Origin of the sequence: Stenotrophomonas sp. RIT309 (genome assembly GCF_000632045.1) — a bacterium.
In the GTDB taxonomy this organism is placed as follows: domain Bacteria; phylum Pseudomonadota; class Gammaproteobacteria; order Xanthomonadales; family Xanthomonadaceae; genus Stenotrophomonas; species Stenotrophomonas indicatrix.
The window spans coordinates 110,164-166,361 of the sequence record NZ_JFYS01000044.1; the positions used below are offsets into that span (position 1 = coordinate 110,164).

The following is a 56,198-nucleotide window of genomic DNA, read 5'->3' on the forward strand; positions in this document are numbered from 1 at the left end:
GGCCCCGACCGCGCAGGCCGGTGGCAACCTTGACTGCCAGCTGCGCTACAACCTGTCCGGCTGGTCACTGATCTACAAGACCGCCTCGGGCAACGGCACCATCCACTGCACCAACGGTTCCAGCATGCCGGTGCGGATCCAGCTGAAGGGCGGCGGCCTGACCGTTGGCAAGTCGAAGATCACCGATGGCCGTGGCAGCTTCACCGGCGCCAGCAGCGTCGGCGAGCTGCTGGGCACCTACGCCTCGGTCGGCGCGCATGCCGGTGCGGTGAAGTCCAGCAACGCGCAGGTGATGACCAAGGGCGATATCTCGCTGGCCCTGTCCGGTACCGGCAAGGGCTGGGACCTGGGTGTGGACGGCGCGGCGTTCACCATCAGCCGGCGTTGAGGCGGGAGGGCTCCCCGGCTTCCCAGCTGATGCGGATGTAGTGCTGCTCGGCGTCGCTGGGCAGCCGTTCGACACTGAAGCGGTTCTCCAGCAGTTGCTCGACGACGCCGTCGACGAGGCGCTCGCTGGCCAGCGCCTTGTTGAAGCCGAACACGATGTAACGGCGGCCGTTTTCCGAGCCGACCTGGATCGATTTGTCCAGATCCCTGTAGTACTGCTCGATCGGTCGAATGGCGGCGTCAGCGTTTGCGCGGGCCTGTTCTGCGGTGATGGTGATCATCGGCATCTGCGTGGTTGCGGAGAACACGCACCATAGCCAGCGCTGCCGCGCGGTTTCCGGCAGTGGCGCACAGTGCAGAGCGTTTGCAGCAATTCCTAGGCCAGCGCGCTCCGCGGACGCAGCAACCACAGCGCCAGCAGTGCACAGGCGATGATGGATGGCGCCAGCATCTGCAGTGCGCCGACAACGGCCATCGCCGCGCCGATCAGCAGGTAGTAGAGCAGGCCGAACAGGGCGCCGGCACTGCCCAGGCAGTGTGCATAGCCGCGTAGTGCCTGCCCGAGCACATTGGGGATGGCCAGGCCGAATCCCGCCACGACCGGCAGCATCGCCATCACCATGACCGGTTGCCCGCGCAGCAGCGCGGCCAGGACACCACCAGCCAGTACCAGCGATGCCGCAATGCGGACGCGCGTCAACGCAGGGACGCCGACACGCAACAGGCGGCCATTGGCCCACGCGCCCAACGCCGAACCCAGCGCCAGCACCGCACCGCTGGCGCCGAACCAGCTGGCCGGCCAGTGCAGGCGTGCGAACACGAACGGCCCCAGCGCGTACCAGCTGTACATGGCCACGTTGAAGGCCATGACCAGCAGCGCGTGCGACCAGATCCAACGGTCGCCCAGCAGTTGCCGCAGCAGGGGCCGCAGCGGTACGGGCGCGATCTGCGCGGGCCGGCTTTCACGCAGCCCGGTTACGCAGCCCAGCATCAGCAATGCAGCGATCAGCAGCAGGCCGGCCTGCACGCCGGCATAGCCATCGGCAGCGACCAGCAGCGAGCCCAGTGCCAGCCCGATCGCCGGGCTCAGCGCCAGCGCCATGCCAATCCAGGAGAACGCCTGCGCCAGCGCGGGCCCTTCAAGGTGGTCGCGCAGCACGGTCTGGGTCACCACCGAGGCGGCGGCGGCGCCCAGGGCGGCCAGCATCTGCGCAGCCAGCACCTGGCCGAACGTGCCGGCCGCCAATCCGCCCAGTGCCGCCAGCACGAAAACGGACAGGCCACCCAGCAGGGCGGGGCGACGGCCAACGCGGTCGGCCAGCCTTCCCCACAGCAGGACGCCCAGCGCGAACCCCAGCAGGTACAGGCTCATCGCCTGGCTGGCAGCGCTGGCCGGCAGGGTGAAGCGTTGCGCCAGATCCGCCAGCGCCGGGCTGTACAGGGTCTGCGCCAGCTGCGGAAACATCAGCAGCGCAATGGTGAGGGACAGCAGGCGAGGTGACATCGGCGCGCTCCGGAAACAGGGGCGCGCATTGTCGTGGCCGTGCTGATGGCGCACTCTAGTGATTACGACAGTAGATGGATGAAATCGGACATGGCATGGCTGCAGCCCGACGCTCGCTTCGATGCCGATGCCTGGAGCGCCCCGGTGATCGGTATCGCTGCCACGCTGGCCGAGCATGACTCCGGTTGGCACCAGCACGCACGTTCGCAACTGCTGTACACGCGCGCCGGTTGCACGCGGCTGACGTTCGGCGATCGCATCAGCCTGTTGCCGCCATCGCGCGCGGCGTGGATTCCGGGTGGTCTGCTGCACCGCGCGCAGATGCGACAGGCGGTGGACTATCGGTCGCTGTACTTCGATGCCACGCTGTCGGCGCAGTTGCCGCAGCAGCCAGCAATCATTGGTGTCGGTCCCCTGCTGCAGGCGCTGCTGGAGCCGATCGCGCAGGCGCCGTTCGCACATGACTGGCAAGCGCCGCGAGCGGGGCATCAACTGGCGCTGTGCGTGCTTGAGATTGCCGCTGCGCCGGTGGAGCCGATGGAGCTGCCATTACCGCGCGACCCGCGCATCGCCCGCTGCCTGCCGGTGGCCGAGCAGCTGCCGCCCGAACTGGGCGAGCTGGCCCAGCGCAGCGGACTGAGCGTGCGTACGATCGGGCGCCTGATGCAACGCGATACCGGCATGGGCTACCAGGCGTGGCGTCAGCAATGGCGGTTGATGCGGGCCATGGAACTGCTGCTGCTCGGCCATCGTGTCGCGCACGTGGCGCTTGAACTTGGATTCTCGGCAGAGAGTCCGTTCATCGCCTTCTTCCGCAGCATGGTCGCGACCACGCCTGCGGCGTTCCAGCGCGCCGAAAGCGCTCGAGCGGCAGGGTGAGAGTGGAGTGGTCGCGGCCGAACGCGGGGAAGCGGGCGCACGGGCCCGGCTTCCGTCGCCGTGTCTACTGCTGGGCCATCAGCCAGGCCAATGTGCCGCGATGTGGTTCGGGCACGGTGCTGGACGCGGCATCGAGCAGCATCAGCGATGCCCAGCAGACGTCGGCAGCCGGTGCGGTGTCCATCCGCGGCAGTACCGCCATGGCCCGCGCGCGCGTGCTTTCGTCAGCCATCGAGGCGAGCAGGGCCTCGGTCGCCTCGGCAATCTGCTGTTCAGTGGCAGGGGTTGCGGGTCGCTGTTCGAGCTCGGCGAGGCTGGCCTGGTAGCTCATCTCGAACCAGAAATCGATGTCCTGCGACGGACGCTTCTCCAGTTCGTTGAACAAGGTCCTGCCTACCTGCGCAATGTCCGACGCCGTAGTGGCGCGGGCGATCAGTGCGCATTTCTCTACCGGCATTCCGCGCAGCATTGCGGCCAGCAGCTGCGCACGCCGCTCCAGCATGGGGCGGGGCAGGCGGCCGATGCCATCCAGTGCAAGCTGTGCACCGGCGACAGCAGCCTTGTCCTTGCTGCCGGCCTGCTTGATGCGGGTGAGATAGCGCTCATCGACAATCAGCCGACGCAGCATGCGGTCGGCCGGATCGTGCAGGGCCGAAGATTTCGGCCAGGGATTCTGCGTGGCGGCGATTTCCTGCTTGAGCCGGTCGGCAGCGCGTTCGCAGCCGCCGACCAGCAACAGAGCCACCAGCACGGCGCCGATGCGGGCGCCGAGGGACAACATCCGTGTCATCGCTGTGTCCTTCATTGAAGGTGGAGATCAGCCGCCGCGCGGGCCGCTGCGACGCGGGCCACCCGGGCCACGGTTGCCGCCGGGGCCACCCGGGCCGCGGTTGCCACCCGGACCGCCGGGACCACGGTTGCCGCCGGGGCCACCCGGGCCGCGATTGCCGCCCGGACCACCCGGACCACGGTTGCCGCCCGGACGTGCATTCGCATTGCCGCCCGGACGACCGTTGCCGGCCGGACGCGAGCTGCCGTACGGGCTGAAGCCCGGATTGGCGTGGTCGGACGGGAAGCTGGGGGCATTGCCCGGATGGCCGTACGGGTGCTTGTTGCCCTGGCCCTGCGAGCGGTTGCCCGCACCGGCCGGACGACCCTGGCCGCCTGCGCCACCGGCGCCACCGCGACCTTCACCACCGTAGCCACCACGACCTTCACCGCCGTAGCCGCCACGACCCTGGCTGCCACCGGCGCCTGCGCCCGGACCCTTCGGCTTGCCGTACGGACGGCCCTGGCCGCCTGCACCTGCGCCCGGACCACGGGCACCCGGGCCACGAGCGCCCGGACCGGCATTGCGGTGGCCGCTCGGGCCGGTGCTCACGCCATCCGGCACGTACCAGGTACGGAATGCGGCCGGGTTGCCTTCCGGCAGCGAGCGGTCGTTCTTCGGCGCGCGCTGCTTGAACGGGCGCTGCGACTGCTTGGCAGCAGCTTCACCGCTGACGGTCAGGCCGCCCTTGAAACCACCACCACCCTTGCCGCCGCGACCGCGGCCGCGGTCTTCGCGCACGTTGTCGAAGCGACGCAGTTCGCGACCTTCATCGGCGGTGTTGTGACCATTGACGTAAGCGTTGCCGCGGCCACCTTCGCGTACGCGCACGGTGGTCTTGGCAGCACGACGCTGGCCGATCACCGGCTGCAGGGTCAGGGCCGACGGCGCGCCTTCTTCCAGCTTCAGTTCGGCGCGCAGCGCTTCGACCTGGCTGCCCGGCAGTTCGACGGACTGGCCGCGGGCCAGTTCGCGCGGCAGGCTGACCTTGCCGTAGCGGGTGCGCTTGAGGCGGCTGACCTGGCAGCCCTGCGATTCCCACAGGCGGCGCACTTCGCGGTTGCGGCCTTCCTTCACCACGACGCGGAACCAGTCGTGCGAATCGGTGCCGCCGATACGTTCGATCTCATCGAACTTGGCCGGGCCATCTTCCAGTGCGACACCACGGGTGAGGCGGTCGACGACGGCATCGGGCACCTTGTCCTCGCCTTCCGGGGCACGCACGCGCACCACGTACTCGCGCTCGACCTCGAAGGAGGGGTGCATCATGGCGTTGGCCAGCTCACCGTCGGTGGTGGCCAGCAGCAGGCCGGTGGTGTTGATGTCCAGGCGGCCGACGGCGATCCAGCGGGCACCCTTCAGCGCCGGCAGGGATTCGAACACGGTCGGGCGACCTTCAGGGTCTTCACGCGTGGTCACTTCGCCTTCCGGCTTGTTGTAGACCAGCACGCGCGACGGCTCGGCCAGCGCAGTGGCGACGAAGCCGCGGCCGTCGAGTTCGATCCTGTCGCCGCTCTTGACCGACATGCCGGTCTGGGCGACTTCACCGTTGACCTTGACCAGGCCTTCGGCAATGCGCTGTTCCAGCGCACGACGCGAGCCGAGGCCGGCCTGGGCCAGGACCTTGTGCAGGCGTTCTTCCAGCTTGAACTGTTCGGACGTGGCTTCGCGCTTGAGCGAAAGCTTGTTCAACGAGGGCTTGCGGGGGGTGTCACTCATCAGTTTTGCTCCGGCCGACGGTTTCGAGGTCGGCCTCTGGTTCGGAATCGGCTTGGTCAACAGCCACGGTCGTCTTCGCGACGGCGTTGTCTTCGCGTTCGTTCACTGTCACCGCGCGCTCGCCCGGCGCGGAATCGGGGTGCCCATCATCGGAGGGCGAAGGTGCTTGCTCATCGTCGGCCGCCGCAGGAAGTGCGTCGGCAGAATCGGGGGTGTCGCCGGCGGTCGTGCCAGGGTCGTCATTTGCAGCGGCGTCCGGGTCGGCGCTCACGTCCGGGCCGTTGGCACTGGCGGCGAGGGGTGCGTCGCGATCCAGCGCCAGCTGCGGTTCCAGGTCGCCCAGGTCCTTCAGTTCGGAAAGGGGCGGCAGTTCGTCCAGGCGTTTCAGCCCGAAGTAGTCCAGGAAGCCCTTGGTGGTGCCGAACAGGGCAGGCTTGCCAGGCACGTCGCGGTGGCCGACCACGCGGATCCACTCGCGCTCCTCCAGTGCCTGGATGATGTTACTGCTGACCGCCACGCCGCGCACCTGCTCGATCTCGCCACGGGTGATCGGCTGCCGGTAGGCGATCAGGGCCAGTGTTTCCAGGGTGGCGCGGGTATAGCGGGTCTTGCGTTCGGTCCACAGCCGGCTGATCCAGCCATGTACTTCGGCGGTCACCTGGTAGCGGAAGCCCGAAGCCACCTCCACCAGTTCCACGCCACGGTCCTGGCAGCCCTCGCGCAGCCGTTCCAGCGCACGTTCGATGCTGCCCGGTGGTGCCGGCTCATCTTCCGGGAACAGGTCCTTCAGCTGGGCCAGGGTGAGCGGCTGGCTGGAGGCCAGCAGCGCACCTTCGACAATGCGGTTGATCAGCGTTTGATCCATCGGCAGTCAGCGCTCACTCGTTTTCATTGGCGGCGTCGTTGTCGTCGAACTCGCTGCTGAACTGCAGCGGGGCATTGGTATTGCCGGCGGCCAGGGACTTCACGTAGATCGGCGCCAGCGGTTCTTCCTGCACGAGGTCCAGCAGCTGCTCCTTGGCCAGTTCCAGCACTGCCAGGAACGTGACCAGCACGCCCAGCTTGCCTTCTTCGGCGGTGAACAGGTTTTCAAAACGATAGAACCTGCCGTCTTCAAGCCGCCCCAGCACTTCACCCATGCGCTGCCGGACACTCAGCGCCTCGCGCTTGATGGCGTGGCCGGTGAACAGCTCGGCGCGCTTGAGTACGTCGTGCAGCGCCATCAGCATTTCCTTCAGGTCTACCGGCGGCGGCAGCTTCACTGCGGCGCGCTCGGGCATGAAGGCATGTGCCACGGTGGTGTCACGGTCCTGCCGGGGCAGGGCGTCGATATCCTCGGCGGCCTGCTTGAAGCGTTCGTACTCCTGCAGCCGTCGCACCAGCTCCGCACGCGGATCGGCTTCCTCGCCCTCCACGCTGGGGGGGCGGGGCAGCAGCATGCGCGACTTCACTTCCGCCAGGATCGCCGCCATCACCAGGTACTCGGCGGCAAGCTCGAAGCGCAGCTCGCGCATCACGGTGATGTATTCCACGTACTGCCGGGTGATCTCGGCCACGGGAATGTCCAGTACGTCCAGGTTCTGCCGGCGGATCAGGTACAGCAGCAGGTCCAGCGGTCCTTCAAAGGCATCCAGGATGACTTCCAGCGCATCCGGCGGGATGTACAGGTCCTGCGGAATCTGCAGGACCGGTTGCCCATGCACCACGGCCAGCGGCATTTCCTGCTGCTGGGGGGCGGGCGGCCGGGTTGGCGTGTTCGCGTCGAGCGCGAGTTCGGAAGTCATCTAATGGAGATCAGGATTGCAACGGACCAGTCGCGGTAGCTGACACACCGGGCAACTGCCACGGACCGCCAGGACACCAGGCGCGCCTGTCTCGGCGCGGTTCCACACATCAAACAACAGGGCGCTCCGCAGGACACGGCAGCGACAGGACTACGGGGAGGTCGTCTACGTGGCCCGGTCGGGTGGACCGGTTCGAAGCAGCGGGTCGGTCGTCGGGGGCTGCGTTGGCCGCAAAAACCGACGGGCTGCTGCATCCAGCCACGTGCAATGGTCCCTAGGGTAAGCCTTTGCCGCGCCAGTGTCCAGCCGAGGCCGGGCAGGCGGCGGGATTGGCTAGAATTGCTTCACCAGCAACGCAAGCGAGGAAATGCCGGTGTGGTATGTGATTGAAGGATATGACGGCCAGGATGTGCTGGCCCAGCGGCTGCAGGCGCGGCCCGAGCACCTGGCGCGGCTGACCGCGTTGCGCGATGAAGGCCGCCTGCTTCTGGCCGGGCCGTGTCCGGCGATCGACAGCGAAGACCCGGGCCCGGCAGGGTTCAGTGGCTCGGTGGTGATTGCCGGCTTCGACTCGTTGCAGCAGGCCCAGGCCTGGGCCGATGCCGACCCGTACGTCGCGGCGGGCGTCTATGTGCGGGTGCAGGTGCGTCCGTTCCGCAAGGTGCTGCCGTGAACGCGAAACGGATCGAGCAGATTCGTGACGCGCTGCAGCACGCGCTGGCCCCCAGCGTGCTTGAGATCGAAGACGACAGCCATCGCCATGCAGGCCATGCCGGAGCGCGCGATGGTCGCGGCCATTTCAACGTGCACGTGGTCAGCGAGCGCTTCGCGGGAATGGCCCCGCTGGCGCGCCATCGCGCAGTCTACGCCGCCTTGGGCACGTTGATGGAAACCGACATCCACGCGTTGTCCATCCGCGCACACACCCCGTCAGAGCAGGGCTGAAACCCTGTCCCGGGCTGTCCTGGCAGGTCCGTCGAGGGGCCTGCCACGGACAGATTTCTGTGTCCGTTTAGGGACATTCGCCTAACGGACTGTTTACAAGCGCAGATGGAAACGCTTACATTCCGCGCCAATGCTGGTAGGTCCAAGCCGTGGAGGGCGGCTTCGTGAACAAGGCAGCCATAACAATCAAAGACGTCGCCCGTGAAGCCAAGGTCTCTGTGGCCACCGTTTCGCGCGCGCTCAACGGGCATGAAAATGTCGCCGAACCGGTCCGCCAGCTTGTGCTGGAGGTGGCCGCACGGCTGCGTTACACCCCGCATGCCGCCGCTCGCAGCCTGAGCAGCCGCCGCACCAATACGGTGGGCGTGGTGCTTCCGGACCTGTACGGCGAATTCTTCTCCGAACTGATGCGTGGCATCGACAACGTCGCCCGCAGCCGGCGCCAGCACCTGCTGGTGTCGAGCTATCACGGCGACCAGGAGCAGCAAGGCGCAGCCCTGCGTGCCATGCGCGGCCGGGTCGACGGTCTGCTGGTGCTCTCGCCCTATGCCGAGAGCCCCGGGTTCCTGACCGACAACCTGCCGCAGGCATTGCCGACGGTACTCATCAACACCTACCTGCCTGGGCAGGACCATCCGGTGTTGAGCATCGATGACCATGCAGGGGCGATGGCGATGACCCGCCACCTGCTCGATGCCGGCCATCGGCGCATTGCATTCATTTCTGGCCCGGACCTCAACTTCGACGCGCGCGAGCGCCTGCGCGGCTTCCGTGACGCGCTGGCGGCGTTTGGCAGTGGCGCCGAAGGCATCGAGTTGCCCGGTGATTTCGACGAAGCTTCCGGCCATCGCGCCGGTCAGGAGTTGCTGGCAGCCGGCACGCTGCCCGATGCCGTATTCGCCGCCAACGACATGATGGCCCTGGGTTGCCTGTATGCCTTCGCGCAGGCAGGTGTCCATGTGCCATCCGACGTCGCCCTGGCCGGTTTCGATGACATTCCGCTTGCGCGTTTCGTCCACCCGTCGCTGACCACCATGCAGGTCAGCATCGCTGAACTGGGCGATCGGGCGATGTCGCGCTTGTTGCAGTTGATGGACGGCACCTCCACGGATGGGACAGGGGACAAGCAGACCCTGGTCCCGCGCCTGATTGTTCGCGATTCCACCACTCCGCCATCCGGCCATTGAAGCCAGAGGCGTTCCTTCTTTTTTGATTGATCGCAGGTGCCGCGCAAGCGGTCACCGCCACCCGGAGATTGAGTTGATGATGCATTCCACTATCCGCACGCCGGCGCGCCGGCTGCTGAGCACCGCACTGGTCAGCTGCCTGATGCTGGCCGCCGCCCCGAACGTCATGGCGCAGTCGGCCAACGCCAGCCTGCGAGGCCAGGTCTCCGGCGCGCAGGCCGGTGCCGAAGTCACCGCCACCAACGTCGCCACCGGTACCGTGCGTCGCGGCACCGTGCGCGCCGACGGCAGCTATTCGCTGATGGGCCTGGACCCGGGCACCTACAATGTCGTTGCCAACGGCCAGACCCAGAAGATCACCGTTACCGTCGCTTCGACCGCGACGCTGAACTTCAGCGAGGCGGCTGCTGGTGGCACCGGCACGACCGCCGCCACCAACCTGGACACCGTCAACGTCGTCGCGCCGACCCTGCTGCAGGAAGTGCGCACCTCCGAAGTCGGCAAGACTGTCAGCCTGCAGCAGATCCAGACCACCCCGCAGGTGTCGCGCAACTTCCTGGAGTTCGCCGACGCCGTGCCGGGCATGATCTTCACCCGCGATGCCAAGGGCAACACCTCGCTGCGCGGCGGTGCCACCAACTCCGACGGCACCAACGTCTACATCGACGGCGTGGGCCAGAAGAGCTACGTCAAGGGCGGTGGTATCTCCGGCCAGTCCGGCAGCGCCGGCAATCCGTTCCCGCAGCTGGCCATCGGCGAGTACAAAGTCATCACCGGCAACTACAAGGCCGAGTACGGCCAGGTTTCCAGTGCCGCGATCACTGCAGCGACCAAGTCCGGTACCAACGAGTTCAAGGGTGAAACCTTCTACCGTTACACCAACGACAGCATGCGTGCGATGACCCCGGCCGAGCGCCAGCCGGGCAAGAGCAAGGAAGAGTCGGCAGAGAAGGAATACGGTTTCGCCCTGGGCGGCCCGATCATCCAGGACAAGGCCCACTTCTTCGTGACCTATGAAGCCAAGCGCTTCGACCTGCCGGTGACCATCGCCCCGGACGGCGCAGTGACCCCCTCGGCCGCCAACCTGCCGGCTGACGGCGCCGCCGGCCTCGGCCCGGCCAGCCAGCCGTTCCAGCAGGACCTGATCTTCGCCAAGATCGACTTCGAGCCGACCGACAACGATCGCATCGAACTGACCTTCCAGGACCGCGACGAAACCCAGCAGCAGTTCAGTGGCCAGACCGCCAAGGTGCACGGCAAGGTCGTGGACAACACCGACCGCCGTTACGCCCTGCGCTGGAACCACAGCGGTGAGCGCTTCTACAACGAGTTGATGGTGACCCACGAGGAAGCCTTCAACAACCCGCTGCCGTTGAACTACGGCAACGGCATCATCTACACCGCGCCGGATTTCGGTGACTCCGACGCCAACCGTCCGCAGGAGAAGACCCTCGTCCAGGTCGGCGCGGCCGATGCCTTCGCCTCGCAGGTGAAGGGCCAGAAGGGCTGGGCGATCGAGGACAACCTGACCCTCGATGGTCTGCAGTGGGCCGGTGACCACACCATCAAGATGGGTGCCAAGTACAAGCAGATCGATCTGTACGCCTCCGACGCGGCGCAGATCAATCCGCAGTTCTCCTACACCATCGACAACCCCGCCTTCCCGTCCAGCACCCCGTACAAGGCGCAGTTCACCAAGGCCAGCACCGGTGTCACCGGCGTGCAGTCTGAAGTGCGCGCCAAGGTCAAGCAGATCGGTCTGTTCATCCAGGATGACTGGCAGGTCAACGACCACCTGCAGCTGAACATCGGCCTGCGCTGGGATTACGAGAAGAATCCGATCTATACCGATTTCGTGACCCCGCCGGAGGTTGTGAAAGCACTGTTCTCGCAGGATCCGAACGCGCCGGCAGGCGTCTCCCAGACCTACGCCGAAACCCTCGCGCGCAGCGGTCTGGACGTCAACGACTACATCAGCACCGGCCGCAACCGCAAGAACTTCAAGAATGCCTGGCAGCCGCGCCTGGGCTTCTCGTATGACGTCAACGCCGACGAGCAGCACGTGTTCCACGGTGGCGCCGGCCGTTCCTATGATCGCGATCTGTTCGACAACCTGGCACTGGAAACCACAAAGCTGGCGCTGCCGCAGCCGACCGTGTATTTCCGTAACCCGGCCACCGGCAACTGCATGTATGGCCAGACCCCTTGCTTCGACTGGAATCCGAACCTGCTGAACGGCATTGAGAACGTGCAGGCGCTGCTGGGTTCCACCAGCAACGAAGGCATGGAAGTCGATCTGCTGAACAACAACATGAAGGTGCCCTACGCTGACCAGTTCAGCCTGGGCATGAGCAACCAGTTCGGCGAGTGGCTGACCGATGCCACGATCTCGCGCACGCTGACCTATGACGGCTTCGCCTTCACCCTGGGCAACCGCTTCAACAACGGCAATTTCTTTGACAACCAGATGCTGTGTGGTGCCAAGGAGCCGACCTACGGCCAGCCGTGGAACTGCAACATCCCGGGCTTCGGCAGCCTGATCATCGGCCAGCAGGGCATCAAGACCCGCTCCACCCAGCTTCTGTTGTCGGCGCAGAAGCCGTACAGCAAGGAAAGCGGTTGGGGCACCTCGATCGCCTACACCTGGACCAATGCGCGCCACAACCGCAACATCAACGAGCACTACTCGTTCGATCGCGGCACCATCGGCGAGTACCCGACCATCAAGTCCAATGGCGCGCCGCGTCATCGCCTGGTGGTCACCGGTTCGTATGACGGTTTCTGGGGCATCACCTTTGGCGGCAAGCTGACCCTGGCTACGCCGACCCCGGGCAACGATTGGTCCTGCATCGCCCAGGCCGGCAATTCGAACTGCATGCCGACCCCGGCTGCCGGCACCCCGTCGGGCAATGGTCACTTCCTGCTCGGCGGCAAGATCTTCGGCTACCGCTCGCTGGATCTGCAGGCGACCAAGACCTTCAAGCTGGCCGGCGATACCGAGCTGTATGCCCGTATCGACATCATCAACGTGCTCAACTTCGACAACTTCTCGAACCTGAACTACGTGAAGCAGGACGGCACGCTGCTGGTGAGCTACAACGAGACCGGTGACGTCATCGGTACCCCGCGCCAGGTCAAGGCGGAAGTGGGCTTCCGCTTCTAAGCGGAGCGCTGATGCAGCATCACGGAGCCATCGGTTCGCCGATGGCTCCGGTTTCAACGGCAATGGCCGGCCTCCGGGCCGGTCCATTGCCCACGCCATTGCCGGGCAGGGGGCAATGGCGTGGGCAATGACCGCGGTGTCATCAACCACGTTTCCGTGGTTTTTTAAGACCGCACTTTGTAAACGATTTCAGGTCATTGGACGTTATGCTCTTTCATCGATCAGCCCACCGGAGGAACCGCGCCATGCAGGCACGCCACCTGATGACCGCCGCTGCGATGACCCTGGCCATCGCCGCCTGCAAACCGGCCCAGCAGGAGCCTGCCAAGCCGCGCCCGCCGGTGATCCTGATCGAGGCCGACGCACCGCCGCGGCCGATGAAGCCGGAGCTGCCGCCGCTTTTCGATGACATCGAGCGCCGCACCTTCCAGTTCTTCTGGGATACCACCAACGAGATCAACGGCCTGACCCCGGACCGCTATCCGTCGCGGCCGTTCGCCAGCATCGCCTCGGTCGGCTTCGCCCTGACCGCTTATCCGATCGGCATCGAGAACGGCTGGGTCAGCCGCAACCAGGCGATCGACCGCACCCTGACCACCCTGAAGTTCTTCCGCGACGTGCCGATGGGCCCGCAGCGCACCGGCAAGGCCGGCTACAAGGGCTTCTATTACCACTTCCTGGACATGCAGGAAGGGCGCCGCTACGACAGCTGGGTGGAACTGTCCTCGGTGGATACCGCGCTGTTGATGATGGGCGTGCTGTTCGCCCAGTCGTACTACGACGGCGACGATCCGCGCGAGAAGGAAATCCGGCAGATCGCCGACACCCTGTACAAGCAGGTCGACTGGCCGTGGCTGCAGCAGCGTGCGCCGCTGATCTCGATGGGCTGGTTCCCCGAGAACGGCTTCATCGACCATGACTGGATGGGCTACAACGAGGCGATGATGGTCTACATCCTCGCCCTGGGCTCGCCCAGCCACCCGGTCAGCCCGGATGCGTGGACGGTGTGGACGCGCACTTACGACAACGACTGGGGCGTCTACCAGGGCCAGGAATACCTGTCCTTCGGTCCGCTGTTCGGCCACCAGTACAGCCACGTCTGGATCGACTTCCGCGATATCCAGGATGCGTACATGCGCGAGCGTGGCAGCACCTACTTCCTCAACAGCCGTTCGGCGGCGCTGGCCCAGCGCGAGTACGCCATCGCCAATCCGATGAACTGGAAGGAATATGGCGAGAACGTCTGGGGCCTGACCGCCAGCGATGGTCCGCAGAACACCACCCAGGAATACCGGGGCGAGCAGCGCCAGTTCCGCCATTACTCATCGCGCGGCGCAGGCCTGCGCGAGAATTTCGATGACGGTACGATCGCGCCGACCGCCGCGATCTCGTCGGTCGTGTTCGCGCCCGAGGAAGTGATTCCGGCCACGCTGGAGATGCACAAGCGCTACGGCGACTACATCTACTCCAGCTATGGCTTCCTGGATTCGTTCAATCCCAGCTTCAGCTACGACATCCCGATCAAGACCGGGCGGGTGGTACCCGATCGTGGCTGGGTCGCCAGCGACTACATCGCCATCGACCAAGGCCCGATCCTGACCATGATCGCCAACTACCGCAACGACTTCGTCTGGGACGTGATGAAGAAGAACCCGTACATCCGCAAGGGCCTGGAACGGGCGGGCTTCAGTGGAGGCTGGCTGGCGCCGGAAGGCTCCTTCCAGCCGCTGGAGCTGCAGAAGGATGAGAAGGCCGCCGCAGCGCGTGCGGTCGGTATCGCCGAATCACGTGCGGCCGCCGCGCAGGAACAGAAAAACAATGCCAACCGCAACACCGGCCAGGGGAAGTAACAAGGTGCACGACTGGAAACACCGCCTGCGACGCTGGGCATTGCCTGCACTGGCCGCGCTGTTCATGGCCGGCTGTGCCCGCCAGGAGCAGGGCACCACCACCGTGCGCTTCTGGGCGATGGGGCGCGAGGCTGAAGTGGTCAGCGAGCTGATCCACGAATTCGAAGCGGAGAACCCCGGCATCAAGGTCGATGTGCAGAACATCCCGTGGACGGCCGCGCACGAAAAGCTGCTGACCGCATTTGCCGCCGACGGCCTGCCCGATGTGTGCCAGCTGGGCAACACCTGGGTACCCGAGTTCGCCGAACTCAACGCGCTCACGCCGCTGCAGCCGTTCGTGCAGCATTCCACCGTTGTCGATCCGAAGGACTACTTCCAGGGCATCTGGGATACCAACGTGATCCACAACGAGCTGGTCGGGGTGCCGTGGTACGTCGATACCCGCCTGATCTATTACCGCAAGGACCTGCTGGCCAAGGCCGGCTTCGACCATCCGCCGCGCACCTGGGCCGAATGGGACGAGCAGATGGCCGCGATCAAGCGCATGCAGGGCCCGAACCGCTATGCGGTGCTGATGCCGATCAACGAGTTCGAGCAGCAGCTGTCGCTGGCCCTGCAGCAGCCCGATCCGCTGCTGCGCGACGACGACACCCGTGGCAATTTCTCCAGCCCCGGCTTCCGCCGCACGCTGGGGTTCTACGCCAACATGTTCGAGCAGGGCTGGGCGCCGAAGATGTCCGAGACGCAGATCTCCAACGTCTGGGATGAATTCTTCCGCGGCTTCAACGTGTTCTACATTTCCGGCCCCTGGAACATCCGCGAGTTCAAGAAGCTGCAGCCGAAGGAACTGGAAGGGCAGTGGGGCACGGCCGCGCTGCCGGGTCCGGACGGTCCGGGCGCGGGCATCGCCGGTGGAACCAGCCTGGTGATCTTCCGCAAGTCGCAGCAGAAGGAAGCGTCCTGGAAGCTGATCGAATTCCTGTCGCGGCCGGCAATCCAGGCGCGCTTCCACGCGATCATCGGCGACCTGCCGCCGCGTCGAAGCACCTGGAATGCGCCTTCGCTGGCCAACGATCCACTTGCCGCCGCCTTCCGAGACCAGCTGGAGCGGGTCAAGCCGACCCCGAAGGTGCTCGAATGGGAGCGCATCGTGCAGGAAATGCGCATCGTCACCGAACAGGTGGTGCGTGGCGGCCTGCCGCAGGACAAGGCCGTGGCCGAACTGGACCAGCGCGTGGACAAGGTGCTGGCCAAGCGTCGCTGGATGCATGAACAACAACGCCTGCAGCGCAGCGCACCCCCCTCGGGTTCGACCAGTGCAGTCGCGGCCGGGAGCCCGCAATGAAACGTACTTCGCTTGCCGGCTGGATCTTCGCCGGCCCCTCGCTGATCGTGCTTGGTGTGTTCTTCGGCCTGCCGGTGGCTTCGGCGCTGGCGCTGAGCGTGACCGACTTCGACCTGTATGCGCTGGCCGACAGCAGCAACCTGCGCTTCGTGGGTCTTGGCAACTACATCGACCTGCTGCAGACCCCGATGTTCTGGAAGTCGCTGTGGAACACCACCTATTTCGTGGTGATCGGCGTGCCGTTGTCGATCGGCGTATCGCTGGGCGCGGCGATGCTGCTCAATGCCCCGGCCGCGCGCTTCAAGGCGCTGTTCCGCACCGCGCTGTTCGCCCCGGTGGTGACCACGCTGGTGGCGGTGGCGGTGATCTGGCGCTACCTGTTCCACACCAGCTATGGCCTGGTGAACTACGGTCTGGGCCATCTTGGCATCAGCCCGATCGACTGGCTGGGCGATCCCAACTGGGCGATGCCGACCATCATGCTGTTCGCGGTGTGGAAGAACTTCGGCTACAACATGGTGATCTTCCTGGCCGGCCTGCAGGCGATCCCGCATGACCTGTACGAGGCCGCGCGCATCGACGGCGCCTCGCGCTGGAAGCAGTTCCTGCACATCACCCTGCCGATGCTCGGCCCGGTGCTGCTGGTGGTCGGGGTGATCACCGTATCCGGTTACTTCCAGCTGTTCGCCGAACCCTATGTGATGACCCGCGGCGACCCACTGCAGAGCACCGTCAGCGTGCTGTATTTCATGTTCGAGGAAGGCTTCAAGTGGTGGAACCTGGGACGCGCCTCGGCTGTGGCGTTCCTGCTGTTCCTGATCATCCTGGCGGTGACCACCGTGATGCTGCGCTTTGGCCGCAAGAGGCAGTTGGTATGAGTCGTGAAATCGGCCAGTCACGCTGGCACCCGTGGATGATCAATGGCGCGCTGCTGGTGCTGGCCCTGGTCAGCCTGGCACCGTTGCTGTGGATGCTGTCGGTGTCGTTCATGCCGCAGGGCGAGGCCACCCATTTCCCACCGCCGCTGCTGCCGTCCAGCATCACCACGCACAATTACACCGAGCTGTTCGCGCGCACCGGCATGGGCGGCAACTTCGCCAACAGCCTGCTGGTGTCGCTGGCGATCACCCTCGGTTCGCTGCTGCTCAACACGATGGCCGGCTACGCTTTCGCCAAGCTGCAGTTCGCCGGCCGTGAGCGGCTGTTCCAGGTACTGATGGCGGCGTTGGTGATCCCGGCACAGGTGGCGATGCTGCCGCTGTTCCTGTTGATGAAGCAGCTGGGCCTGGTCAACAGTTTCGGCGGCGTGATCGTGCCGGCGCTGGCCAGCGTGTTCGGCATCTTCCTGGTGCGCCAGTACGCCCGCTCCATTCCCGATGAGCTGCTGGAAGCGGCACGCATCGACGGGGCAGGGGAGCTGCGGATCTTCTTCCAGATCGTGCTGCCGATGCTGAAGCCGGTGCTGGTGACGCTGGCGATCTTCACCTTCATGGGCGCCTGGAACGATTTCATGTGGCCCTTGATCGTGTTGACCGACCAGGAGCACTACACTTTGCCGGTGGCCCTGGCCACCCTCTCGCGCGAACACATCATGGACGTGGAAATGATGATGGCCGGCGCAGTGGTCACCGTGGTTCCGGTGCTGGCGCTGTTCCTGGTGCTGCAGCGGTACTACATCCAAGGATTGTTGCTGGGGAGTGTGAAGGGATGATGCGTGCGATCGCCGTTGGACTGGGCCTGTTGTGGTCTTCCCTGGCGATCGCCGCACCACCGGCGCTGCCCGCGCCGAAGGTGCTGGATGATTTCGACGACATCAGCGCCTGGAAGCTGGTGTTGTCCGACCAGGTCAGCGGCTCGCTGCGGCCGGTCAGTGGCGCTGGCGGTGGCCGCGCGCTGTGCCTGGATTACGACTTCCATGAGGTCTCCGGTTACGTCGGCATCCGTCGTCCACTGAACATCGAGTACCCGGCCAACTATCGTTTCGGCTTCCAGCTGCGCGGTGATTCGCCGTCCAATGACCTGCAGTTCAAGTTGATCGACGCCAGCGGCGACAACGTGTGGTGGGTCAACCGCCCCGGTTATGCCTTCCCCAAGGCGTGGACGCCGGTGGAGTACCGCCGCCGGCAGATCGACAAGGCCTGGGGGCCATCGCCAGAGAAGGACATGGCGCGCAGCGCGTCGATGGAATTCACGGTCTACAGCAAGGTCGGCGGTCGCGGTACCGTGTGCTTCGACAAGCTGACCCTGCAGGGGCTGCCCGCGCAGGATGATTCGGCGCTGCGGCCCTCGGTGATCGCCGATACCGCAACCGCGCTGCAGGACCGGATGATCGACGGCAAGTCCGATACCTTCTGGATCAGCGGTGGGGTCAAGCAGCAGACCATCAGCCTGGACCTGCACAAGAGCCGCGAGATCGGCGGTGCGGTGATCGACTGGCTGCCCAGCCTGGAAGCGAACCGCTACACCGTGCGTATCTCCGAGGATGGCCGTGACTGGCGTACCGTGCGCGAAGTGACCGCAGGTGCCGGAGGCCGGGACTGGCTGGCACTGCCCGACACCGATGCGCGCTACGTGCGTTTCGACCTGCAGGGCGGGCCGAACTGGCGCTACGGCATCCGTGACATCACCCTGAAGCCGCTGGCGTTCGCCGCGACTCCCAATGCCTTCCTGTCCTCGGTGGCGGCCGACCTGCCGCGTGGCGCATTGCCGCGCGCTTACGTTGGCGAGCAACCGTACTGGACGCTGCTTGGCCTGGACGGTGGCCAGGAACAGGCGTTGATCAGCGAGGACGGTGCGCTGGAGCCGGCCAAGGGCAGCTTCAGCATCGAGCCGTTCATCCGCCTCGACGGCAAGCTGCTTGACTGGTCGAACGTTGCCATCAGCCAGTCGCTGCAGGATCGTTACCTGCCGATCGCCACGGTCGACTGGGTGCACGAGAAGGCCGGCCTGTCGGTGACCAGCTTCGTGCAGGGCACGCCCGAACGCGCCCAGCTGATCGGGCGCTACCGCTTGAGCAATCCGGACAAGGTCGCGCACGAATACACCCTGGCCCTGGCGATCCGCCCGTGGCAGGTCAATCCACCCACCCAGTTCCTCAACACCGTGGGCGGCTTCAGCCGCATCGACAGCCTGGACGTGGGCGAGCAGCTGGTGCGCATCAATGGCGAACCGCGGCTGTATCCCCTGCAGGTACCGGATGCGCGCTTTGCCAGCAGCTTCGACGGCAAACTGGATGCGATGCACCTGGCCAGCGGCAAGCTGCCCGGCACTACTGCGGTGAAGGACCCGACCGGCATGGCGTCCGGCGCACTGTTGTACACGATCAAGCTCGAACCCGGGCAGAGCCGCGAGGTGGCGATCGTGCTGCCGCAGACCGGCAGCTGGGCGCCGCAGGCGCTGGACGTGGCCAAGGCACAGCAGCAGGTGGCGACGATGTGGCGCGACAAGCTGGGCGTGGTGACCCTGCAGGTGCCCGCCGCCGGCCAACCGCTGGTGGAAACCCTGCGCACCGCGGTGGCGCACATGCTGATCTCGCGGGTCGGCCCGCGCCTGCAGCCCGGTACGCGCTCCTATGCACGCAGCTGGATCCGCGATGGCGCGATGATCTCCGAAGGCCTGCTGCGGATGGGGCGCAGCGATGCCGTGCGTGACTACGTGACCTGGTATGCGCCCTATCAGTTTGAAAACGGCAAGGTGCCGTGCTGCGTCGATGCGCGTGGCAGCGACCCGGTGCCGGAGAACGACAGCCACGGCGAACTGATCTACAACATCGCCGAGTACGGCCGCTATACCGGCGACACGGCCTTCCTCGAGCAGATGTGGCCGCATGTGCTGGGCGCCTACAGCTACATGGAGCAACTGCGCGGCAGCGAGCGCACCGAGGAGAACCGCGCGCGCAATCCTGCCTTCTACGGGATGATGCCGGCCTCGATCAGCCACGAGGGCTATTCGGCCAAGCCGATGCATTCGTACTGGGACAACTTCTGGGCGCTGCGTGGTTACAAGGACGCCGCGCAACTGGCGGCGCAGCTGGGCAAGGTCGAGGCGATGCAGATCAGCGAGTCGCGCGATCAGTTCCGTGATGACCTGCAGGCCTCGCTGCTGGCGGCCATGCAGCAGCACCGCATTGATTACCTGCCGGGCTCGGCCGAGCTGGGTGACTTCGACGCCACCTCCACCACGATCGCGTTGGCGCCGGGCGGCGAGCAGGGGCGGTTGCCGCAGGAGGCGCTGGACGCGACCTTCCAGCGTTACTGGAACGAATTCGTCGCGCGCCGCGATGGCAAGCGCGAATGGAAGGACTACACGCCGTACGAATGGCGCAACGTCGCCGCGTTCGTGCGCCTGGGATGGCGTGATCGTGCCTGGCAGGCCACCGAGTTCTTCTTCAAGGATCGTGCGCCGCAGGCCTGGAACCAGTGGGCCGAGGTCGTCTCGCGCACGCCGCGCAAGCCGTTCTTCGTGGGTGACCTGCCGCATGCCTGGGTGGCCTCGGACTTCGTCCGTTCGGCGCTGGACATGTTCGGCTACAACCGCGATGCGGATGAGGCGCTGGTGCTGGCCGCCGGTATCCCGGTGGCGTGGCTGCAGGGCGAGGGCATTGCCGTGCAGGGCCTGCGCACGCCGCAGGGGCAGCTCAACTATCGCCTGCAGCGCAGCGACAAGCAGCTGGTGCTGGAAGTGCAGCCCGGGTTGGTGTCGCCGGCCGGTGGCGTGGTGCTGCCATGGCCGTATGCAGGCGAGCCGGGCCAGGCGACGGTCAACGGCGAGGCGGCGGAATGGGTCAACAACGAGCTGCATGTGCACCAGTTGCCGGCACGCGTCGAGATCGATGTGCCCAGCGCGGTGCGCCGCGCCGAACGCAAGGAAAAGTAAGCATGCGAGGTCCGCTCGGAATCGGTCGCGGTTTCTGCGCGCTGGGGCTGGCGATCGCGCTGGCCCTGCCCGGGCTGGCGCCAGCCGCTGAGCCGGCCAGCGCGGCTGGCGCGGCCACAGCGGTCGGCGAACCCGGCATGAGCATGGTCACATTCAACCTGCACCACGACCGCGAGGACTGGCCCAGCCGTCGTCGCACGATCGTGGCCGAGCTCAAGCGCCTGCAGCCCGATGCCATCGCGCTGCAGGAGGTGATCCAGAAGCGCAACGTGCGCAACCAGGCGCAGTGGCTGGCCAGCCAGCTCGGCTACCGGTACGTATTCGTGTCCACCGATCCGGTGGGTGCACCCAAGCGTTATGGCAATGCGCTGCTGACCCGGCGCCCGATCCTGGCGCATGGCGAGCACCTGCTGCTGCCGCTGGATGACTACCGCACCGTGGCCCATCTGCGCATCGACGTGGAGGGCAGGCCGGTCAATGTCTATGCCACCCATCTCAACGAGCGCAGTGACGACGCCGGCCAGCGCATCCGCCGCAGCCAGGTCGAGGATCTGCTGCGTTTCATCGCCGGCAGTTCTGCGGGGGCACCGGTGGTGATTGCCGGCGACTTCAACGCCCTGGTCGATGCCGGCGATCTGAGCGAACTGCGCAGCCACTACGGTGACAGCTACGGCAGCGTGCACGTCAACACCGACCTGGCGGGTGTGAGTACGCTCAACCGCCATTACTACCAGGCGCCGTCGCGGATCGACCACATCTTCTTCCAGCAGGACAAGATGGTCGCGCGCGAAGCGAAGATCCTGTTCGACCAGCCTGATGACGGCGGCCGCTGGGCCTCCGATCACTACGGGGTGTGGACCCGGCTGCAGTTCGCGCCGAAGCCCTGATAACGGCCTCGCGTGGCGACGCGGCAGGCGTTCGCTACGGCATCTGATACGTCACAAACAGAAACGGCGGGGATCATCGATCCCCGCCGTTTCGTTGTTGCCGATCAAGGATCGATCAGGCGACCGGTGGCGTGCGCTTGCCGGCGTCTTCGTCTTCTTCCGACGCCTGCGCGTCAGCGGCCTGTGCGGCAGCGTCGGCATGGCCATCGGCGATCGGGTCGACCTGCGCCGGCACGACCGCATCGGCGACCGGCGCAGCGGCCTCCACCGGTGCGGCTTCGACAGCCACCGGGGCTGCGGGATGCTCGGCGACCGGGGCGACTTCAACCTCGGCCTTCGGTTCGACTGCCGGAGCAGCTTCAACCACCGGCGCAACATCGGCCACCAGCGGCTTCGGCTCGGCCACCGGTGCGGCTTCGACCACTGCGGTCGGTTCAGCGACCGGAGCGGCTTCGATCGCAGCAGCGGTCTCGACCACCGGCGGCTTCGCCTCGATCACCGGAGCCGCTTCAGGCGCCGGCTGCACCGGCGTCGCTGCATCGATGGCATCCAGCATGCTGGTCTGCACCGGCGACGGGGCCGGTTCGACCTTGGCGACTGCTTCCACCGGAGCCGGAGTCTGCACTGCGGCGGCCACTGGAGCGGCTGCCTCGACCACGGCACTGCTTACGGCAGCAACCGGCGCAACCGCGGCAGCCACTGCAACCGGCGCACGTGCCGGCTTGCCGGCATCAGCAGCGACCGGCTCGACTTCGTCATCGAAATCGAATTCCGGCTGCGAACGCGACGGCTGCACGGCAGCTGCCGGTGCGCCGACCGAAGCCGGGGCGGTCTGCTCGACCGAATCGCCGTCGTTGTCCTCGCCCTCGGCATCATCGCCGTCGTCCAGGTCATCACCCAGTACGTCACTACCTGCAGCGTTCTCGGCGCCACCACGACGACGACGACGACCACCGCGACGGCCACGGCGGCGGCGGGTTGCGCCTTCGCCGGTCTGATCGCCTGCGGCATCGGCCGCAGCATCCTCGGCAGCCCCGGTCGCAACCACGACCTCGGCATCGGTCGCTGCGGCGGTGTCCGCGGCCGCGACGGTGTCGACCACATTTTCAGTGGCGACGGCCGGTGCCAGTGCCTTTTCTTCCTGCACCGCAACCGTGGCCGCAACCGCAGTCGTGGTAGCCACGGCAGCAGCAGCGGTCACGACATCGGCCGGGGCTTCGGCAGCGGCACGCTGCGGCTTCTCGGCCGGCTTGTCACCGTCCTGCGGGCGCGGCTGCCTCGGCTGCTTCAGCTTCGGCTGCTGCTGCCCCTGGCCCTGTTCGTTGCGCGGCTTGTTCTGCTGCTGCGGCTGCTGGGCATCCTTCGGCTTGCCCTGCTGCTGCGGCTGCTGCTGACCATTATTGCCATTGGCCTGACTGCCGCCATTGCCGCCGTTGCGGCCATCCTTGCGCTGCTCACCGCGGTCCTTGCGGTTGCCGCCGTCCTTCTGCTGCTGCGTATTGCCATTGCCGCCGTTGCCACGGCTGTCCTCGCGACGGTCTTTGCGGTCCTTGTTGCGATCCTTGTTGCGGTCACGGCGGCCGCCATCCTGCTGCTGGCGCGCAGCCGGTGCCGGCGCAGGAGCGGGAGCGGGCTCGCCGCCAAAGATGCGCTTGAGCCAGCCGACGACGCCGCCACTGGCGGCGGCTGCCGGGGCCGCTGCGGCCACCGGTGCCGGTGCCGGGGCGGCGACCGGTTCCACTTCCTCGCGCACCGGGGCGGGCGAGTTGTGCTTGACCTGGGTCACCATCGGCGGCGGGATGTTCAGCTGGCCCTTGGTCAGCGCGTGCACCGGCAGCTTGCGCGGGGTACCGCGCTGGTAGCTCGGCTTGCCGCTTTCCTCGCCCAGCTCGTTGTCGCGCAGGCGGGTGACGGTGTAATGCGGGGTGTGCAGCTGTTCGTCGGCAACGATCACGATCGGCGCCTCGTGGCGCTTCTCGATTTCGCCCAGCGCGCCGCGCTTTTCATTCAGCAGGTAATTGGCGATCTCCACCGGGGCCTGTACCAGCACCTGCCCGGTGTTCTCCTTCATCGCATGCTCTTCGGCGACGCGGATGATCGACAGCGACAGCGACTCGACGCTGCGCATGCGGCCATGGCCGTCGCAACGCGGGCAGACGATCTGGCTGGATTCGCCCAGGCTCGGGCGCAGACGCTGGCGGCTCATTTCCAGCAGGCCGAAGCGCGAGATGCGGCCGACCTGCACGCGTGCACGGTCGTACTTGAGCGCGTTGGCCAGGCGGTTCTCGACCTCACGTTGGTGCTTGTTGGAGGCCATGTCGATGAAGTCGATCACCACCAGGCCGCCGAGGTCGCGCAGGCGCAGCTGGCGGGCCACTTCTTCGGCCGCTTCCAGGTTGGTCTGGAACGCGGTGTCCTCGATGTCGCTGCCCTTGGTGGCGCGCGAGGAGTTGACGTCGACGGCAGTCAGCGCTTCGGTCTGGTCGACCACGATCGAGCCGCCCGACGGCAGGCGCACGTTGCGCTCGTAGGCGCCTTCGATCTGCGATTCGATCTGGAAGCGGTTGAACAGCGGGATGTCGTCCTTGTAATGCTTGAGCTTGCGCAGGGTCTGCGGCATCACCTGCTGCATGAACTCCTTGGCGTGCTCGTACATCTCCTCGGTGTCCACCAGGATCTCGCCGATGTCGGCGCGCAGGTAGTCACGCAGGGCGCGCACGATCAGGCGCGATTCCTGGTAGATCAGGAACGGGGCCGGCTTGCTCAGGGCGGCTTCGGCGATGGCGCGCCAGACGTTCAGCAGGTAATCCAGATCCCACTGCAGCTCTTCCGCATCGCGGCCGACGCCGGCGGTACGGATGATGACGCCCATTTCGTCGGGGATGTTCAGCTTGTCCAGAGCGTCCTTCAGGGCCGCCCGGTCTTCACCCTCGATGCGACGGGAAACACCGCCGGCACTGGGGGAGTTGGGCATCAGCACCATGTAACGGCCGGCCAGGGAGATGAACGTGGTCAGGGCGGCGCCCTTGTTGCCACGTTCTTCCTTGTCGACCTGGACGACGATTTCCTGGCCTTCCCTCAGCAGCTCGCGGATGCCGGCCTTGTTGTGGTCGACACCGGCCTGGAAGTAATCGCGGGAGATTTCCTTCAGCGGCAGGAAGCCATGGCGGCCACCACCGTATTCAACGAAGGCCGCTTCCAGCGAGGGCTCGATGCGGAAGATCCGGCCCTTGTAGATGTTGGACTTCTTTTGTTCCTTGGACGGCTGCTCGATGTCGATGTCATACAACGACTGGCCATCCACGATGGCAACACGCAGCTCTTCAGCCTGCGTGGCGTTGATCAGCATTCGCTTCATTGTTGCGTTCCTCGCAAGCGGCTACCGCGCGGAACGCCATGGAGTTTCGCCTCTGGACACGGCTCGCCGCCCATTCGCGCAAGCGCGGGGAGGGCGGCTTGGGTTTCCAGCGCTACGACACCACGGCAGGCCGCGGGAGCGCTTCAATTTTCTGGTTTTGGGTGTTGCAGGGCCGGAGGCAGCTGTCAGCCAGGCTGGAGCGCCGCACGGGACATGTTCAGCGCGACTGCGTGTCAGGCAATCGGCGATGGCCGGGAACGCCGGTGAGCCGCTAACATGGCCGCCCCGCGGGCGGTGGTCGCGCACTGTGCCGGATTCGTCGGAAGCGGGGCTTCTGGCCCTGAGTAACTTCCAACGAAATCAATCCCTTATCTCGCCCCCCGAGTGTAACAGAATAAACAGGCTGATGACTGCACAAGACCCCACCAAGCCGGCCGGCGACAAGCCTTCCGTGCGCATGATCACCGTTCCGGCCGACCGCGCCGGCCAGCGCCTGGACAATTTCCTGCTCGGCCAGCTCAAGGGTGCCCCGCGCAGCCTGGTCTACAAGCTGGTCCGCAGCGGGCAGGTGCGCGTCAATGGCGGCCGCGCCAAGGCCGAGCGCAAGCTGGAGGCCGGCGACGAAGTGCGGATACCGCCGGTTCGTCTCAGCGAAGAGGGAGACAAGGCGGGGCCGCCCGAGGCGTTCATGCGTCGGCTGGAGCAGGCCATCGTCTTCGAAGATGCCCGGCTGCTGGCGCTGAACAAGCCGACGGGCGTCGCCAGCCATGGTGGCAGCGGCATCAGCTTCGGCGCCATCGAGACCCTGCGCGCTCTGCGCCCCGGGCAGACCCTCGAACTGGTCCACCGGCTGGACCGTGACACCTCGGGCCTGTTGATCGTGGCCAAGAAGCGTTCGGCACTGAGCGAGCTGCAGGCACTGCTGCGTGAAGACCACGGCGCCGGTATCCGCAAGCGCTACCTGACCCTGTTGGCCGGGCGCATGCCGGACGGGGTGATGACGGTCGACGCGCCGTTGCACGTGGGTCTGCGCCAGGGCGGCGAGCGTCATGTGCAGGTCAACGCGATCGGCAAGGAATCCATCAGCCATTTCCGGGTGCTGGAGCGCAAGGGCGGCCATTCCTATTGCGAGGTGCGCATCGAAACCGGCCGCACCCACCAGATCCGCGTGCACGCCCAGCATCTGGGGCATCCGGTCACCGGTGACGACAAATACGGCGATCCTGCGGTCAACAAGCGGCTTCGTGAGCAGATCGGGCTGAAGCGCCTGTTCCTGCATGCCGCGTCGCTGGAGTTCGCGCTGGACGACGGCAAGAGCCCGTATGTGCTGAACGCGCCGCTGGCCGATGAGCTGGTCGAGGCGCTGGATCGACTTCGCTAAGGGCGGTTCGGCGGCGCCGGGCGTTTGGCTGGAGCCGTCGTTTCCCTGCGATAAGTGGGCTTGTCACTTTCTTTGCTCGTGCAAAGAAAGTAACCAAAGAAACACGCCGCCATCCGCGAGCCAGCGCTGCGCGCCGGTGCCCTGTGCTCCTCGGTCCGCCGAGGGGCGGCGCGGAACTCGCTGCGCTCAAACACCCGCGCCTCTTCGCCCTCGCCGGACCTGCGGTGCTCGGCTCGCTACAAGGCGGACCCGACAGCCGCAGCGTAGACCCCAGGCTGCACGCAGCCATTGTAGAGTCGAGCAACGCTCGACTCACGCGCGCAGCGCGGGCTTCGCTTTTAATCCTTTCATCGCGCGGCTGGCACGCACGTAGCCTGTCAGGGGCCGGGCGAGGTGGGTTTGCGGGGGTGTAAGCGCCATGGATGGCGCGCCCAAGCCCCCATGGATGGGTTTACGGCGTCCCCCGCATACCCACCTCGCCCGGCCCAACCGCAGCATCTCGCTCCGCCAGCCGCGAGGGGGGCTCAGCCCGTTGGCCGGAAATCCCTCACCACTTGAACAGCACCAGGCTGATCGCCAGCGTACCCATGCCGGCCACCAGGCCATAGACGGTCTCGTGGCCCTTGGCGTAGCGCTTGGCCGCCGGCAGCAGCTCGTCCAGCGCCAGGAACACCATCACACCGGCAATCAGGCCGAACACCCAGCCGAACGTGGCGTGGGACAGCGAGCCGGAAAGCAGTACATAGCCGATTGCCGCGCCCACAGGCTCGGCCAGGCCTGACAGCAGGCTGGCGGCGAACGCATAGAACTTGTTCTGCGTGGCGAAGTACACCGGCACCGCAATGGCGATGCCCTCGGGAATGTTGTGGATGGCGATGGCGAAGGCCAGCGGCATGCCCACCGACGGGCTCTCCAGCGTCGCGAAGAACGTCGCCAGCCCCTCCGGGAAGTTGTGCGCGGTGATCGCCACCGACGTCAGCAGGGCGACCCGCTTCAGGTATTCGCGGCTGTTCTCGCGGAAGGCCGGGTCCTGCTTGTCCAGGCTGTCATGCGGGTTGGGAATGAAGTGGTCGATCAGCACGATCACCACCACGCCCAGCAGGAAGGCGAGGGTGCCGTAGGTGAAGCCGGTGCGTTCACCATAGGCCAGCGCGAACGAGGCGATGGATTTGTTGAGGATCTCCGACAGCGAGACGTACACCATCGCGCCGCCGGCAAAGGCCAGGCCGAAGGCCAGCAGGCGCGGATTGGGGCGACGCGAGAACAGCACCAGCAGGCTGCCGATGGCGGTGGCAAGGCCCGCAGCGAGGGTGACCGCCAGGGCGATCCAGATGTTTTCGGGGGGAATCTGCAGCATGTACCGACGCGTTCCTTGTCATCAAGCAATCGCCCCGGCACGGGCCGGGGCGGCAAAGGCGAGGCGGGCGTCGGCTGGCCTCGTCACCGGCAGGCGATCAGCCGCCGCGGCGCAGGCTTTCTTCGATGGCGAAGCACTGGTCCGGCTTGGGTTGCGGCGGGTTGAAGCTGACCGGCACCTGGATCGTAGCCGGTACGGCCTCGCCATTGCGGGTGGCTGCCTTGAACTGCCAGCCCTGCACGGCGGTCTTGGCCAGATCGTCCAGCTGCGGGTTGCCCGCGCCGGTCAGCAGGGTGACCTCGCTGGGTTTGCCGTCGGTGCCGATCACCACCTTGAAGGTGCTGGTACCGCCCACGCCGGTGCAGGCCAGTTCCAGCGGGTATTGCGGCGGCGGGGTTTTCACCGCAGCCACTTCGGTGGGTGCCGTAGCCGGTGCTGCCGGCGGCTCGGAGGTGCCGCAGCCGGCCAGGCCGGTCACGGCAAGCAGGGACAGGCTCAGCAATCGCACGTTCATTTCAGTTGCTCCGTCAGGGCCGAAGTCTTCGCTGCGCAGATGAAGTCGTTCTCGCTCAGGCCGCCCACGTCGTGGGTGGAGTAGCGGACGACGGCACGGTCGTAGTGGACGCCGAGGTCCGGGTGATGGTCCTCGCCGTGGGCGATCCAGGCCAGCGCGTTCACGAAGGCCATGGTGGCGTAGTAATCCTTGAAGCGGAACGTGCGCACCAGCGCCTGGCCGGCCTCGGCCAGCTCCCAGCCGGGAACCTGCGGCAGCAGTTCGGCCAGCCGGGCCTCGCCCAGCTTGTGGTCGCTGCCTTTGCGCGGCACGCAACGGGCCTGTGCCAGCGGAATCAGGTCGGCCATGGGTTCCTCCACCTCGTGTTGACTGAACAATGCGCCGGCCGGTGTATAAATCGAATGAGCGGCTGACGCTTACTTGGCTAGAATAGCCTGATGATCCAGATCTCCGACACTGCCCAGACCCATTTCCGCAAGCTGATCGAACGCGAGGGCGTGCCCGGCATGGGCGTGCGCTTGAGTGCGGTCGATCCTGGCACCCCGCGTGCCGATGCCCGGCTTGAGTTCGCCGAGCCGACCGACCTGCTCGGCGACGAGTGGGCGGTGGACTGTGATGGCTTCACCCTCTATGTCGACGCAAGCAGCGTTGGCTGGCTCGATGGCGCGGAGATCGACATCGTGCCCGGTACCGCTGGTACCCAGCAGCTGACGATCAAGGCGCCGCGGATCAAGGGCGAAGCGCCCGGCGATGCCGCCTCGCTGGTCGAGCGCGTGCATTGGGTGGTGGAAAACGAAGTCAATCCGCAGCTCGCTTCGCACGGTGGCAAGGTCGCCGTGCAGGAAGTCTCGGCCGACGGCGTGGTGCTTCTGCGCTTCGGCGGTGGCTGCCAGGGCTGCGGCATGGCCGACGTCACCCTCAAGCAGGGCATCGAGAAGACCTTGATGGGCCGTGTGCCGGGGGTGACTGCGGTGCGTGACGCTACCGATCACGACAGCGGCCACGCTCCGTATATTCCGCGCGGCAACGCCGCCTGATCGCCAACGCGTGCCTCTGCCCAGAGCCGAGCAACTCATCGACCTGCTGCTGGCGCGCCAGCAGCGACCGCCCATCCTCGAGAAGAGCACTGGCCTGCCGTACGGCTGGGCGATCTGGCTGCGGACGCTGACGCCGCTGCCGCGTCCGTTCCACGCGCGCGAGGTGATTGCAGTGCTGATGCCGCGGCCGCTGCCCGGGCCTCCGGGGCGCTTGCCGGGGCTGGGGCCATGGGCGTCCCTGCGCCGCCTGTTCTGGCAGGACTGGGATCCGGCGCCGCGTGACCAGCGCTGGATGCGTTGGACCTCGGCGCTGCTCAGCGCGTTGCTGCATCTGTTGTTCTTCCTGCTGCTGCTGTGGGTGGCGGTGATCCGCACGTCTTCGCCGGACGAGCAGGGCAGCGAGGGTGAGCGCGTGCAGATTGAATTCGTCGGACGTGCTGCACAGGAAGGCGGCGGCGACCAGCCCGGTGCCGAGGCGGCTGCCGCTGCAGAGGCCGGTGCTGTAGCCGCAGGCCAGGATGCCGGAGCGGCGACAGCGCCCCGGCCGCAACCGTCTGCACCTGCGCCGTCTTCTACTGCCGCTGCCACGGCACCGACCGCAAGCGTGCCGCCGCCGCCCGAGGTGGAGCCGGCGCCGGTGGCCGCACCGCCGCCCTCACCGGTACAGGCGACCGAGGTTGCAGAGGCGACCGCCGAATTCGTGGTGCCGCCGGTCGCACTGCCGCGCACCGAGGTCAGCATCGTGCCTCGCGACACCATTCCGACGGTGCGCGAGCGCAGCGTGCAGCCGGTACAGTCTGTGCCGATATCAACGCCGGTACGCACGCCCGAGGTGGCAGTGCAGGCTCCCCGCGTGCGCGATGTACAGGTGCAGGAGCGCGAAATCAGCACGGTTGAAGCGCCGGTGGCGCCGCAGCCGATGCGCACCACCGACATCCAGGTACGCGTGCCGCAGCGCGACGTGCAGGTGCGCGAGCGCGAAGTGCAGGCGATGACCGATCCGCAGGTGCGCATGGCCACCGTCGCAGGGCGCGAGCCCACGGTGCGTGCGCCTGCCGGGCGCGAGGTGCAGGTGCGCGAACGGGAGGTTGCTGCCGCTCCGCAACCTGCCGCGTCGACTGCGGCAGGCAGCGCGACCACGCCGACGCCGGCACCCGCCGGCAGTTCGGCCCAGAACAGCGCCAGCGTGGCGCGCCCTGCGACGACCAGTACCGCCGCCGCACAGGCGGGCGCCCGTCCGGCACCGGCCCCAGGCAACTGGGCAACGCCCGCCCGCGGTGACGACTGGGGCGCCTCCAGCCGCAATCGCGACGGTGCCAACCAAGGCGCCGCGCAAACCAGTGCGGGCAAGGGCGATGGTCTGTTCAACGCTGACGGCAGCGTACGCGTGGCCGGCCAGGACGGGGCTGGCAAGGCCGAGCGTGGCGCACCCGGTGGGGCCAACGACGGCTGGAGCAAGGAGCGCATCGCCGAGTCCGGCAAATGGCTGAAGCGGCCGCCGTACGACTACACGCCTACCTCGTTCGACAAGTATTGGGTGCCGCAGGAATCGCTGCTCGCCGAATGGGTGCGCAAGGGCGTCAAGGCGATGGAGATTCCGTTGCCGGGTACCAGCACGAAGATTTCCTGCGTGATCTCGATCCTGCAGGCCGGTGGCGGCTGTGGCCTCACCGATCCGAACATGCAGGACCAGCCGGCAGTGGCGCGTCCGCCGCCGGATATCCCGTTCAAGAAAGAGCTGCAGGAAGATAACGGCAGCCGGTAGGGTGCCGCATCCACGCATGGCGTGGATCTACTGTGCATCCAGCTGCGCCGGGTAGATCCACGCCATGCGTGGATGATCCATGGGCTTCACGTGCATGCCGACCAAGGTCGGCCTCTACCAGGTCATTCGCTCTGTGACAGGAACACCCAGAACGGGACGTCGCGGCCTACCCAGTCACGGCTGGCTTCATCCAGGATGTCCAGCAGCGTGTCGAACTCCTTGCCTGCTCCGGCGCGCAGGGCATCGACGTCGGCCAGGAACAGCGCATAGCCATGGGCCGGCAGCCATTGCAGGTCGCGCAGGTTGTCAGACAGGGCGTCCCAGTTGCCGCCGAAGCCGGCAGGGAAATCAAGCTGGGCGGCCAGCCGCGCCAGCAGGGTGCGCTTGTCGCCCACGCCCTCCAGGTCGATCCGGATCACCTTCAGGTCGGCATCGCGCATCGCTGCCGACAGCGCGCTGATATCGGAGCTGTCGATCGCGTAGACGCCGGCGTTGTTGATGTCATGCAGGCCGAGGCCGAAATCATCGTGGCTCATGGGCGTTCTCCGGAGGCCGGTACGGTGAAGCTGCGGAACGATTCGTAGTGATCATCGGTGTAGTACCAGGCATCGGGCGGGTTGCCACCGGTGACGATGCGCCGCGCGCCGCGGTTGCCTGCACCGGGCGTGTCGACGGTGTACTCACGGTAGTAGCCACGCGGGCGCTGTGGCAGCTGTTGTTCGCGGTTGCCGAAGGTGCTGCCGTCCTGCCGATGCGGGAACGGGCCGCCGCGCTGGATCAGTGCGATGGTCTGGCGGGCCTCGGCCGGAAGGAAGCCGGGCAGGCCGCTGTCGCTGTTGCTGCGCAGCGCCGGTGCGTTGGCCGCCGGAGTGCCCTGCAGGTCGGGCGCGAACTGCGGCGGCGGCGGCCGTTGCAGGAAATGATTGACGACCAGGCCGAGCAGCAGCAGGACGATGGCAGTGATCAACAGCCGGGGGTTGCGCATGGGCAGGAGCAGGCGAGGGTGGTGCGCCCACTGTAGCGCCTGCGCGCTGCACCCTGCATGAGGGCGCGCGCCGCGTCACCGCTGCGTAACAATTGCCGGCATGCTCACCTGCAGGACGCAATTTCCTTTACATCCCCCTTGGTAATCTGGCGGTCTGTCCCCATCATTCACCGCGCAACGCCCGACACCGTCGGGTGCCCTCGCAATCAGGAGATGCATCATGGCCTACACCCTGCCCAAGCTGTCCTACGCCTACGACGCGCTGGAACCGCATATCGATGCGGCGACGATGGAAATCCATCACACCAAGCATCACCAGACCTACATCAACAACGTCAACGCGGCGCTGGAAGGCACCGAGTACGCTGACCTGCCGGTCGAAGACCTGGTGAAGAAGCTGAAGTCGCTGCCCGAGAACCTGCAGGGTCCGGTGCGCAACAACGGTGGCGGCCATGCCAACCACTCGCTGTTCTGGACCGTGATGGCTCCGAATGCTGGCGGCAACCCGGTGGGCGACGTGGCCAAGGCCATCGACAAGGACCTGGGCGGCTTCGACAAGTTCAAGGACGCCTTCACCAAGGCTGCGCTGACCCGTTTCGGCAGCGGCTGGGCATGGCTGAGCGTGACCCCGGACAAGAAGGTCGTGGTCGAGAGCACCGGCAACCAGGACAGCCCGCTGATGGAAGGCAACACCCCCATCCTCGGCCTGGACGTGTGGGAACACGCGTACTACCTGAAGTACCAGAACCGTCGTCCGGAATACATCGGCGCGTTCTTCAACGTCATCGACTGGAACGAAGTCGAGCGTCGTTACCAGGAAGCGATTGCCTGAGAACGGTAGCGCCGGGCCATGCCCGGCGGCTTCAACAGAAGGCCGGGGGAGACCCCGGCCTTTTTTGTTTGCGCATCAGTAGTGCCGGCCGCTGGCCGGCAACCTCATGGTTCTCATTCGGTGGTGGCAGCCACGTCCTGCAGCCGCAGCGTCGCCATCACGCCCAGGCGCAGGCCGGGCAGGTAGCCATCGGCGGGCAGCATGATCGCCTGCTGGCGGATGCCACCGAAATGCTTGACCTGGAACAGCACATCCAGCCCATGGCCACTGGCGCCGCCGCCGCTGGCCGCCGGTGCGCCGGGATTGCGCCGGGCCGGCTGGAAGCCGGGGGTGCTGCGCACCAGCTCGACGGTGCTTGCGGAAAAATCCCCGGCGATCAGGCTCGGCATGCCCTCGGCCGTGGCGCCGATCCAGGTCATCAGGTCGCTGGTCTGATGCTGCCGGGCCGTGGCCTCATCCGGCTCCGGCCGCAGGCGCGCGACGTAGACGTTGACGTCGTTGTCGCCCAGCCGCAGGCGCATCATGCCGGCGGCACTGAAGGTGCCCGGCGGATGCAGCAGGGTGACGCCGTCCTCGCTGACCGGCAGCCGGCTGAGCATCGCGTTGCCATGCCGGACCGGCTGGCTCGGCGGGTCTGCGGTGACGAAATCGCAGCTGTAGCGCAGCCGGCTGGCCAACCAGCAGGCCGGGTTGCGCCCTTGCTGCTGCAGGACCTGCTGCACCGAGATCACATCCGGCTGCAGATCGGTCAGCAGCTGCAGCACCTGTTCGCGGCGCTGCTTCCATTGCCCTTCATCACGGCTGGGCAGTTCCAGCGCGGCGACGGTCAATTGCCGCACCTCCGTGGCAAGGCCGGCGGCCGGCGGCGCCTGCGGTCGTGCCAATGCAGGCACGGCCAGCATGAGGGCAAGGCAGCTGGACAGGATGCGGGCAAAGGGGAGGGGGCGCATAACGATAAGTTTACGCTTTTGCCGTGCAGGTTCCGTGACTTCCGGCAGGGCCGCACATGCCTGCCATGCTTTGGCGCGCCTGTCATGCAGCCCTGCAGCGTGCTTCGCACGCACAGGTTCCGGTACTCTTGCGCCTTTCGTTTTGCAGGAATGCCTTACAGGATGAGCCACGACGCAGTCGCCCCCATCGCCGGCCAGGGAAAGATGCCGCGCCAGATCCCGTACATCATCGGCAATGAGGCCTGCGAGCGGTTCAGTTTCTACGGGATGCGCAACATCCTGGTGCAGTTCCTGATCACCTCCCTGCTGCTGCAGGAAATCACGGCCGAAGGCCGTGCCGGTGAAGCCAAGGACATCATGCACAGCTTCATGATCGGCGTGTCTTTCTTCCCGCTGCTCGGTGGCTGGCTGGCCGACAAGTTCTTCGGCAAGTACCACACCATCCTGTGGTTCAGCCTGGTCTACTGCATGGGCCATCTGTGCCTTGCGCTGTTCGAGGGCAGCCGTGGCGGCTTCTTCCTCGGTCTGGGCCTGATCGCGCTGGGTGCCGGTGGCATCAAGCCGCTGGTGGCCTCGTTCATGGGCGACCAGTTCGACCAGAGCAACAAGCACCTGGCCAAGATCGTCTTCGACGCCTTCTACTGGATCATCAACTTCGGCTCGTTGTTCGCCTCGCTGCTGATCCCGCTGGTGCTGAAGAACTGGGGCCCGCAGTGGGCGTTCGGTATTCCGGGCATCCTGATGTTCATCGCCACCTTCGTGTTCTGGCTGGGCCGCAAGCGCTACGTGCTGGTGCCGTTGCCGCCCAAGGACCCGCATTCGTTCGCCAATGTGGTGCGCACCGCGCTGACCACGCAGGTGGCCGGCCAGGGCCGTCCGGGCCTGGTGATCGCCGTGCTCGGCCTGGTGCTGGCGGTGGCCTCGTTCGGCCTGGTCGGCTCGCTCGGCATCGTGATCTGCCTGTGCCTGGCGCTGGTCTCGATCCTGGCGGGCATCGGTGGTGGCACCTGGCTGCAGCTGGACCGCGCGCGTGGCCAGCATCCGGCCGAAGCCGTGGAAGGCGTGCGCTCGGTGCTGCGCGTGCTGGTGATCTTCGCCCTGACCACGCCGTTCTTCTCGCTGTTCGACCAGAAAGCTTCGACCTGGGTGCTGCAGGGCCAGCAGATGCAGATGCCGAGCTGGTTCACCGCCTCGCAGATGCAGGCGCTGAACCCGTTGCTGGTGATGATCCTGATTCCGTTCAACAACCTGGTGCTGTACCCGGCCCTGCGCCGCTTCGGTTTCGAGCCCACCGCGCTGCGCCGGATGACCGCCGGCATCGCTTTCAGCGGCCTGGCCTGGATCGTGGTGGGTGGCATCCAGGTGGTGATGGATGGCGGCAATGCGATGTCGATCTTCTGGCAGATGCTGCCGTATGCGCTGCTGACCTTCGGTGAGGTGCTGGTCTCGGCCACCGGCCTGGAGTTCGCCTACAGCCAGGCCCCGCAGGCGATGAAGGGCGTGGTGATGAGCTTCTGGAACCTGACCACCACCATCGGCAACCTGTGGGTGCTGCTGTCCAATGCGGCCGTACGCAACGAGACGGTGACCCACCAGATCGCGGGGACCGGGTTGAGCGAGGCGGCATTCCTGATGTTCTTCTTCGCCGGCTTCGCCTTCATCGCGGCGTTGGCCTTTGGTTGGTATGCACGACGCTATCGTATGGTCGACAACTACCGCACCGCCTGAGCCTGACATGACCCCCGTCAATCTGCTGTTGATCGCCATCACCGCCATCCTGTCGTGGATGGCGTTCAACAACCGCAAGCTGGCCGACCGCCTGATCCTGTGGCCGCCGGCGGTGGATCGCCACCGCCAGTACGACCGCCTGATCACCTACGGCTTCATCCATGCCGACTGGTCGCACCTGATCTTCAACATGATCACCCTGTTCTTCTTCGGGGGGTTCATCGAGAGCGTGATGGTGCAGCTGACCGGCAGCTACCTGGTCTATCCGGCGTTCTACGTCGGTGCGTTGCTGGTCTCGATCCTGCCCAGCTACCTGAAGAACCAGAAGAACCCGAACTACCTCAGCCTCGGTGCGTCCGGGGCGGTGTCGGCGGTGCTGTTCGCCTTCATCCTGATCAAGCCGTGGTCGATCATCCTGGTGTTCTTCATCCCGGCGCCGGCGATCGTCTATGCCGCGTTCTACGTCGGCTACAGCATCTGGATGGACAAGCGCGGTGGCGATCGCATCAACCACAGCGCGCACCTGGCCGGTGCGGCGTTCGGCGTGATCTTCATGCTGGCCATGCAGCCGAGCATCTTCAGTCACTTCCTGCGCGAACTGTCCAACCCGACCTTCCGCCTCGGCGGCGGCTGAGGGTGGCCGGGGTCGGATCCACTGGATCCGACCCCCGGGGTTGCGGCCCCGCTCCGGGTCAGGCCCGGGTCTGCTGACCGTAGGTATCGAGCAGGCGGGAGAACACTTCCTCGCCGATGCTCTGGAACGCATGGTCTTCGGTCTGTCCCTCCACGGCCAGTTGCAGCAGGCCCTCCAGCAGGGCGTGATCGGTATCGGATTGGGAATCGCTGGGGTGCATCACGGGCCTCCACGGCAGATCGCTTGGTCAACTGTCGCAAGGGGCATGCCAGGCTGGCGCACCCCTGCAGAGGGGTTAGCGGCCGGTTGGCCTGAAGCTTGAGGGCAACAACTGACGCAACGGGCGCAGACTTGTCCCTGTTCAGACTTCACGCGATCATGGCGCCCGCGTGCGCACCATCCACGCAGTCGCCGCAGGAGACAGTCCCATGGCTTCGGTCACGCCCCCCGGTCTGGCTTACGAGGTCGAACACGATCAGGTCAACCACCGTTTTACCGCCCGTGTGCGTGGGCAGGTGGCACTGTTGGAGTACCAGATCAAGCGCAGGCGTATGGTCATCACCCATACCGAAGTGCCCGAGCCGATCGCCGGCCGCGGCATTGCCGGTGAGCTGACCCGGGTCGCACTGCGTTTCGCCCGCGAGCAGAAGTACAAGGTGGTGCCGGCATGTGCCTATGCCGAGGCCTTCCTGCAGCGGCACGAGGAGTACCACGATCTGCTTGTGGGCTGAATCCAGCGGGCCACCCTTCAGCCAGGGCAGGCGATGATGCATGAACATGAACAGGGGATCCCGATGAAGATTGGAAACAACCGGCCACTGCACGCCAGCGTGCTGGCCGGCGCTATGGGCGTGCTGTTGCTGGCCGGTTGCCAGCGCGAGAACGAGGCGGCTCCGGCCACCGATGCCGCACCTGCGGCCGAAACCACCGGCACCGCCGAGGCACCCGCGGCGGAAGCGCCGTTGGATCTGCGCGATGTGATCGAGAACAACGAACGTGAAGTGGTCGGCATCAGCTACCCGGCGGGCATCGATCGTTATCCGGGCCTGGCACGCGCGCTGCAGGCCTATGCCACCTCCGCCCGCAGCGATCTGCAGCAGGCGCTGGACGGGCTGGGCAACGACAAGCCGACCATGCCCTATGAGCTGTCGCTGAGCTTCGAGAAGCTGCTGGAGACGCCGCAGCTGGTGGTGGTCAGTGCCGACGGCAGCCGCTACACCGGCGGCGCCCATGGCGAACCGCTGGTGGCTCGTTTCGTGTGGCTGCCGGCGCAGCAGCAGATGCTGAGCGCCGACAAGCTGGTGGCCGATGCCAAGGGCTGGAAAGCGATCAGCGATTTCGTCGCCGACCAGCTGCGCGAGCGTGTGGCCACCCGCCTCAGCGGCGAGGACATGGACCCGTCGCAGCTGCAGGAATCGCTGCGCAATGCCTCGCGGATGATCGCCGACGGCACCGGTCCGCAGGCCGACAACTTCAGCCAGTTCCAGCCGCTGACCGACGACAAGGGACAGATCACCGCGCTGCGCTTCGTGTTCCCGCCCTACCAGGTGGGTCCATACTCGGACGGCACCCAGACCGCCGATGTGCCGGCTTCGGTGTTGTTGCCACACGTGGCCAAGGACTACGTGGAGCTGTTCGCACGCGGGTAACCGTAGACGAGGAGGTGACGTGGATACAGGGTTGCAGGAGCGGGTCACCGGCCTGCTCCACGAGGCCGGGGTCCAGATCGATGGAACCCGGCCGCAGGATATCCAGGTGCATGACCCGCGCTTCTTCGCGCGGGTGATCGCGCACGGCTCACTCGGCCTGGGCGAGAGCTACATGGACGGCTGGTGGGATGCCAACGTCCTCGACGAGTTCCTGTACCACCTGATGCAGGCGCACCTGGACGAACGGGTGCACGGCTGGCGCGAGGTGGCCGACGCCTTGAAGGCGCGCCTGTTCAACCTGCAGTCCGGGGCGGGCAGCTATGAAGTCGGCCGCCGCCACTATGACCTTGGCAATGACCTGTACCAGGCGATGCTCGGCCAGCGCCTGGTCTACAGCTGTGGTTACTGGCGCAATGCCGACGATCTGGATGGCGCGCAGGAAGCCAAGCTGGACCTGGTGTGCCGCAAGCTGGGGCTGCGTCCCGGGCAACGCGTGCTGGACATCGGCTGCGGTTGGGGCGAGGCGCTGAAGTTCGCCGCCGAACGATACGGTGTCAGTGGCGTGGGCATCACCATCTCGCAGGAGCAGGCCGACTTCGCCCGCACGCTGTGCGCTGGCCTGCCGATCGAGATCCGGTTGCAGGACTATCGCGAACTTGATGAACCTTTCGATGCGATCTTCTCGATCGGCATGTTCGAACACGTGGGCGACAAGAACTACCACAGCTTTTTCGACGTGGCCCGGCGCTGTCTTTCGCCGCGGGGACTGCTGCTGTTGCATACCATCGGCAGCAACATTTCGCGTCACCGCACCGATCCGTGGATCGCCCGCTACATCTTTCCCAATTCGATGCTGCCGTCGGCGGTGCAGATCAGCCGGGCGTTCGAAGGGCGCTTCGTGCTGGAGGACTGGCACAACTTCGGTACCGACTACGACCTGACGCTGCAGGCCTGGCGGCGCAACGTGGAAGCGGCGTGGCCACGGCTGGACGCACGTTATGACGAGCATTTCCGGCGCATGTGGCGCTTCTATCTGGCCGGATCGATGGCCAGCTTCCGCTGCCGGCATGCGCAGCTGTGGCAGCTGGTGCTGTCGCCGGAGGGCGTGCCCGGGGGATACGTGGCGCCGCGATGATCTGGAAGAGCATCCACGCATGGCGTGGATCTACTGGGATCACGCAACCCTGCGGTAGATCCACGCCATGCGTGGATGGCGTACAAAAAAACCGCCCGGTCTCCCGGGCGGTTTTCGTTTCACGCTATGCGGTGCCGACGATCAGTTGCCGGTGCCGGTCAGGCCACGCTTTTCCAGCAGCGGTTCGATCTGCGGCTCGTGTCCGGCGAAATCGCGGAACAGCTGCATCGCATCCACGCTGCCACCCTTGGACAGCAGGGTCGCGCGGAAGTGGTCGCCGTTCTTGCGGCTCAGGCCACCGTTGTCGCGGAACCACTTCTGGGTGTTGGCGTCGAGCACTTCCGACCAGATGTAGGCGTAGTAGCCGGCCGAGTAGCCGCCCATGATGTGGCTGAAATACGGGGTCCTGTAGCGCGGCGGAACCGGCGCATAGTAGATGCCGTCCTTCTCCAGCGCGGCGCGCTCGAAGGCCATCACGTCCTTGGCGGCCGGGACCTGGTCCGGGCCGATCTGGTGCCAGCGCTGGTCGAGCATGGCGGCGCCCAGGTACTCGGTGGTGGCAAAGCCCTGGTTGAACTTGGCCGCGGCCAGCACCTTGTCCAGCAGTGCCTGCGGCATTGCCGAGCCGTTCTGGTAGTGCTTGGCGTAGTTCTTCAGGATGGCCGGATTGTCGGCCCACATCTCGTTGACCTGCGAGGGGAACTCGACGAAGTCGCGCGGCACCGCGGTGCCCGAGAAGTACGGGTACTTCACATTCGAGAACATGCCATGCAGGGCATGACCGAACTCGTGGAAGGTGGTGCTCACTTCATCCCAGGTCAGCAGGGTCGGCTGGCCGGCCGGCGGCTTGGGAATGTTCAGGTGATTGGCCACCACCGGCTTGAAACCGGTCAGCTTGGACTGCGAGACGTACGAGTTCATCCACGCACCGCCGCGCTTGGAGGCGCGTGCGTACGGGTCGAAGATGAAGATCGCCAGCTGGCTGCCGTCGGCATCGAACACGTCATAGACGGTGACGTCATCGTGGTAGACCGGCAGGTCGGTGCGCTGCTTGAAGGTCAGGCCGAATTCCTGGTTGGCGGCGAAGAACACGCCGTTCTCCAGCACGTTCTTCATCTCGAAGTACGGCTTCAGCTGCGATTCGTCGAAGTTGTACTTGGCCTGGCGCACCTTCTCGCTGTAGAAGGCCCAGTCCCACGGCTCCAGCTTGAAGGTCGGCTTGCCGGCGGCCTTCTGTTCCTGGTCGATCATTGCCTGCAGGTCGGCGGCTTCGCGCTTGGCGTTGGCCACCGCTGCCGGGGCCAGCTTGCCGAGCATCGCATTGACCGCTTCAGGGGTCTTGGCGGTCTGGTTGGTCAGGTTGTAGGCGGCGAAGTTGGCAAAGCCCATCAGCTTGGCCTTGTCGGCGCGCAGCTGCATGATGCGCGCGACCAGCGCGGTGTTGTCGAACTCACCGCCGCGGCTGCCGCGGGTGGTGGACGCTTCGTAGATCTTCTGGCGCAGCGCACGGTTGGCCAGGTTGGTCAGCGGCGGCTGGCCGGTGGTGTTGAGCAGGGTGATCACGTACTTGCCGTCCAGGCCGCGGGCCTTGGCGGCTTCGGCGGCAGCGGCGATCTGCTCCTTGGACAGGCCGTCCAGTTCCTTGACGTCGTTGACGGTGATCGCCGAAGCGTTCACTTCCGACTGCACGTTCTGGCTGAACTTGGTGCCTAGGTTGGCCAGCTCGGCGTTCATTTCCTTCAGCTTGGTCTTGTCGGCCTCGGACAGCTTGGCGCCGGCGCGCACGTAGTTGTCGTAGTACTTCTCGACCAGGCGAACGCCTTCAGCGTCCAGGCCCAGGGTGGTGCGGCTGTCATAAAGCGCCTGGATGCGTGCGAACAGCTTGCCGTTCAGCGCGATCGCATCGCTGTGCGCGGCGAACTTCGCCGAATAGTCGGCCTGCAGCTTCTTGCGGGTGTCGTTGGTGTCGGCGCCGACCAGGCTGAAGAACACGGTGGTCGCGCGGTCCAGGGTGTCACCGCTCTTTTCCAGGGCGATGATGGTGTTGTCGAAGGTCGGCTTGGCCTTGGTGTTGGCGATCGCCTCCACTTCCTTCAGCTGCTGCGCCATGCCGGCGTCGAAGGCCGGGGCGAAGTCGCTGTCCTTGATCTTGTCGAACTGCGGGAAATGCAGCGGCAGCGGGCTGTCGGCGAAGAACGGATTGGCCTGCTGTGCATTGGCAGCGGCGGCCGGGGCGGCGGCGCTGGCCGAATAGGCGGGCAGGGCAAGGCCGAGGGTCATGGCCACGGCAAGGGCAAGGCGGGTGGTCAAGGTCGATACTCCGGTAAGGCAAACAAGGGCCCGAGGGTAACCCGGCCCGGCGCGCCCGCACTTGTGTCAAAAGGCATGTTGGCAAAGCCGCTCCGCAGCAGGGCCACCCCCTGGGCGGCTGCCCGGGTACCATGCAATCACCGCCCACGGCCATCCGCCATGACCACTGCCTACGATTTCAGCTTCCGCGACCTTGAAGGCCAGCCGCAGGCGTTGGCGCAGTACCAGGGCCGTCCGCTGCTGCTGGTCAACGTGGCCAGCCGCTGTGGCTTTACCCCGCAGTACACCGGGTTGGAACAGCTGTGGCAGGACTATCGTGATCGCGGCCTGGTGGTGATCGGATTTCCCTGCAACCAGTTCGGCGCGCAGGAGCCGGGCGATGCCGCGCAGATCCGCCAGTTCTGTTCGATCGATTACCCGGTCAGCTTCCCGCTGTCGCAGAAGATCGAGGTCAATGGCGAGGGTGCCGACCCGCTGTGGGCATGGCTGTCGCAGCAGAAGCGCGGGCTGCTGGGTATCGCCCGCATCAAGTGGAACTTCAGCAAGTTCCTGGTCGATCGCCAGGGCCAGGTGGTGGATCGCTATGCTCCGACCACCAAGCCGGAGCAGCTGCGCGGCGGCATCGAGGCGCTGCTTTGACCGGTAGCGCCGGGCCATGCCCGGCGACCGATATCCGCCGGGCATGGCCCGGCGCTACCGAGGCGGCTTATTTCTCGACGAACGCGCGCTCGAACACGTAGTGCCCGGGCGTACCGATGCGCGGCGAAGTCTGGAAGCCACGGCTGTCCAGCACGGTGCGCAGGTCGGCCAGCATCTGCGGGCTGCCGCAGATCATCGCGCGGTCGTTTTCCGGGCTCAGCTCGGGCAGGCCGAGCGTGCGCTGCATCTCGCCGCTTTCCATCAGCGAGGTCAGGCGGCCCTGGTTCGGGAACGGCTCGCGGGTCACCGCCGGGTAGTACAGCAGCTTGTCGCCGACCATTTCGCCCAGGAATTCATGCTCGCGCAGTTCCTTCTCGAAATAATCGCGGTAGGCCAGGTCCTTTTCGTAGCGCACACCGTGGCACAGGATCACCTTGTCGAAGCGCTCGTAGGTCTCCGGGTCCTTGATCACCGACAGCCACGGCGCCAGGCCGGTGCCGGTGCCCAGCAGGTACAGGTGCTTGCCCGGGTGCAGGTCGCTGATCAGCAGGGTGCCGGTGGGCTTCCTGCCGACCAGTACCTTGTCGCCTGGCTTGATGTGCTGCAGGCGCGAGGTCAACGGACCGTCCTGCACCTTGATGCTGAAAAATTCCAGCTGTTCTTCCCAGTTGGCGCTGGCGATGGAGTACGCGCGCAGCAGCGGCCGCGCATCGGTCTCCAGGCCGATCATCACGAACTGGCCGTTCTCGAAGCGGAAACCGCTGTCACGGGTGAGGGTGAAGCTGAAGTAGGCGTCGGTCCAGTGGCGGACCTCAAGCACCGTTTCGGCGCCGAAAGCGGAGGACATGGGCGTATCTATCGGAAGTCGTCGGGACAATTCTATCTCAAATGAGACAGGTTCTCATTAGGCGGAACGAGAGGCGTTCTCAGCGATAACCGGCCGCCTGCAGTTCGAACAGTTCGGCATAGCGGCCGCCCTGTGCCATCAGCTGCTCGTGCGTGCCGCTGGCTTCGATCCGGCCATCGGCCAGCACCAGGATGCGGTCGGCCATGCGTACTGAAGAGAAGCGGTGGGAAATCAGCACTGCCGTACGATTATCCGCCAATTCCCTGAACCGCTGGAACACCTCGAACTCGGCGCGGGCGTCCAGTGCCGCGGTGGGCTCGTCCAAGATCATCACCTGTGCATCGCGCATCCACGCACGGGCAATGGCGATCTTCTGCCACTGCCCACCAGACAGGTCCACGCCCTGCTGGAAGCGGCGGCCGATCTGCTGGTCGTAGCCGCCGGGCAGGGCCGCGATCACTTCCTCGGCCATGCCGCGGCGGGCGGCATCGGAGATCCGCGCGCGGTCGTCCATCGCTTCGACCTGGCCGACACCGATGTTCTCGCCGGCGCTGAGGTTGTAGCGCACGAAATCCTGGAAGATCACGCCCAGATTGGCGCGCAGGTCGTCCAGGTCGTAGTCGCGCAGGTCGCGCCCATCCAGCAGGATGCGGCCTTCGTCCGGTTCGTACAGGCGTGCCAGCAGCTTGACCAGGGTGGTCTTGCCCGCGCCGTTCTCGCCGACCAGCGCCAGTACTTCGCCCGCGTGCAGGTGGAAATCCAGGTGGCGCACGGCCCATTGCTCGGCATCGGGGTAGCGGAAGCCCACGTCCTCGAACACGAAGCCCTCGCGGATCGGCTGCGGCACGCGCACCGCGTCCTGGCGCGAGTGGATTTCCGGTTCAATCTGGAAGAACGAATACAGGTCGTCCAGGTACAGCGCCTGGCTGGCCACCTGCGAGAACCCGATCAGCAGGCCTTCCAGCAACTGGCGCAGGCGCAGGAAGCTGCCGGCGAGAAAGGTCAGGTCACCGATCGAGAAATCGCCACGCACCGTGCGCCAGGCGATATAGGCATACGCGGTGTAGTAGCCCAGCGTGCCCAGCGCGGCCAGCAACGTGCCCCAGAACGCCCGCCGCCGGGCAAGCGCGCGGTTGGCCAGGAACAGTGCCGCCGACAGGCTGCGGTAGCGGTCGACCAGGAACCGGTGCAGGTTGAAGATCTTTATTTCCTTGGCCGTCTCCACGCTGGCACCGAGCTGGCGCAGGTAGTCCAGCTGGCGGCGCTCCGGCGTCCACAGGAAGTTGAGGCTGTATCCGGCCGCATTGAAGTGCGACTCGCCGATGAAGGCCGGCACCAGCGCCAGCGCCAGCAGCAGGATCAGCCACGGTGCGTAGACCAGCAGGCCGACGGCCAGGCTGGCAACGGTGATCGCATCCTGCACCTGACCGAACAGCTGGCTCATCAGGTTCATCCGGCCCATGGTCTGGCGCCGTGCGCGGTCCAGCTTGTCCTGCAGGTCCGGGTCCTCGAAATCCTCCAGGTCCAGGGTCGCCGCATGTTCCATCAGGCGCACGCTGGTGGCGTTGGCGAACAGCTCCGACAACAGCGCATCGGCGTAGCTGACCAGCCGACCGAGCAGGTCCGAGGCGATCGCCAAGCCGAATTCCAGTGCCAGCAGGCCGAGCAGTGGATTGAGCAGGCCGCTGGACAGCGCCTCGCCCATCGGCGGAAAACCGGCTCCGTGCTGGCTCAGGTGCAGGGCGGTATCGATGATCAGCTTACCGACGTACAACATCGCCACCGGCAGCAGCGCACGGATCAGGCGCAGGCCGAGGCTGGCCAGGGTCAGTGCGCGACTGGTCTGCCACACCTGGCGCAGGAACGGTGGCAGGTTGCGCATCGCCTTGAAGCGTTGGCGCAGGCTGGGTTTCTTGGCACCGGCAGCGCCGGCAATGGGAGAGGCGGGCATGCCGCCATTGTGCGCTGTGGGGGCGTGAACGTCGCGATGCAGGGCATGCAGCGCTGAATGCAAGCGCAACAGGGATGCGGACGCTGGGGGTACCGCGTGAATTTGCAAGTTTTCCTATTAATCGCGTGAAGCGTGGCTTCTAGGGTCGAGAGCTTGTTCTTCGATCCTCACACCATGCAGAACCGTACCGTGTTTGCGCCCCCGTCCGCCCGTGGATGGGTGCCGTTGTACGTCGTAGTGCTTACCGTGGCCACGTTGCTGCCCACGCTGTGCAATCTGCAGTGGCCGGCAACGTGGGATGGCCGCGTTTTCGTGTCACTTATGGCGATCTCGCACCTTGGGCTGGCGGCGCTGATGTGCTGTCTTCCGGGCTGGGCATGCCTGCAGCGGCGCACCCTGCGCCCAGTGGCGGTGCCACTCACGATGGCGTTGTCCAGCGCTTGGTTGTTCCTGGTATTGGTTGATTCGCGTGTGTACCAGCTGTTCGGGTTCCACTTGAACGGGTTGGTGCTGGTGCTGCTGGTGCAGGGTGGATTGTTGCAACAGCTCGGTCTGCCGGTGTCTGCCTGGCTTGCCATGGCAGTGGCCGTGACGGTCATCGTGGTGTCCCAGTGGGGAGCGGTGCGCCTGCTGCAATCATCATGGGTCCGGCGCTGGGCGTTACGCCCACGCTGGTTGCTGGGAATCTTGCCCATGCTCATTGTCAGTCAGGGCATGGCGATCTGGTACGACGCTAACCAGGGGGGGGCTGTGCTGGCTGCGGTGCAGGGGGTGCCATGGGTGCAAACCGCCACCGCGCGCCGGACGATGACGCAATGGGGGCTGGCCGGCCCGGCTTCGGCCGACGACCGCCTGCAGGCAGGTGCCGCAACCGCCTCGGCGCTGAACTACCCGCGCAAAACGTTGCACTGCCAGGCGCCGTCAGCGCCGAATGTAATGCTGCTGGTGGTCGACTCGCTACGCTTTGACATGCTTTCGCCGCAACAGATGCCCCACCTGTCGAGGTTTGCCGAGCAGGCCTGGCGTGCCGACCGGCACTACAGCACCGGAAACAACACCATGCATGGCATGTTCGGTCTGTTCTACGGCCTGCCAGCGCTTCACACCGATACGATGATTCACCATCGTCGCGGGCCCGTGCTGCTGGAGCAGCTTGCCCGCGCCAACTACCAGTTCCATCTGTATGGCGGTGCGTCGCTGCAGGGCGCGCGGCTGGATCGTGCGGTGTTCGTGCAGACGGATGCGCCGCTGCGCACGGCTCCGGACAATGCCCCGCAGGACCGCCGCGATCGACACGTCATCGAACAGCTGCGCGATGACCTGCGGGCGCACGATCCATCCCGCCCCTTCTTTGCCTTTGCGCTGCTGGACAGTGCTCACACGCCTTATGCCGTGCCGGATGCCGCTGAACGGCGATTCCTGCCGCAAGCGCGATCGGGCGACCATCTCAGGGTCGGGCGGCGCACCGACCCCGGCCCTCTGTTCAACCGTTACCGCAATGCCGTGCTGAAAGCCGACGCTTTGCTGGGCGATATACTGCTGACACTGGAACACACCGGTCTGGCGGACAACACGGTCGTCATCATCACCAGCGACCATGGTGAATCGTTCCACGATCTCGGCCAGAACGACTGGGGGCACAACAGCAATTTCAGTGATTACCAGACTCGGGTTCCGCTACTGATCCGCTGGCCCGGCCGGGCGCCGATGGTCGAACCTGCTGTGACCAGTCACATGGATCTGGCGCCCACGCTGATGCGGCATCTGCTGGGTTGCCCGGCGCCCTTCAGCGACTATTCGGCCGGCCTGGATCTTTTCGGGCCGCTGCCCGCGCAGCGGCCGTTGCTGGTGGAATCATGGACGTCGCGCAGCGTACGGCTTGGATCGATGGCGATACTGCTGCGCCCTTATGGCATCGAAGTGCGTGATGGCCAGTATCGACCTGTGCACGACGCTTCCCCCCTGCGCGGCGAGGTGAATGCCGCGATCATCGGCCAGATGCAGTTGCTGCAGTAGAGGCCAGCGCGGCCGGATCAAGGCCCTTCGCAGCGGAAGGGCCCGTTTGGGCGGGAAATCAGGGCAGCGGCGGCAACAGCCCGGCCCCCAGCCGGTTCCAGGCATTGATCACTGCAATGCCCATGCTCAGGTCACTGATGCCTTTCTCATCAAAGTGCGGTGCCAGCGCATCGAACGCCGCCTGCGACGGTGCGCCATCAGTCAACCGGGTCAGCGCCTCGGCCCAGCCCAGCGCCGCGCGCTCGCGGTCGTCGAAGAAGCGGCTTTCGTGCCAGGCGGGCAGCGTATCCAGCTTGCGCGGTTCGATGCCGCCCTTGCGCAGCGCGGTGCCGTGCATGTCCATGCAGTAGCCGCAGCCATTGAGCTGCGAAACGCGCAGGAATACCAGTTCCATCAACGTCGGATCGATCGAACTGTCATGCACTGCCTTGCTGGTGGCCAGCAGGCCCTTGAAGGCCTCGGCGGCCAGGCGGGTGTAGGGAACGCGGGGAGAGGCGTGGTCGGACATTTTCGGCTCCACGGCGGCCACGGTGGCCGCCTTTCACTACAAGGACGCCGGGGTATCGCGGCGCGTGACAACCGCAGGCAGTTTTTCTGGATTGAGCACGCTGTAGAGATTGGCGATGCGGCCATCGACCACCTCGATGGTGGTGATCGAGTGCAGGTGGTCGCCTTCGAAACGCAGGATCGCCGGTTCGCCATTGACGTAGCCGAGCTGTGCCGGATGCGCCGCGCCGCGACGGGCGATGGCCCAGTACAGGCGGCCGATACGCTCGGCACCCCGCAGTGGTCGCACCGCTGCGGTGACCACGCCACCGCCATCGGAAACCAGCAGTGCGTTGGCATGCAGCAGCGCCTGGATGGCCTCGCTGTCGCCACGCTGGGAAGCGTCCATGAAACGCGCCAGCAGCTGCCGGTGCTGGCTGGCATCGGCATTGAAGCGCGGCCGCCCAGACTGCAGGCGCTGCCGCGCCCGGTGCACCAGCTGGCGGCAATTGGCCTCGCTGTGGCCGATCAGCTCGGCAATCTCGCGGTAGTCGTGGTCGAAGGCTTCCTTCAGCAGGAAGGCGGCGCGCTCCTCCGGTCCGAGCTGTTCGAGCAGGGTCAGGAAGGCCACGGAGACGTCGTCGGCCAGCGCGTGCAGCTGCGCGGGGCCGGGCGCCGGGTCGGGTTCGAGGGTGATCGCCAGCGGTTCGGCCAGCCACGGCCCGACATAGTGGGTGCGTTCACGCTTGGCTGCCCGCAGCCGGTCCAGCCCCAGCCGGGTGGTGGTGGTCACCAGCCAGGCCTCGGGGTCGACGATGGCGGCCGAATCGCTGCCGGCCCAGCGCAGCCAGGCGTCCTGGACCACGTCCTCGGCGTCGCTGCGGCTGCCAAGAAGGCGGTAGGCCAGCGCCATCAGGCGTGGGCGGTGGGTCTGGAAGGCGGTTTCGGCGTTCATGTGGGCAAGGACGCGCCAGCGGGGCGCAGCGTGACAGAGGGCAGGGTCGGATCTTGCCGGCCAGCGGCCGGCACCACCACCCCACGGTCGAGGGAGGGGGTAAAATGGGCGGATTACCCCCGCCAGCCTTCAGCAAGCGAGCAATCCGTGACATCGATCAAGCAGGAAGACCTCATCCAGTCCGTCGCCGACGCGCTGCAGTACATCTCGTACTACCACCCGGTCGACTACATCAAGAACCTTGCCGCCGCCTATGAGCGCGAGGAGTCGCCGGCAGCGAAGGAGGCGATCGCGCAGATCCTGATCAACTCGCGGATGTGCGCCGAAGGCCATCGGCCGATCTGCCAGGACACCGGCATCGTCACCGTGTTCCTGGAAATCGGCATGGACGTGCGCTGGGATGACGCCACCATGGGCGTGGAGGACATGGCCAACGAAGGCATCCGCCGCGCCTACCTGTACCCGGACAACAAGCTGCGCGCTTCGGTGCTGGCCGATCCGGCCGGCAAGCGCATCAATACCAAGGACAACACCCCGGGCGTGGTCAACGTCAAGGTGGTGCCGGGCAACACCGTGGAGGTGATCGTTGCCGCCAAGGGCGGTGGCTCGGAAGCCAAGACCAAGTTCGCCATGCTCAACCCGTCCGACTCGATCGTCGACTGGGTGCTGAAGACCGTGCCGACCATGGGCGCGGGCTGGTGCCCGCCGGGCATGCTCGGCATCGGCATCGGCGGCACTGCCGAGAAGGCGATGCTGCTGGCCAAGGAAGCGCTGATGGAGCCGATCGACATCACCGAGCTGCAGGCCCGTGGTGCGTCCAACCGCATCGAGGAACTGCGTCTGGAGCTGTACGAGAAGGTCAACGCACTGGGTATCGGTGCGCAGGGCCTGGGTGGCCTGACCACCGTGCTCGACATCAAGATCAACGACTACCCGACCCACGCGGCCAACCTGCCGGTGGCGATGATCCCGAACTGCGCCGCCACCCGCCATGCGCACTTCACCCTGGATGGCAGCGGCCCGGTGATGCTGGACCCGCCGTCGCTGGAAGACTGGCCGAAGCTGACCTACGACGCGTCCAAGGGCACCCGCGTGGACCTGGACACGATCACCCCGGAAGACGTGGCCAGCTGGAAGCCGGGCCAGACCCTGCTGCTCAACGGCAAGCTGCTGACCGGCCGTGACGCCGCGCACAAGCGCATGGTCGACATGCTCAACAAGGGCGAGGAACTGCCGGTCGATCTGAAGGGGCGCTTCATCTACTACGTCGGCCCGGTCGATCCGGTGCGCGACGAAGTGGTAGGCCCGGCCGGTCCGACCACCGCCACCCGCATGGACAAGTTCACCGAGCAGGTGCTGGCACAGACCGGCCTGCTGGGCATGGTCGGCAAGGCCGAGCGCGGTCCGGCCGCGATCGAGGCCATCAAGAAGCACAAGTCGGCCTACCTGATGGCCGTCGGTGGTTCGGCCTATCTGGTGTCCAAGGCGATCAAGGCGGCCAAGGTCGTCGGCTTTGCGGACCTGGGCATGGAAGCGATCTACGAGTTCACCGTGGAAGACATGCCGGTGACCGTGGCCGTCGATTCCACCGGCGAGTCGGTGCACAAGACCGGCCCGCGCGAGTGGCAGGCCCGCATCGGCAAGATTCCTGTCGTGGTGGAGTGATCGGCGCGGCGTCGACCACGCCCGTCCGATTGCAGAACGGCGCCCGGGTGGCGCCGTTCTCCGTTTAACGACTGCAACCGTGCGGCTTTGCTAGGGTGTGCGCGTTGCCAGGCAAGGGAAGCTGTTTGTGCGTCAAGGAATACGCAATGTTTTCGCCGCAGCCGCCCTTGCCTTGATGGTGGGCTGCGCGCCGCAGTATTACGTCAAGCAACCCACCAGCGAGGCCGGCCGCGTGTGTGCAGCGGGGTGTACGCAGCGGCACATGCAGTGCGCGGATCAGGCACGTTCGATGGCCGAGATGGCGCAGCAGAGCTGTCAGTCGGACAAGGAGCGCGTCATCGACAGATGCAGTGACATCGCTGACGAGAAGATGCGGCATCGTTGCGAGGGCGCACGTGGCGCCGGCGCATACTGCGCCACCGCAGCCAACACGCGCGCCTGTGATGCGACCCGGGCGCAGTGTGTACTCGACTGCGGCGGATCGGTGAGCGAAACCCGTTCTTCTGGCAGTCTTCCGGTCTATTGAACAAGGAGCGTCCTGTGAACCTGTTGCGTAGCCTTTCCCTTGTCACCCTGCTGGTCATGGCCGGCTGCAGTACGTCATCTTCGTCGTATGGCGGTGGGGGCGGCTTCAGCGCCGGTGCCCAGTGCCAGATGCAGTGCCAGGCCAGCTATCGCAGCTGCATGGCCGAAGGCCAGGGGATCGGCAGCCGCCAGTCCAGCTGCGAGCAGCAGGTGGCACCGACGCCGGACCAGCGCTGCAAGGACATCGAGCATCCGGAACTGCGCCGTTCCTGCGAGTTGAAGGCGCACGACTGCACGCTGCGCGCACCGATGATGGGCTGCGGCGAGCGTCGTGATACCTGCATGAGCACCTGCGGCTGACCACGCCGGGGACAGCGCGCATAATCAGCCGTTCCCCGCCCAGGACAGGTCCTATGCGCACCACCTTGTATGGTTCCACCAGCACCGCCTCGCTGGTGGTGCATTGGCTGCTGATCGAGCTCGGCATCGAGCACGAACTGGTGCTGCTCGATTTCGAAACGCGCGAGCACAAATCAGCTGGCTACCTGGCGCTCAATCCGGCGGGCAGGGTGCCGACCCTGTTGATCGACGGCCATGTACTGACCGAGGCGGCCGCGATCGCGCTGTATCTGGCAGACCGTCATCCGCAGGCAGGGTTGTTGCCTGTCGTCGGCACGCCGGCACGCGGCGAGGCCTATCGCTGGATGTTCTGGTGCGCCAACACCGTGCAGCCGGCCTACCGCGCCTGGTTCTATCCGCATGAAGCAGCGGGTGGCGAGTGCATCGAGGCCGTGCGTACGATGGCACGGCAGCAGCTGGAGGCAGCGTGGCAGCACGTTGCCGCACACCTGCAGGACGGCGGTCCCTACCTGCTCGGCGATGCGCCGGGCGTGGTCGATTTCATGCTGGTGATGTTGATGCGCTGGTCACGCAACATGCCCACCCCCAGCGACCACTGGCCGGTATTGAAGGCGTATGCGGATCGCCTGAAGGCGCGCCCGGCGTTCGCCGAGGTCTATCGCCGCGAAGGCATCACCGACTGGCGGTAACCCGTTCTGTAGAGCCGAGCATGGCTCGGCTCTACCAAAGCGGGGCGGGTTACAGGATCTCCAGCACCGTTTCCGGGGGGCGGCACAGGCGGGTACCCTTCGCGGTGCGTACCACCGGGCGGTTGATCAGCCGTGGGTGGGTGGCCATCGCGGCCAGCAGGGCGTCGTCATCGCTTCCCTGCAGACCCAGTGCGGCAAACTCGGGTTCCTTGCTGCGCACCAGCCCGGTCGCGGCCAGGCCGGATTCGGCCAGTACCTGGCGCAGCGTGGCCACGTCGGGCGGGCTGCCGAGATAGTCGATCACCACCGGCTCGAAACCGGCGTCGCGGATCAGCTGGAGCGCCCCGCGCGAGTTGCTGCACGCGGGGTTGTGCCAGATCGTCACATCCATCAGAACCACTCCAGCAGGGACACGCCCACGCCGACGTAGGTCGCCTTGTGGTTGTAATCGATCAGGCTCTCGCCATAGCCGTCGAAGATCTGCACATGGCCACGCAGCAGGTTGCTGATCGGGAAGCCGTAGTCCAGCTGCAGCGCGCCGTGCGAGCGGTCACCGGTGCGCAGCGAATGACGTGCCATCAACGAGACCTCGTGACCCTTGTGGTTCCAGGTCAGGGTCGCGTCGCCGCGGCCCATGTAGTCCTCGATGTCCGGGTTGTTGTCGTCGCTGCGGGTCTCGGGAATGCGGTACCAGGGGCGCAGCACCAGTGCCCAGTTCTCGCGGTCGAGGCCGACGTTGAGGATCACCCGGTTCCAGCTGCGCGACAGCGGATCGGCACGGCCGTTGGACTGGTGGTTGAGGCTGATGCCGGTCATCCGCCCACGCCAGCCACCGATCGAGTAGCCGTTGCGGAACACCATCATCACTTCCGGCTCGTAGTTGGTCTCGCGGAACGGGCGCGAGTCCTCGCCGTTGTAGGCCTGCCAGCGCGAACTCTGGGTATAGCCCGCCCAGATATCGCCGTTGTCGCCGAACAGGTTCTCGGCGATCTTGGTCTTGAAGCTGATCTGGAACTTCAGCTCAGCGCTGTCCAGCACCTGCGGGGTGGTCACGCTGTTGGCCGGGTTCGGCGAGTGCGGCATGGTGTTGCGGTCGCTGGTCCAGAATGCCGGCAGCAGGTAGACAGGCTTGTACGCGCGCAGCTGGAACGGGCCCAGCTTGGAGTCCTCGGCCAGTTCCCAGCGGCTGTCCAGCAGCGAACCGCGGCCGGCATTGGCAAGTGCGCTGTCCGGCGCTTCGGACCGGAACAGATCGCTGACACGCTCGCGCAGCTTCTCCTCGCCCTGGCTCACCCGCGTGGTGTCGCGCTGCTCGCGACGTGCCTGTGCGGCGGCTTCGGCGGCCGCATCAGCTTCGGCGGTGGCCTGAGGCGTGCGCCCGAACTGGCGGTCGTAGCAGGCCAGACGGGCAGCATCGGTCGTGATGGCTGCGCAGGCGGCCGGCGAGGCCTCGGCGCTGGGCGCGAATTCCTGCGCTGCCAGTGGCGCGCTGGCCAGGGCCAACGCCAGCGGTGCAAGACGGGGAAACAACGGAGAGAGGGTCATTGCAGCAGGCCCTTCGGAATGAATGCGGAAAGAGGGACAGTGTGGCGGCTGCATCCGGTAACGGCCAGCCCCACGGGTTTATGCCCGGCGTGTGCGTGCGCGCTGCGTGAAGGAAGCATGCCTCACAGGAACCAGGCGAAGGCGAACAGGCCCAGCATCGCGATCACCAGCGCCAGCTTCAGCGCCAGGCCCAGCAGGATGCCCAGCCACGTGGCCAGCCCGACCTTGGTCGAGCGGCCGAGCTCGCGGGTATGCCAGTACTCGCCCAGCAGCGCGCCCAGCAACGGCCCGGCGAACAATCCGATCGGCATGAAGAACAGGCCGACGATGCTGCCGATGAAGGTGCCCCAGAGCGCTTTGCGGCTGGCGCCCACGCGCTTGGCGCCAACCACGGTCGCCAGCACGTCGACCAGCAGCGACAGCGCGGTCAGCACGCCGAGGATCAGCAGGGTGGGCCAGCCGACGTGGACGAAGCCGTCTGCCCAGGCCCCCAGCACCAGCCCGATGAAGACCAGCGGGATGCCCGGCAGGGCCGGCAGGACGATACCGGCGATGCCGATGAGGACAAAAATGACCGCTAGCAGATACAAGATGAATGAGAGGTCCATGCTGTCCAGTATGGTTGTCTTTTTGGGGTTGACAGTGAAAGGTTTTTGCCAGTTGCTTTTTCGTTTTGGTCGGGTTAAGTTGCAGTCGCTGAGCTTGGCAAGGTCACCGTGGATCGTGGCCTGATGAAGCAAGATCGTTCCGATCCGCTGCATCGATGCACCTCGCTTCCCCCTTGCTTGTCAGCCGCCCAACAGGCGTATCCAACAACAAGTAGAGAGTCAAAGGGAGTTAGTGAGATGGCTGATCGCGAGAACGGTACCGTGAAGTGGTTCAATGATGCCAAGGGCTTCGGCTTCATCAGCCGGCAGAATGGCGAGGATGTGTTCGTGCACTTCCGTGCCATCGAGACCCAGGGCTTCAAGAGCCTCAAGGAAGGCCAGGCTGTGAGCTTTGAAGTGGTGCAGGGCCAGAAGGGCCTGCAGGCCGACAAGGTCCAGCCGGCGTAATACCTGCCGCTTGCCGGCATGAAAAAGGCCCGCGCAAGCGGGCCTTTTTTTGTTGCTCCGGTTCTGATCGGCCGGGGCCCGCTGCGGTTCAGCGCAGGATGACCTTGCCGTTGACCACGCGGACATAGGTGTTTTCGCGGATGCCGCCGAGGTCGCGCTGGTTGACCACGATGGTGCGGCCGTCATCCATGCGCACGCTGATGTCATACGTATCGCTGGTGACGTTCTTCTGGATCTGGTTGCCCGCCAATGCGCCACCCACGGCGCCAGCGGCGGCGGCGATGTTCTTGTTGCCGCGGCTGCCGCCGGTGTGGTCGGAGATCTCATGGCCGGCAACCGCGCCGACGATGCCGCCGAGGATCGCGCCGGTGGCGGAAGGCGCGGTACGGCCGGACTGCACGGCATTGATGCGGGTGACGATGCCGCAGTCGGCGCAACGGCCCTGGTTGTAACCGGAGTTGTTGCCGTAGCCGCCGTTGTTGTAGCCGTTGTTGTAACCACCACCGCCGTAGCCCGGCGAGGTGGCACAGCCGGCCAGGCCGACGGTTGCGATGACACTGGCGGCGATGAGCTGGATCTTCATGGGGCATCTCCTGGCCGTGAAGGCGGGTGCGTTGGGTGGTACTGCGTCATGCAGCAGGGTGAGCGAATCCTCCTCTTTCCAACGTGAACAAGGCGCCAACCACCTCGGCCTTCGCCCACTCGAAGATGAATCAGCGGAAGTCCTGATGACAGGCCCGGCAATCGTCCTGCAGTGCCTGGACCTGCTGCGCCAACGCGTTGCAGTCGATGGGCGGGCTGGCCAATGCCGCATTGAGATCGGCCCGGTACTGGCTGGCGTGCTGCTGGAACTGCCGGCTGTCCTTCAATCCGGGGAAGGCCTGGTCCAGATCGTTGGACAGCAGGCGCAGCACCTGCAAGCGCGGGACGCTGTCGGCCAGGCTGCAGCGGTTCTGCTGCTGAGCCTGCTGCAGCAGATCCGCCTGCCGCTGCATTACCTGCATCAGGCTGTCCGGGAACGGATCGCGGCGTGCCTGCAGTGCGCGGCCGACCATCACCGTGGCAATCAGGCCGATCAGCAGGCCCAGGCCGAGCACTAACAGATAGCGGTAGGCGGTGGACGGGCGGCGGGGTGGGCTGGCACTCATGGCGGGCGCTCCGGGCGTGCAACGGTGGGTTCGGCGTCGTCGTGCTGTAGTCAGGGGACCTGCACGTTAAAATAGCTGGATGAACGAACAGGTCAAACAACGCTTCGCCGGTATTGAACGGCTGTATGGCGTCGGCGCGCTCGAGCGCCTGCAGGGCAGCCGTGTTGCCGTGGTCGGCATGGGCGGCGTCGGCTCGTGGGTGGTGGAGGCGCTGGCGCGCTCGGCGGTGGGCCATCTGGCCCTGATCGATGCCGATGACATCTGCGTATCCAATACCAACCGCCAGCTGCCGGCGCTGGAAGGCAACTACGGCCGCAACAAGGCCGAGGCCATGGCCGAGCGCTGCCGGGCGATTAATCCGCAGATCGAGGTCGACGCCGTGCAGGCGTTCCTGACCCCGGCCAACATGGCCGAACTGCTGGACCGCGGTTTCGACCTGGTGATCGATGCCTGCGACAGCTTCCGGGTGAAGGTGGAAACCATCGCCTGGTGCCGCCGCCGCAAGCTGCCGTTGCTGACCGTCGGCGCGGCTGGCGGCCGTACCGATCCCACCCTGGTTCGCATCCGCGATGTCTCGCGCACCGAGCATGACGCGATGCTGGCGCTGATCCGCAAGAAGCTGCGCAGCGAATTCAACTTCCCGAAGAATGCCAAGCGCTATTTCGGCGTGCCGGCGGTGTATTCGCTGGAAAACGTGAAATATCCGCAGGCCGACGGCAGCGTCTGTGGCCTGCGGCCGAACCTGGGCGCGGATGCGGCCCTGAAGCTCGATTGCGGCGCCGGCCTGGGCGCGGCCACCCACATCACCGGCGCGTTTGCGTTCGCGGCCGTGGGCAAGGCGCTGGAGATGCTGCTGGAGCCGAAGAAGGTGAAGGCCGAAGTGCCCGAGGATCACGCCGACGCGTGATCGGTAGCGCCGGGCCAGGCCCGGCGAGCGCACAGCGCGACCAGCACAATGCCGCCGGGCATGGCCCGGCGCTACCGGTCAGGTGGGCAGGTTGAACAGCCGCCGTGCGTTGTCCGTGGTGGCCTGCGCCACTGCATCCAGTTCCATCCCGCGCAGTGCGGCGATGTGGCGGGCGATGACCGCCAGCCGCGCCGGCTCATTGCGCTGGCCACGGATACCCGCGTCGGGCTGGTCCGGCGCATCGGTCTCCAGCAGCAACTGCTCCAGTGGCATCGTGCGGACAAGCCGCTGCAAGCGCTGCGCTCGCTCGTAGGTCAACGGTCCGCCCAGGCCAAGCAGGAATCCCAGCTTGTGCAATTGTGCGGCCTGTTCCGGGCTGCCGGAAAAACTGTGCACCACCCCGCGCAGGCCACCGATGCGG

54 protein-coding genes (2 of these 54 only partly in view) are annotated in these 56,198 nt (G+C 66.0%); 29 read left to right on the forward strand and 25 right to left on the reverse strand.

Annotated features, from left to right (window positions below):
- Positions 1-388 carry the 3' portion of a hypothetical protein gene (locus tag BW38_RS00500; protein WP_032978774.1) on the forward strand. Its footprint begins 50 nt before the window's first position, so 388 of the gene's 438 nt are visible here — the last part of the coding sequence; the start codon falls outside the window, past its left edge; the stop codon is at positions 386-388.
- Here BW38_RS00500 and BW38_RS00495 read toward each other — a convergent pair.
- The gene (locus BW38_RS00495) at positions 375-668 is read right to left on the reverse strand and encodes a hypothetical protein (protein WP_032978890.1); all 294 of its coding nucleotides are present in this window, start codon (positions 666-668) and stop codon (positions 375-377) included. The two genes, BW38_RS00500 and BW38_RS00495, sit on opposite strands and share 14 nt — an antisense overlap.
- Positions 669-763: 95 nt before the next feature.
- The gene (locus tag BW38_RS00490; RefSeq protein WP_032978777.1) at positions 764-1,891 is read right to left on the reverse strand and encodes an MFS transporter; all 1,128 of its coding nucleotides are present in this window, start codon (positions 1,889-1,891) and stop codon (positions 764-766) included.
- A gap of 90 nt (positions 1,892-1,981) precedes the next feature.
- On the opposite strand from BW38_RS00490, the gene BW38_RS00485 reads away from it, so the two are divergent.
- On the forward strand, positions 1,982-2,770 hold the full coding sequence (locus BW38_RS00485; RefSeq protein WP_025876489.1) for a helix-turn-helix transcriptional regulator: 789 nt from the start codon (positions 1,982-1,984) through the stop codon (positions 2,768-2,770).
- Between the two features lie 64 nt (positions 2,771-2,834).
- Here the strand turns inward: BW38_RS00485 and BW38_RS00480 are convergent, their stop codons facing one another.
- From BW38_RS00480 to BW38_RS00465, 4 genes are read right to left on the reverse strand one after another with little or no spacing between them, the layout of a single operon-like run.
- The gene (locus BW38_RS00480) at positions 2,835-3,560 is read right to left on the reverse strand and encodes a hypothetical protein (RefSeq protein ID WP_133119351.1); all 726 of its coding nucleotides are present in this window, start codon (positions 3,558-3,560) and stop codon (positions 2,835-2,837) included.
- Positions 3,561-3,587: 27 nt separating this feature from the next.
- On the reverse strand, positions 3,588-5,318 hold the full coding sequence (locus BW38_RS00475; RefSeq protein ID WP_032978780.1) for a pseudouridine synthase: 1,731 nt from the start codon (positions 5,316-5,318) through the stop codon (positions 3,588-3,590).
- Complete coding sequence (gene scpB / locus BW38_RS00470) at positions 5,311-6,183, reverse strand: SMC-Scp complex subunit ScpB (RefSeq protein ID WP_032978782.1); 873 nt, start codon at positions 6,181-6,183, stop codon at positions 5,311-5,313. Before scpB ends, BW38_RS00475 begins: the two co-directional genes overlap by 8 nt.
- A 13-nt stretch (positions 6,184-6,196) precedes the next feature.
- On the reverse strand, positions 6,197-7,102 hold the full coding sequence (locus BW38_RS00465; RefSeq protein WP_025876498.1) for a ScpA family protein: 906 nt from the start codon (positions 7,100-7,102) through the stop codon (positions 6,197-6,199).
- 373 nt (positions 7,103-7,475) lie between these two features.
- Here BW38_RS00465 and BW38_RS00460 point away from each other — a divergent pair, with 373 nt between their 5' ends.
- From BW38_RS00460 to BW38_RS00415, 10 genes are all read left to right on the forward strand, one after another.
- The gene (locus BW38_RS00460) at positions 7,476-7,775 is read left to right on the forward strand and encodes a YciI family protein (RefSeq protein ID WP_025876500.1); all 300 of its coding nucleotides are present in this window, start codon (positions 7,476-7,478) and stop codon (positions 7,773-7,775) included.
- Positions 7,772-8,047, forward strand: coding sequence for a BolA family protein (locus tag BW38_RS00455; protein WP_032978785.1), 276 nt, complete (start codon positions 7,772-7,774; stop codon positions 8,045-8,047). Before BW38_RS00460 ends, BW38_RS00455 begins: the two co-directional genes overlap by 4 nt.
- Before the next feature lie 149 nt (positions 8,048-8,196).
- Positions 8,197-9,234 (forward strand): LacI family DNA-binding transcriptional regulator, encoded by a 1,038-nt coding sequence (locus BW38_RS00450; protein WP_033831551.1) that lies wholly within the window; start codon positions 8,197-8,199, stop codon positions 9,232-9,234.
- A 76-nt stretch (positions 9,235-9,310) separates the two neighbouring features.
- Positions 9,311-12,397 carry a TonB-dependent receptor gene (locus tag BW38_RS00445; RefSeq protein ID WP_032978788.1) on the forward strand — a complete coding sequence of 1,029 codons (3,087 nt, stop codon included), beginning with the start codon at positions 9,311-9,313 and terminating at the stop codon, positions 12,395-12,397.
- Positions 12,398-12,642: 245 nt separating this feature from the next.
- Positions 12,643-14,247 (forward strand): glucoamylase family protein, encoded by a 1,605-nt coding sequence (locus BW38_RS00440; RefSeq protein WP_025876509.1) that lies wholly within the window; start codon positions 12,643-12,645, stop codon positions 14,245-14,247.
- A gap of 4 nt (positions 14,248-14,251) precedes the next feature.
- Positions 14,252-15,592: a sugar ABC transporter substrate-binding protein gene (locus tag BW38_RS00435; RefSeq protein WP_032978791.1), complete on the forward strand. Its 1,341-nt coding sequence runs from the start codon at positions 14,252-14,254 to the stop codon at positions 15,590-15,592.
- The gene (locus tag BW38_RS00430; RefSeq protein ID WP_025876513.1) at positions 15,589-16,470 is read left to right on the forward strand and encodes a sugar ABC transporter permease; all 882 of its coding nucleotides are present in this window, start codon (positions 15,589-15,591) and stop codon (positions 16,468-16,470) included. Before BW38_RS00435 ends, BW38_RS00430 begins: the two co-directional genes overlap by 4 nt.
- Positions 16,467-17,303: a carbohydrate ABC transporter permease gene (locus tag BW38_RS00425; protein WP_025876515.1), complete on the forward strand. Its 837-nt coding sequence runs from the start codon at positions 16,467-16,469 to the stop codon at positions 17,301-17,303. Before BW38_RS00430 ends, BW38_RS00425 begins: the two co-directional genes overlap by 4 nt.
- Complete coding sequence (locus BW38_RS00420) at positions 17,300-20,467, forward strand: discoidin domain-containing protein (RefSeq protein ID WP_032978794.1); 3,168 nt, start codon at positions 17,300-17,302, stop codon at positions 20,465-20,467. Before BW38_RS00425 ends, BW38_RS00420 begins: the two co-directional genes overlap by 4 nt.
- A gap of 2 nt (positions 20,468-20,469) precedes the next feature.
- A complete protein-coding gene (locus BW38_RS00415) occupies positions 20,470-21,354 on the forward strand; it encodes an endonuclease/exonuclease/phosphatase family protein (RefSeq protein WP_051585179.1) in 885 nt (294 codons plus the stop codon).
- Positions 21,355-21,469: 115 nt separating this feature from the next.
- Here BW38_RS00415 and BW38_RS00410 read toward each other — a convergent pair whose 3' ends face one another.
- The gene (locus BW38_RS00410) at positions 21,470-24,712 is read right to left on the reverse strand and encodes an Rne/Rng family ribonuclease (RefSeq protein WP_032978796.1); all 3,243 of its coding nucleotides are present in this window, start codon (positions 24,710-24,712) and stop codon (positions 21,470-21,472) included.
- 406 nt (positions 24,713-25,118) lie between these two features.
- Between BW38_RS00410 and BW38_RS00405 the strand changes: the two genes are divergently transcribed.
- Positions 25,119-26,093 (forward strand): RluA family pseudouridine synthase, encoded by a 975-nt coding sequence (locus tag BW38_RS00405; protein WP_032978798.1) that lies wholly within the window; start codon positions 25,119-25,121, stop codon positions 26,091-26,093.
- Positions 26,094-26,640: 547 nt separating this feature from the next.
- Here BW38_RS00405 and zupT read toward each other — a convergent pair.
- From zupT to BW38_RS00390, 3 genes are all read right to left on the reverse strand, one after another.
- A complete protein-coding gene (gene zupT, locus BW38_RS00400) occupies positions 26,641-27,450 on the reverse strand; it encodes a zinc transporter ZupT (protein WP_025876721.1) in 810 nt (269 codons plus the stop codon).
- A gap of 97 nt (positions 27,451-27,547) precedes the next feature.
- Positions 27,548-27,964 (reverse strand): energy transducer TonB, encoded by a 417-nt coding sequence (locus tag BW38_RS00395; RefSeq protein ID WP_032978799.1) that lies wholly within the window; start codon positions 27,962-27,964, stop codon positions 27,548-27,550.
- Positions 27,961-28,311 (reverse strand): 4a-hydroxytetrahydrobiopterin dehydratase, encoded by a 351-nt coding sequence (locus BW38_RS00390; RefSeq protein ID WP_025876725.1) that lies wholly within the window; start codon positions 28,309-28,311, stop codon positions 27,961-27,963. Before BW38_RS00390 ends, BW38_RS00395 begins: the two co-directional genes overlap by 4 nt.
- A 90-nt stretch (positions 28,312-28,401) precedes the next feature.
- On the opposite strand from BW38_RS00390, the gene BW38_RS00385 reads away from it, so the two are divergent.
- Positions 28,402-29,001, forward strand: a complete 600-nt coding sequence (locus BW38_RS00385) for an NfuA family Fe-S biogenesis protein (protein ID WP_025876727.1) — start codon at positions 28,402-28,404, stop codon at positions 28,999-29,001.
- Positions 29,002-29,011: 10 nt separating this feature from the next.
- The gene (locus tag BW38_RS00380) at positions 29,012-30,766 is read left to right on the forward strand and encodes a hypothetical protein (protein ID WP_032978801.1); all 1,755 of its coding nucleotides are present in this window, start codon (positions 29,012-29,014) and stop codon (positions 30,764-30,766) included.
- 122 nt (positions 30,767-30,888) lie between these two features.
- Here the strand turns inward: BW38_RS00380 and BW38_RS00375 are convergent, their stop codons facing one another.
- Together BW38_RS00375 and BW38_RS00370 are read right to left on the reverse strand one after the other, a co-directional pair.
- The gene (locus BW38_RS00375) at positions 30,889-31,302 is read right to left on the reverse strand and encodes a barstar family protein (RefSeq protein WP_032978803.1); all 414 of its coding nucleotides are present in this window, start codon (positions 31,300-31,302) and stop codon (positions 30,889-30,891) included.
- Complete coding sequence (locus BW38_RS00370; RefSeq protein WP_032978805.1) at positions 31,299-31,751, reverse strand: ribonuclease domain-containing protein; 453 nt, start codon at positions 31,749-31,751, stop codon at positions 31,299-31,301. The genes BW38_RS00375 and BW38_RS00370 overlap by 4 nt, the downstream gene beginning before the upstream one ends.
- A 220-nt stretch (positions 31,752-31,971) precedes the next feature.
- Between BW38_RS00370 and BW38_RS00365 the strand changes: the two genes are divergently transcribed.
- Positions 31,972-32,583 (forward strand): superoxide dismutase, encoded by a 612-nt coding sequence (locus BW38_RS00365; RefSeq protein WP_032978806.1) that lies wholly within the window; start codon positions 31,972-31,974, stop codon positions 32,581-32,583.
- Between the two features lie 113 nt (positions 32,584-32,696).
- On the opposite strand, the gene BW38_RS00360 is transcribed toward BW38_RS00365, so the two are convergent.
- Positions 32,697-33,533, reverse strand: a complete 837-nt coding sequence (locus BW38_RS00360; RefSeq protein WP_032978809.1) for an endonuclease/exonuclease/phosphatase family protein — start codon at positions 33,531-33,533, stop codon at positions 32,697-32,699.
- A gap of 162 nt (positions 33,534-33,695) precedes the next feature.
- On the opposite strand from BW38_RS00360, the gene BW38_RS00355 reads away from it, so the two are divergent.
- Both BW38_RS00355 and BW38_RS00350 read left to right on the forward strand, forming a co-directional pair.
- Complete coding sequence (locus BW38_RS00355) at positions 33,696-35,261, forward strand: oligopeptide:H+ symporter (RefSeq protein ID WP_032978812.1); 1,566 nt, start codon at positions 33,696-33,698, stop codon at positions 35,259-35,261.
- Positions 35,262-35,268: 7 nt separating this feature from the next.
- Positions 35,269-35,895 (forward strand): rhomboid family intramembrane serine protease, encoded by a 627-nt coding sequence (locus BW38_RS00350; protein ID WP_025876742.1) that lies wholly within the window; start codon positions 35,269-35,271, stop codon positions 35,893-35,895.
- Between the two features lie 58 nt (positions 35,896-35,953).
- Here BW38_RS00350 and BW38_RS22045 read toward each other — a convergent pair whose 3' ends face one another.
- A complete protein-coding gene (locus BW38_RS22045) occupies positions 35,954-36,115 on the reverse strand; it encodes a hypothetical protein (protein ID WP_200867515.1) in 162 nt (53 codons plus the stop codon).
- Positions 36,116-36,323: 208 nt separating this feature from the next.
- On the opposite strand from BW38_RS22045, the gene BW38_RS00345 reads away from it, so the two are divergent.
- Genes BW38_RS00345 through cfa form a run of 3 tightly spaced genes read left to right on the forward strand, consistent with a single transcriptional unit; the run spans position 36,324 to position 38,679 of the window.
- Complete coding sequence (locus BW38_RS00345; protein WP_025876743.1) at positions 36,324-36,626, forward strand: GNAT family N-acetyltransferase; 303 nt, start codon at positions 36,324-36,326, stop codon at positions 36,624-36,626.
- Between the two features lie 36 nt (positions 36,627-36,662).
- On the forward strand, positions 36,663-37,544 hold the full coding sequence (locus BW38_RS00340) for a DUF3298 and DUF4163 domain-containing protein (protein ID WP_025876745.1): 882 nt from the start codon (positions 36,663-36,665) through the stop codon (positions 37,542-37,544).
- 19 nt (positions 37,545-37,563) lie between these two features.
- Positions 37,564-38,679, forward strand: coding sequence for a cyclopropane fatty acyl phospholipid synthase (gene cfa, locus BW38_RS00335; protein ID WP_032978815.1), 1,116 nt, complete (start codon positions 37,564-37,566; stop codon positions 38,677-38,679).
- Between the two features lie 141 nt (positions 38,680-38,820).
- Here the strand turns inward: cfa and BW38_RS00330 are convergent, their stop codons facing one another.
- The gene (locus BW38_RS00330) at positions 38,821-40,989 is read right to left on the reverse strand and encodes a M3 family metallopeptidase (protein ID WP_032978818.1); all 2,169 of its coding nucleotides are present in this window, start codon (positions 40,987-40,989) and stop codon (positions 38,821-38,823) included.
- A 159-nt stretch (positions 40,990-41,148) separates the two neighbouring features.
- Here BW38_RS00330 and BW38_RS00325 point away from each other — a divergent pair, with 159 nt between their 5' ends.
- Entirely contained in the window at positions 41,149-41,628 is a 480-nt protein-coding gene (locus BW38_RS00325) for a glutathione peroxidase (protein ID WP_032978822.1), read from the forward strand.
- A 67-nt stretch (positions 41,629-41,695) separates the two neighbouring features.
- Here BW38_RS00325 and BW38_RS00320 read toward each other — a convergent pair whose 3' ends face one another.
- Positions 41,696-42,475 carry a ferredoxin--NADP reductase gene (locus tag BW38_RS00320; protein WP_025876750.1) on the reverse strand — a complete coding sequence of 260 codons (780 nt, stop codon included), beginning with the start codon at positions 42,473-42,475 and terminating at the stop codon, positions 41,696-41,698.
- 79 nt (positions 42,476-42,554) lie between these two features.
- Positions 42,555-44,426 (reverse strand): ABC transporter ATP-binding protein, encoded by a 1,872-nt coding sequence (locus BW38_RS00315; protein WP_032978825.1) that lies wholly within the window; start codon positions 44,424-44,426, stop codon positions 42,555-42,557.
- A gap of 174 nt (positions 44,427-44,600) precedes the next feature.
- On the opposite strand from BW38_RS00315, the gene BW38_RS0121045 reads away from it, so the two are divergent.
- Entirely contained in the window at positions 44,601-46,442 is a 1,842-nt protein-coding gene (locus BW38_RS0121045; protein WP_081794610.1) for a sulfatase-like hydrolase/transferase, read from the forward strand.
- 58 nt (positions 46,443-46,500) lie between these two features.
- On the opposite strand, the gene BW38_RS00310 is transcribed toward BW38_RS0121045, so the two are convergent.
- Both BW38_RS00310 and BW38_RS00305 read right to left on the reverse strand, forming a co-directional pair.
- Positions 46,501-46,950, reverse strand: a complete 450-nt coding sequence (locus BW38_RS00310) for a carboxymuconolactone decarboxylase family protein (protein ID WP_032978827.1) — start codon at positions 46,948-46,950, stop codon at positions 46,501-46,503.
- Between the two features lie 36 nt (positions 46,951-46,986).
- Complete coding sequence (locus BW38_RS00305; RefSeq protein WP_032978828.1) at positions 46,987-47,883, reverse strand: RNA polymerase sigma-70 factor; 897 nt, start codon at positions 47,881-47,883, stop codon at positions 46,987-46,989.
- 147 nt (positions 47,884-48,030) lie between these two features.
- Here BW38_RS00305 and BW38_RS00300 point away from each other — a divergent pair, with 147 nt between their 5' ends.
- The 4 genes from BW38_RS00300 to BW38_RS00290 all read left to right on the forward strand — a co-directional run bounded on the left by BW38_RS00300 (position 48,031) and on the right by BW38_RS00290 (position 51,122).
- On the forward strand, positions 48,031-49,548 hold the full coding sequence (locus BW38_RS00300) for a fumarate hydratase (RefSeq protein WP_025876754.1): 1,518 nt from the start codon (positions 48,031-48,033) through the stop codon (positions 49,546-49,548).
- A 289-nt stretch (positions 49,549-49,837) separates the two neighbouring features.
- Positions 49,838-50,074, forward strand: coding sequence for a hypothetical protein (locus tag BW38_RS0121050; RefSeq protein ID WP_227417103.1), 237 nt, complete (start codon positions 49,838-49,840; stop codon positions 50,072-50,074).
- 14 nt (positions 50,075-50,088) lie between these two features.
- Positions 50,089-50,433 (forward strand): hypothetical protein, encoded by a 345-nt coding sequence (locus BW38_RS00295; protein ID WP_032978830.1) that lies wholly within the window; start codon positions 50,089-50,091, stop codon positions 50,431-50,433.
- A gap of 53 nt (positions 50,434-50,486) precedes the next feature.
- Positions 50,487-51,122, forward strand: coding sequence for a glutathione S-transferase family protein (locus tag BW38_RS00290; protein WP_032978831.1), 636 nt, complete (start codon positions 50,487-50,489; stop codon positions 51,120-51,122).
- A 49-nt stretch (positions 51,123-51,171) separates the two neighbouring features.
- On the opposite strand, the gene arsC is transcribed toward BW38_RS00290, so the two are convergent.
- The 3 genes from arsC to BW38_RS0121055 form a co-directional block, all read right to left on the reverse strand.
- Positions 51,172-51,513, reverse strand: coding sequence for an arsenate reductase (glutaredoxin) (gene arsC, locus BW38_RS00285; RefSeq protein ID WP_032978833.1), 342 nt, complete (start codon positions 51,511-51,513; stop codon positions 51,172-51,174).
- Positions 51,513-52,667: a phospholipase A gene (locus tag BW38_RS00280; protein WP_032978835.1), complete on the reverse strand. Its 1,155-nt coding sequence runs from the start codon at positions 52,665-52,667 to the stop codon at positions 51,513-51,515. The genes arsC and BW38_RS00280 overlap by 1 nt, the downstream gene beginning before the upstream one ends.
- Before the next feature lie 122 nt (positions 52,668-52,789).
- Positions 52,790-53,275, reverse strand: a complete 486-nt coding sequence (locus BW38_RS0121055; protein WP_032978837.1) for a DUF456 domain-containing protein — start codon at positions 53,273-53,275, stop codon at positions 52,790-52,792.
- Between the two features lie 237 nt (positions 53,276-53,512).
- Here BW38_RS0121055 and BW38_RS00275 point away from each other — a divergent pair, with 237 nt between their 5' ends.
- The gene (locus tag BW38_RS00275) at positions 53,513-53,722 is read left to right on the forward strand and encodes a cold-shock protein (RefSeq protein WP_025876765.1); all 210 of its coding nucleotides are present in this window, start codon (positions 53,513-53,515) and stop codon (positions 53,720-53,722) included.
- A gap of 88 nt (positions 53,723-53,810) precedes the next feature.
- Here the strand turns inward: BW38_RS00275 and BW38_RS00270 are convergent, their stop codons facing one another.
- Together BW38_RS00270 and BW38_RS00265 are read right to left on the reverse strand one after the other, a co-directional pair.
- The gene (locus tag BW38_RS00270; protein ID WP_032978839.1) at positions 53,811-54,305 is read right to left on the reverse strand and encodes a glycine zipper 2TM domain-containing protein; all 495 of its coding nucleotides are present in this window, start codon (positions 54,303-54,305) and stop codon (positions 53,811-53,813) included.
- Positions 54,306-54,435: 130 nt separating this feature from the next.
- Positions 54,436-54,870, reverse strand: coding sequence for a cytochrome c (locus tag BW38_RS00265; RefSeq protein WP_032978842.1), 435 nt, complete (start codon positions 54,868-54,870; stop codon positions 54,436-54,438).
- 79 nt (positions 54,871-54,949) lie between these two features.
- Here BW38_RS00265 and BW38_RS00260 point away from each other — a divergent pair, with 79 nt between their 5' ends.
- Positions 54,950-55,777: a tRNA threonylcarbamoyladenosine dehydratase gene (locus BW38_RS00260; protein ID WP_032978845.1), complete on the forward strand. Its 828-nt coding sequence runs from the start codon at positions 54,950-54,952 to the stop codon at positions 55,775-55,777.
- Between the two features lie 78 nt (positions 55,778-55,855).
- Here BW38_RS00260 and BW38_RS00255 read toward each other — a convergent pair whose 3' ends face one another.
- Positions 55,856-56,198: the final stretch of a TatD family hydrolase gene (locus tag BW38_RS00255; RefSeq protein ID WP_032978848.1), read on the reverse strand. It continues 428 nt past the right edge of the window; 343 of the gene's 771 nt are visible here — the last part of the coding sequence; the start codon falls outside the window, past its right edge — the gene reads right to left on this strand; it ends in the stop codon at positions 55,856-55,858.

Bases quoted from the DNA above. Each gene is read 5' to 3' on its own strand.
- BW38_RS00355 (WP_032978812.1), top strand. From the start codon at position 33,696: ATGAGCCACGACGCAGTCGCCCCCATCGCCGGCCAGGGAAAGATGCCG.
- BW38_RS00475 (WP_032978780.1), bottom strand. From the start codon at position 5,318: ATGAGTGACACCCCCCGCAAGCCCTCGTTGAACAAGCTTTCGCTCAAG.
- BW38_RS0121050 (WP_227417103.1), top strand. From the start codon at position 49,838: ATGGCCGAGATGGCGCAGCAGAGCTGTCAGTCGGACAAGGAGCGCGTC.
- BW38_RS00445 (WP_032978788.1), top strand. From the start codon at position 9,311: ATGATGCATTCCACTATCCGCACGCCGGCGCGCCGGCTGCTGAGCACC.
- BW38_RS00395 (WP_032978799.1), bottom strand. From the start codon at position 27,964: ATGAACGTGCGATTGCTGAGCCTGTCCCTGCTTGCCGTGACCGGCCTG.
- BW38_RS00430 (WP_025876513.1), top strand. From the start codon at position 15,589: ATGAAACGTACTTCGCTTGCCGGCTGGATCTTCGCCGGCCCCTCGCTG.
- BW38_RS00390 (WP_025876725.1), bottom strand. From the start codon at position 28,311: ATGGCCGACCTGATTCCGCTGGCACAGGCCCGTTGCGTGCCGCGCAAA.
- arsC (WP_032978833.1), bottom strand. From the start codon at position 51,513: ATGGATGTGACGATCTGGCACAACCCCGCGTGCAGCAACTCGCGCGGG.
- BW38_RS00345 (WP_025876743.1), top strand. From the start codon at position 36,324: ATGGCTTCGGTCACGCCCCCCGGTCTGGCTTACGAGGTCGAACACGAT.
- BW38_RS00385 (WP_025876727.1), top strand. From the start codon at position 28,402: ATGATCCAGATCTCCGACACTGCCCAGACCCATTTCCGCAAGCTGATC.
- BW38_RS00485 (WP_025876489.1), top strand. From the start codon at position 1,982: ATGGCATGGCTGCAGCCCGACGCTCGCTTCGATGCCGATGCCTGGAGC.
- BW38_RS22045 (WP_200867515.1), bottom strand. From the start codon at position 36,115: ATGCACCCCAGCGATTCCCAATCCGATACCGATCACGCCCTGCTGGAG.
- BW38_RS00365 (WP_032978806.1), top strand. From the start codon at position 31,972: ATGGCCTACACCCTGCCCAAGCTGTCCTACGCCTACGACGCGCTGGAA.
- BW38_RS00290 (WP_032978831.1), top strand. From the start codon at position 50,487: ATGCGCACCACCTTGTATGGTTCCACCAGCACCGCCTCGCTGGTGGTG.
- BW38_RS00275 (WP_025876765.1), top strand. From the start codon at position 53,513: ATGGCTGATCGCGAGAACGGTACCGTGAAGTGGTTCAATGATGCCAAG.
- BW38_RS00310 (WP_032978827.1), bottom strand. From the start codon at position 46,950: ATGTCCGACCACGCCTCTCCCCGCGTTCCCTACACCCGCCTGGCCGCC.
- BW38_RS00420 (WP_032978794.1), top strand. From the start codon at position 17,300: ATGATGCGTGCGATCGCCGTTGGACTGGGCCTGTTGTGGTCTTCCCTG.
- BW38_RS00415 (WP_051585179.1), top strand. From the start codon at position 20,470: ATGCGAGGTCCGCTCGGAATCGGTCGCGGTTTCTGCGCGCTGGGGCTG.
- BW38_RS00480 (WP_133119351.1), bottom strand. From the start codon at position 3,560: ATGACACGGATGTTGTCCCTCGGCGCCCGCATCGGCGCCGTGCTGGTG.
- scpB (WP_032978782.1), bottom strand. From the start codon at position 6,183: ATGGATCAAACGCTGATCAACCGCATTGTCGAAGGTGCGCTGCTGGCC.
- BW38_RS00495 (WP_032978890.1), bottom strand. From the start codon at position 668: ATGATCACCATCACCGCAGAACAGGCCCGCGCAAACGCTGACGCCGCC.
- BW38_RS00490 (WP_032978777.1), bottom strand. From the start codon at position 1,891: ATGTCACCTCGCCTGCTGTCCCTCACCATTGCGCTGCTGATGTTTCCG.
- BW38_RS00425 (WP_025876515.1), top strand. From the start codon at position 16,467: ATGAGTCGTGAAATCGGCCAGTCACGCTGGCACCCGTGGATGATCAAT.
- BW38_RS00370 (WP_032978805.1), bottom strand. From the start codon at position 31,751: ATGCGCAACCCCCGGCTGTTGATCACTGCCATCGTCCTGCTGCTGCTC.
- BW38_RS00265 (WP_032978842.1), bottom strand. From the start codon at position 54,870: ATGAGTGCCAGCCCACCCCGCCGCCCGTCCACCGCCTACCGCTATCTG.
- BW38_RS0121055 (WP_032978837.1), bottom strand. From the start codon at position 53,275: ATGGACCTCTCATTCATCTTGTATCTGCTAGCGGTCATTTTTGTCCTC.
- BW38_RS00305 (WP_032978828.1), bottom strand. From the start codon at position 47,883: ATGAACGCCGAAACCGCCTTCCAGACCCACCGCCCACGCCTGATGGCG.
- BW38_RS00270 (WP_032978839.1), bottom strand. From the start codon at position 54,305: ATGAAGATCCAGCTCATCGCCGCCAGTGTCATCGCAACCGTCGGCCTG.
- BW38_RS00350 (WP_025876742.1), top strand. From the start codon at position 35,269: ATGACCCCCGTCAATCTGCTGTTGATCGCCATCACCGCCATCCTGTCG.
- BW38_RS00465 (WP_025876498.1), bottom strand. From the start codon at position 7,102: ATGACTTCCGAACTCGCGCTCGACGCGAACACGCCAACCCGGCCGCCC.
- BW38_RS00280 (WP_032978835.1), bottom strand. From the start codon at position 52,667: ATGACCCTCTCTCCGTTGTTTCCCCGTCTTGCACCGCTGGCGTTGGCC.
- BW38_RS00405 (WP_032978798.1), top strand. From the start codon at position 25,119: ATGACTGCACAAGACCCCACCAAGCCGGCCGGCGACAAGCCTTCCGTG.
- BW38_RS00410 (WP_032978796.1), bottom strand. From the start codon at position 24,712: ATGAAGCGAATGCTGATCAACGCCACGCAGGCTGAAGAGCTGCGTGTT.
- BW38_RS00320 (WP_025876750.1), bottom strand. From the start codon at position 42,475: ATGTCCTCCGCTTTCGGCGCCGAAACGGTGCTTGAGGTCCGCCACTGG.
- BW38_RS00360 (WP_032978809.1), bottom strand. From the start codon at position 33,533: ATGCGCCCCCTCCCCTTTGCCCGCATCCTGTCCAGCTGCCTTGCCCTC.
- BW38_RS00315 (WP_032978825.1), bottom strand. From the start codon at position 44,426: ATGCCCGCCTCTCCCATTGCCGGCGCTGCCGGTGCCAAGAAACCCAGC.
- BW38_RS0121045 (WP_081794610.1), top strand. From the start codon at position 44,601: ATGCAGAACCGTACCGTGTTTGCGCCCCCGTCCGCCCGTGGATGGGTG.
- BW38_RS00325 (WP_032978822.1), top strand. From the start codon at position 41,149: ATGACCACTGCCTACGATTTCAGCTTCCGCGACCTTGAAGGCCAGCCG.
- zupT (WP_025876721.1), bottom strand. From the start codon at position 27,450: ATGCTGCAGATTCCCCCCGAAAACATCTGGATCGCCCTGGCGGTCACC.
- BW38_RS00340 (WP_025876745.1), top strand. From the start codon at position 36,663: ATGCATGAACATGAACAGGGGATCCCGATGAAGATTGGAAACAACCGG.
- BW38_RS00260 (WP_032978845.1), top strand. From the start codon at position 54,950: ATGAACGAACAGGTCAAACAACGCTTCGCCGGTATTGAACGGCTGTAT.
- BW38_RS00375 (WP_032978803.1), bottom strand. From the start codon at position 31,302: ATGAGCCACGATGATTTCGGCCTCGGCCTGCATGACATCAACAACGCC.
- BW38_RS00440 (WP_025876509.1), top strand. From the start codon at position 12,643: ATGCAGGCACGCCACCTGATGACCGCCGCTGCGATGACCCTGGCCATC.